We start from the raw sequence: 57,081 nt of genomic DNA on the forward strand, positions 1-57,081 counted from the left end.
AAGTCAGTCACATATATACGGCAAGGCAAAGCTGACGTGGTTTGAAGAGATTTTCGAAGAGTATAAAAGTAATCAATAGCCAGTAAAATAGCTCCTTCCAACCTTGGAAAGAAGCTATTTTTTATTGCTGCAATACTTTTCTTGGCTTGGTACCTTCAGCTGGACCGATGACACCTGCCATCTCAAGCTCTTCCATGAGACGGGTCGCACGGTTAAATCCAACTGACAAACGACGCTGAATCATAGATGCACTGGCTTTCTGAGTTTCGATTACCAAAGCCTTGGCTTCTTCAAAGAGCGGGTCACCACCAGATTCACCATCTGAAAATTCACCGTCGTTTTCAGAAACCTCACCTGGTTCAAAACTATCATCGTAGTCCGCATCTGCCTGAGCCTTGATGAAGTTCACAATGCGCTCAACATCGTCATCCGAGATAAAGGAGCCTTGGAGACGAACTGGATGATTTTCATCAATCGGTTTAAAGAGCATGTCTCCTCGACCAAGAAGTTTTTCTGCTCCATTTTCATCCAAAATCGTACGGGAGTCTGTTCCTGATGAAACCGCAAATGCTACACGAGATGGGACATTAGCCTTGATCAGACCAGAGATGACATCAACGGATGGACGCTGGGTTGCAAGAATCATGTGGATACCTGCAGCCCGCGCCTTCTGTCCAAGACGGATAATAGCATCTTCCACTTCCTTGCTTGCTACCATCATAAGGTCAGCCAACTCATCCACAATCACAACAATAAGTGGTAGTGGAATCTGCTTGTACTCAGACTGAGCATTAAACTCTTCTACCTTGGCATTAAAGCCTGCAATGTTACGAACTCCCACCTTGGCAAAGAGTTCATAACGATTTTCCATCTCATCCACAACCTTTTGCAGGGCCTTGCTGGCCTTGCGTGGATTGGTCACAACTGGAATCAAGAGATGGGGAATATCATTGTAAACAGACAACTCAACCATCTTGGGATCGACCATCATAAATTTAACTTGATCGGGTCGAGCTTTCATGAGAATGCTGGCGATAATGCCGTTAACCGCTACTGACTTCCCTGAACCTGTTGAACCTGCGACGAGCAAGTGGGGCATTTTGGAAAGGTCAAAAGCTCTTGCACTGCCATTAACAGCCTTTCCTAAAGGAATTTCCAAGAGATTTTCTGCTTTCGTTTGAGATTGTTCCCATAGTTCGCGGAAGGATACAGTCGCAATCTCAGAGTTGGGTACTTCGATTCCAACTAAGGATTTCCCCGGGATAGGTGCTTCGATTCGGACATCCTTAGCAGCCAAGGCTAGAGCGAGGTCATCTGCTAGATTGGAAATGCGGTTGACCCGTACACCCACTGCTGGCTTAACTTCATATTTAGTCACCGATGGTCCAATTTCGGCCCGTTCAACTGTTACCTTAATACCAAAGCTAGCAAAGGTTTCTTCTAGAATTTTGATATTTTCCCGAACGATTTTCTTCTCTTTAGACTGGTCTTTGGGTTTATCTGGGGCAAAGAGTTGTAAGCTTGGAAGTTTGTATTCGAGGGCTTCCTTGGCTGAAAAATCGACCTGAACATCTTCATCGTCAGAGCCATATTCCTGTTCAGGGAATTCAAGTTCAGCTTGAGGCAGGATGATTTCTGGTTCCACCCACTCTTCTTCTGGAACAGGAGGAACGTCAAGCACAACATCTTCTGTCAGAATTTCACCCGTTTCCATATCAATAGGAGGCAAATCGAGTAAGGCTTTTTCAGCTTCTTCTTGTTCTAATCTAGCCTCTTCCTCAGCCTTTTGGCGAGCTTTTTCTTCTTGTTTGACAAAGCGTTCCTCTTTTCGAAGCTCATGTCCTTCCCTCCATTTGGCAAAGCCTCTACTGAAAAATTCAGCAATATCATAAACAGACCAAGGACTGACTAGGAGGGCACCCACTAAAATCAAGATAGAACCAATAAAGTAAGTACCGATATTTGAAAAGAGAAAGGCGGTTGGAATATACAGAGCGACACCAATCAAGCCCCCTCCAGCAAAACTGGTCGTTCGAAAACCAGTCAAATCCGTCACAATCTGAGCCATGGTTCCTTTTAAAACCGACTTATCCAAACCATATTTCCAAACTAAGTAGGCCTCAAAAATCAAGAGCAAGCCAGCAAATATGGTGAAAAATCCTGATAAGAGTCCTTCCTGTTTTCGTATCCACTTGAAAAAGAAGAGATAGATCAATAGGGCAAATATTGCCAGATAAGCTAGACTACCCACCAACAAGCGAATTAAATTGTAAAGAGTGATACCTGCAGCTCCTAATTTAAAAGCTGCGAAAATCAATAAAATCGCGATTCCCAACGAAATCAACATCCGTTGAATCGCTTCTTTTCTCTCGAGTTCTGCTTTAGACGGTCTCCGTCTTGTTTTACTTGTATTCTTGTTTGCCATTTTTCTATTATACCATATTTCACAGGCATTTCGGAAAGAGAAAAAGACTGCACCAAACGGTCCAATCTTTTCATTTCATATCTAAGTTTTATGCTTGTGGTTTGCGTAGGTAACCATAGACCACACCACTTACGATTGCTCCTACCAAGACAGCAACGAGGTAAAGGAGGGCATTTGAAGTAAGGGCAATAACGAAGATTCCTCCGTGTGGCGCCATGAGTTTGATACCAGTAAGACCAACGAGACCTCCTGCTACTGCTGAACCAAGAATGAAACTTGGAATCGCACGAGCTGGGTCAGCTGCACCAAACGGAATCGCTCCCTCAGTGATAAATGACAAGCCCATGATGATATTCGTCAAACCAGAGTTGCGTTCTTCCTTGGTAAATTTATCTTTGAAAAGAAGCGTTGCGACAAAGATTGCAAGTGGTGGCACCATTCCTCCAGCCATAACTGCTGCCATGGCTACAGAACCACCTGAAGAAACAGTCGCTGCAAGCGTACCTGTACCAAAGACATAAGCCGCTTTGTTAACTGGTCCACCCATGTCAACAGCCATCATTCCACCAAGGACGATACCAAGAAGGACAGCTGAACCGCCTCCAAGACCGCCTAGGAAGTCATTCATAGCAGTGTTGATTGCCGCCATCGGGATATTCACAGCTAGCATGACAAATCCAGTCAAGATCGTTCCAAGAAGTGGCAAGAGAAGGATTGATTTAGCACCTTCAAGTGAACGAGGAACTTTAACGTATTTCTTGATAGCAAGAACCAAGGCACCTGCGATAAATCCTCCCACAAGGGCACCTAGGAAACCAGATGATACACCTGCAAGAGTTGAAGTTGCTTCACCACCTGCGGCATAAGGGATCTTACCAAAGGCAAACCCTTCTTTGGCAATAGCACCAGCCACGAAACCAGCTACCAAACCTGGTTTTTCAGCAATAGAATAGGCAACATAACCTGCAAAGACTGGAAGCATCAAACCAAAGGCAGCTCCACCAATTTTCATGAACATAGAAGCTAGTTCATGGTAGGAACCAAGATTACCAAGGTTTTCATTTGGAACGCCCAAAGCACCGTCAATCAAGAAGGCAAGGGCAATCATGATACCACCACCAATAACGAATGGCAACATTTGAGATACACCACTCATCAAGTGTTTGTAGAAGGCACCACCAAGGCTTTGTTTTTCGTTAGAGGCTGTTGCGGCTTTGGCACCATTAGCGGCACGGTAGATTTCAGCATCCCCAGAAAGAGCCAAGTTAATCAGCTCTTCTGTTTTACGGATACCGTCAGCAACTGGACGATTGATCAATGGTTTGCCATCGAAACGATCCATTTCAACTGCCTTGTCTGCTGCGATGATAACAGCTTTAGCCTTACGGATGTCCTCTGATGTTAGTTGGTTCCCAACACCGCTGGCACCGTTGGTTTCGACCTTGATACCAACCCCCATTTCAGCAGCCACTTTTTGAAGGGCTTCTTGGGCCATGTAAGTGTGGGCAATACCTGTCGTACAAGCTGTAACAGCCACGATAAAGTCACCAGAGTTATTGGCAGGTACTTGAACAGGTTCCTCAGTTTTTTCTGAAGCTTTGTCAAAAAGTTCGATGACTTGATCAGCTGATGTTGCTTGACGAAGTTTGTCAGCAAAACCGTCTTTCATCAAGTATTGAGACAATTCTGCCAAGGCTGCCAAGTGGGTGTCATTGGCACCTTCTGGAGCAGCAATCATGAAGAAGAGGTCAGTTGCCTGCCCATCCAAACTCTCATAATCAACACCCTTATTTGACTTAGCAAAAAGAACAGTCGCTTCTTTTACAGCAGCATTTTTGCTGTGTGGCATAGCGATTCCGTCACCCAAACCAGTAGAAGTCAAGGCTTCACGCGCCAAAATGCCTTCTTTAAAGATTTCAAAATCTGTCACATAACCGTGATCTGTCAAGCTTTTAATCATCTCTTCGATGACAGCAGTTTTTTCAGTTGCCTGCAAATCCAGCAACATGACATCTTTTCTCAATAGGTCTTGAATTTTCATCGTTTTTCTACCTCAACTTTTTCATATGTTTCTTTAATAAATTCTGCCGTTGCCAAGTCATCTGAGAAGGTAGTTGCCGTTCCGCAAGCCACTCCCCATTTGAAGGCTTCTACTGCATCTTTTGATTTGACAAATTCACCTGTAAATCCAGCAACCATAGAGTCACCAGCTCCAACTGAATTTTTAACTGTTCCCTTGATAGGTTTTGCGAAGTAAGCTCCCTCAGATGTGACAAGAAGTGCACCGTCCCCAGCCATGGAGATAATGACGTTTTGAGCTCCTTTGGCCAGTAACTGACGAGCATAATTCTCGATTTCATCTAAACTTTCGAGTTTCACTCTAAAGATCGCTCCAAGTTCGTGATTATTTGGTTTGACCAAAAGTGGCTGATAGTCCAAACTATCAATCAAGGTCTGTCCTTCAAAGTCACAAACCACTTGCGCACCAGTCTGGCGCGTCAAGGAAATCAAATCCTTATAGATAACATTGCCTAGATTTTTAGCACTTGAACCTGCAAACACAACCGTATCTTCTGCTGTCAGACTAGATAAAATAGCTTTCAACTCTTCTAGCTGGGCTGGTTCAACAGTTGGACCCGTTCCGTTGATTTCTGTTTCTTGGTCTGCTTTGATTTTAACATTGATACGAGTATCTTCTGCCACTTGGACAAAACGTGTCTCGATTTCTTCATCAGCCAAAGTATCTGTGATAAATTTACCAGTAAAGCCACCGATAAATCCAGTCGCTGTATTTGGAATATCCAAGCGTTTCAAGACACGACTGACATTGATTCCTTTCCCACCAGCAAACTTATCATCACTGTCCATACGATTGACACTACCGACTTGAACTTGGTCCAAACGCACAATATAGTCAATAGATGGATTGAGTGTGACTGTATAAATCATACTTCTATTACCTCCGTTTTTTCCTTAATAGCCTGCAAAAGCTCATGCCCTTGACTTGTGATAACGATAGCTCGTTTGAGCGGTGCTACCTTGGCAAAGCAAGTTTGTCCAATTTTTGACGAATCCACCAAGACGTAGGTCTGCTTGGCATTCTCCAAAATAGCTCTTTTCACAGCTCCCTCCTCCATATCAGGAGTCGTATAATAGCCATCGTCAACACCATTCATTCCGATAAAGGCACGGTCAAAGTGCAATTGGTTAATCTGGTTAAGAGCAACGCCCCCGATACTAGCATCTGTCGCCGTCTTGACGTTTCCTCCAACCATGACAGTTGGAATCTGCTTTTCAACCAACTGAGCGGCATGGTGAATGGAGTTGGTCACAACTGTAACATTCTTATTGACCAATTCATGAATCAAAAAAGCAGTTGTTGTTCCAGCATCGATAAAGATGACATCTTTTTCTTTAATGAGAGAGGCTGCTTTCTGAGCCAGCAACTTCTTTTCTTGAAGGTTTTTGACAGATTTTTCTTGAATGGTTTCTTCTTCCTGTAAGGAGTGGGGGAGTTCTGATCCACCATGCACACGACGAAGCTTGTTTTCCGCTTCCAACTCATCCAAGTCTCTTCGAACCGTTGATTCTGACATTTCTAGCAAACTAACTAATTTTTCTAGAGAAACTACATGATGTTGATTTAACTCCTCTAAAATCAGTTGCTTCCGCTCTGTTTTTAACACCGAATCACCTCCTGTTATCGTTTACACTATTCATTCTATCACACTTTCTTTTAAAGTCAAGCATTTTTTATCATTTTCTTCCAAATTCTATCATTTTTCTTATTTACAGAATTTTTATTGCAAGATAAGGACCTTTATGGTAGACTATTTAAGTAAGTATTGGAAGATTACTCAAGAGGCTTAAGAGGCCGTGTTGGAAACGCGGTAGGCGTGTAATAGCGTGCGTGGGTTCGAATCCCATGTCTTCCGTGGAAAAAAGATTATTTTTAGGATACGACAAAAATGTTGTATCCTTTGTTGTATCCTTTTTTAGCAAAAGAATGCAAAGGAATACCAAAGACAAAAACAAAAAACGTTGATTTAACAACGTTTTACCAAGGAATGCAAAGGAATAATGGAGCCGGTGGGAGTCGAACCCACGTCCAAACACCTGCCAACATATTTGTCTACAACCATAGGTTATGTATTAGTTTAACAGCCCCTCGACACATAACTCAAGCCTAGAAACTGCGAGTCTATCAATCTCTTATCAAGCCGCTAGACAAGACTCAATCGTATCTCGCTAATAATAAGACCTGTCATTGAACACGAGCAATCCAAATCGGGTCACGCCTGCTGGTTTTTAGGCAGCTAGAGCGTAAGAAGTGTTATTTTTTGCAGTTATATTTAACTGAGCGTTTACGTCGCCACACGAGTCGCAAAATATGCCTCATAATGCCTGTCGAATCCGTAACGACCCCAAAAGACAATAAAACTATTATACCTTATCTAACACAAAAATGCAAAAAGAAATCACATACCTAAAAAAGATACTATTCGAGAAATTTAGCAAACTGGGATACTAACTACAACTTTCTCAGTGCATAACTTTACGATTATGAATAGAACTTACGAAATCCAATTAACACATACCTAAGATGAAGCTATCTGTTTTGAAGAAATTCACGAAGAGAATTATTCTAAAATACTTTCAGATGAGAATTTTCCTACTCTCTTTGTTTCAATTCATTTGAGTTTAAAAACAATAAAATCAATCCTTATATTATTCGGACTACTTTTCACTTATTGCACCAAAATATAGTAAAATGAAATAAGAATAGGACGAATAGATCAGGACAGTCAAACCGATTTCTAACAATGTTTTAGAATTAGAGGTGTACTATTCTAGTTTCAATCTACTATAAATAGGTTTCATTCGAACTTTAATAGACTATGAAAACCAGTGGAACTTACCCTGACACGGAATTCCACTGGTTTTTTCGATTTTTATCAGATTAACTTCTACTATTCTTAGCTGTGAAAATTAGTTTAGGACTTTAACTTATTTTCAATCTTCTAGTCTAAAGGTCACTTCCAGTAAATAAAAATCAGGGTTCTCCTGACTTTTACTTAGCTAATTCTCTTTCTCGTTCTTTCATGATTTTATGATTTTCATACAAACGGGATAAGAACTTAAAAATTTCTTTCAAGATAGAATAGGTTGGCACTGCGACAATCATTCCAACTACACCATAGATATTGCTTGACAACAAAAGTAAAACTAAAATCGTGATTGGATGAACCTTCATAACACTTCCTACGATTCGAGGATATAAGATATTGCCATCTACCTGCTGAACAACAAGCATATAAATCACTGCAATCAGCATTCTATGGGGATCAGTGAATATATTTGCAATAATCATAGGAATCAAACCAATACTTGGCCCCACATAAGGAATTAAATTGGCTACACCAGAAAAAATAGCAAAAACTAAAGCATATTTTAAACCAATAATACTATAGCCAATATAAGCTAAACAACCTATAATGATTGCGTCAATCGAAACTCCACTAATATAGCGAGCAATCGTCGCATTTAAATTCTTTAAGAGACCTGCGATATGCAAGCGATCCCTCTTTAGAACCGTTCTTTCAAGCATGGGCAAGAATTTATGTCCATCTAATAAGAAATAAACCAAAAAAACTGGAGTCATAATCAAAATCAAAACAGTACTGATAAGAGCTGACAAGACGCTCCCCACACTATTTGATACGCTATTTAGGATCTTTTGAAGAATATCAACATAGGATAAGTTTAACTGCTGAATTGTAGCTTCTACATCCAAATTCTGGAGCGCAGGATAATTAGATAAGTCTATGATTAAGTCTTGTACTCGACTATAAATAGTTTGACTAGATATAATCAAGCTAGATAACTGATTAATCAAAATAGGTAAGAGATAGACAACACCTATGACCATTCCCCAGACCAAAGCACACAAGGTAATTAAAATACCAAGTAAACGATCGAGTTTACAGACTTTATTTAAGAAAGTAACAATAGGGTTTGTCAAATAATAAAGAAAGCCCCCTAATAAAAATGGAATCATAATTGTATTAAGCACGCTAACAAAAGGGTTAATCAAAGACCCCATCTGTCTCCATAGGTAAAAGATGATGGTTAAGAGTAAAATTTCTGTGGTCCAAAAAAATAATTTATTTCTACGAAACATGAGTTACCTCCCTCACTCTATTTTACCATATTTTCAAAAAGCTTAACGGATGAATTATTAAAGCAAGAATATTTTTTTTCTTTATGATAGAATAAGACTACTATGAAAAAAATATTTTTAACTTTATTAACTGTCTCCCTTTTAGGAGGTGCTTCTACTGTTGCTGCTCAAGATTTTACCATTGCTGCAAAACATGCCATTGCTGTTGAGGCAAATACTGGTAAAATTCTCTATGAGAAGGATGCGACTCAACCTGTCGAAATTGCTTCCATAACAAAATTGATTACGGTTTATCTAGTCTATGAAGCTCTGGAAAACGGAAGTATTACCCTCTCCACTCCTGTAGATATTTCTGACTATCCTTATCAATTGACGACAAATTCTGAAGCCAGTAATGTTCCTATGGAGGCCCGTAATTATACTGTCGAAGAGTTACTTGAAGCAACTCTGGTATCTAGTGCCAACAGCGCCGCTATTGCCCTAGCTGAGAAAATTGCTGGCTCAGAGAAAGACTTCGTCGATATGATGCGTGCCAAACTCTTGGAATGGGGAATCAAAGATGCTACTGTTGTCAATACAACTGGTCTGAACAACGAGACTCTAGGAGATAATATTTACCCGAGCTCAAAAAAAGATGATGAAAACAAGCTCAGTGCTTATGATGTTGCTATTGTTGCTCGTAACCTCATCAAAAAATACCCACAAGTCTTGGAAATCACCAAAAAACCTTCTTCTACTTTTGCTGGAATGACAATCACTTCGACCAACTACATGTTAGAAGGTATGCCTGCTTACCGTGGTGGTTTTGATGGACTGAAAACAGGAACAACAGATAAGGCTGGAGAATCTTTTGTTGGTACTACTGTCGAAAAAGGCATGAGAGTCATCACAGTTGTTTTAAATGCAGACCATAAAGACAATAATCCCTACGCTCGGTTTACAGCTACATCTTCCCTAATGGATTATATTTCTTCAACATTTACACTTCGCAAAATCGTTCAGCAAGGCGATGCCTATCAAGATAGCAAAGCCCCTGTACAAGATGGAAAAGAAGATACGGTCACTGCAGTGGCTCCAGAGGATATCTATCTAATTGAACGTGTCGGGAATCAATCTTCTCAATCTATTCAATTCACACCTGATTCCAAAGCAATCCCAGCACCACTTGAAGCTGGAACAGTGGTTGGCCATTTAACTTATGAAGACAAGGACTTGATTGGTCAAGGTTACATCACCACAGAGCGCCCTAGTTTCGAAATGGTTGCAGACAAGAAAATGGAAAAAGCCTTCTTCTTAAAAGTTTGGTGGAATCAGTTTGTCCGCTTTGTTAACGAGAAATTATAAAAAAATCGCGATTTAAACCGCGATTTTTTTTATTACAAATTCATCTTCAAAGTTCTTGATTTTGAGTAGATCTAATGCTCAATGAAAATCAAAGAGTAAACTAGGAAGCTAGCCGTAGGTTGCTCAAAGCACCGCTTTGAGGTTGTAGATAAAGCTGACGTGGTTTACACTTTGATTTTCGAATAGTATCAAAGTCCTTGATTTTGAGTATATCTAAAATCAAATTTTACCCAACTGACCCTTCCATCTCATAGCTAATCAAGCGGTTCAGCTCAACAGCATATTCCATTGGAAGCTCTTTTGTGAAGGGCTCCACAAATCCCATAACAATCATTTCTGTCGCTTCTGATTCTGACAATCCACGACTCATGAGGTAATACAATTGTTCTTCTGAAATCTTAGAAACCTTAGCTTCGTGTTCCAAAGCAACTTGCGAGTTGTGGATTTCATTAAATGGAATAGTATCTGATGCCGACAAGTCATCCATGATAATGGTATCACATTCAATGTGAGAAACAGATTTCTTAGAGTTCTTGTTAAAGGTTACTTGACCACGGTAGTCAACCTTTCCTCCGCCTTTAGCGATGGATTTAGACACGATAGACGAACTGGTATGTGGAGCATTGTGAATCATCTTGGCACCAGTGTCCTGGTGTTGCCCTGCATTAGCAAAGGCAATAGAAAGCATAGTACCACGCGCCCCTTCTCCATCTAGGCAAACAGATGGGTATTTCATGGTTGTTTTGGCACCCAAGTTTCCATCAATCCACTCAACAGTCGCATCTTTCAAGGCTTTGGCACGTTTCGTTACCAAGTTATAGACGTTGTCAGACCAGTTTTGAATGGTTGTATAACGCATATAAGCTCCTTTTAAGGAAAAGATTTCTACAATGGCAGCATGCAAGCTGTTACTTGAATATGTTGGCGCTGTACACCCTTCAACGTAGTGGACACTTGCTCCCTCATCAACGATAATCAAGGTACGTTCAAACTGACCTGTATTTTCGTTGTTGATACGGAAGTAAGTTTGAAGTGGAATATCCACTTTGACCCCTTTTGGTACATAGATAAAGGTTCCACCTGACCATACTGCCGAATTGAGGGCAGCCAACTTATTATCTGTTGGTGGTACCAACTTAGCAAAGTATTGTTTAAACAAATCTGGGTATTCCTTGAGAGCAGAATCCGTATCTGTAAAGATAATACCTAACTTCTCAAATTCTTCCTTCATGTTATGGTAAACTACTTCGGACTCATACTGGGCAGAAGCTCCAGCAAGATAAGCACGTTCAGCTTCTGGAATCCCAATACGTTCAAAGGTTTCTTTAATTTTTTCAGGAACCTCATCCCAGGAACGAGCTGGCTTATCAGATGGTTTTTGGTAGTAGATTAAGTCATCAAAATCAATCTCTGATAAGTCTGCTCCCCAAGTTTGCATGGGCATTTTTTTGAAGGTTTCATAAGACTTCAAACGGAATTCTAACATCCACTCAGGTTCTCCCTTGGCAGCTGATAGTTCACGAATGACATCCTCATTCAATCCTTTTCCTGTCGATAGGACAGGCTCTACATCATCATGGAAACCAAATTTATATTCACCAAGATCAATTGGTTTTGGTTCTACTCTTTCTTCAGCCATAATATCCTTTCTTTCATTCTTCATTTCTACTGATTCATAAGACAAAAGAAGATCGTCTTATTTGTTATCTTGATTTTCAATTGTTTTCTTAAGGGCATTCCAAGCTAGGGTTGCACACTTGATTCGTTGAGGGAATTTAGCAACACCTGACAAGAAGGCTGCGTCTCCAAGACTATCTTGTCTGTCATCTTTTTGCCCTTGAACCATTTCAGAAAAAATGGTCGCAAGTTCTAAAATTTCTTGTTTGGTTTTTCCTAAAACTGCATCTGTCATCATGCTGGCAGAGGCAGTTGAGATGGTACAACCTGAGTTTAGAAAAGCGATATCTTCCAAACGGTCCTCTGCATCAAACTTGACAGAGAGATTGATAACATCCCCACAGGTTGGATTGTTGAGACTGATTTGCTCAGCATCTTCCAACTTCCCTTGGTGATGTGGATTTTTCGAATGGTCCGCTACCACTGCCATATAAAGGCTATCTAGTTTAGAAAGTGCCATTGAAAAACTCCTTTGTCTTTTGTAAGGCATCGACTAGCTTGTCGCAATCTGCCTTGGTATTGTAGATATAAAAACTTGCACGAGCTGTTGCTGAAACTTCCAAATACTGGAGCAAGGGTTGCGCACAATGGTGACCTGCTCGAACAGCCACGCCTTCATAATCCAAAGCAGTCGCGATGTCGTGCGGATGAAGGTCGCCTAGGTTAAAGGCAATGACACCTGAACGTTGAGCCAAGTCCTGCGAACCGTAAATGGTCAATCCTTCAATCGCCTGCAGTTTTGGATAGATATATGCAATCAGTTCCTGTTCATGGGCTTCAATGGCATCCATACCAATCTTTTCCAGATAATCCACTGCTGCTGCCAGTCCGATAGCACCTGCCATGTTAGGAGTTCCAGCCTCGAATTTCCAAGGCAATTCCTTCCAACTAGCCGATTGTTCGTAGACGAAATCAATCATCTCGCCGCCAAATTCTATTGGAGACATTTGCTCAAGATACTTTTCTTTGCCGTAAAGGACACCGATACCAGTCGGACCAGCCATCTTGTGACCCGAAAAGGCGAAGAAGTCCACATCCAAGTCCTGGACATCAATCTTCATATGAGGTGTAGATTGAGCACCATCCACTACCATGATTGCCCCAACTTGGTGGGCTAATTGAGTGATTTCCTTGATCGGATTGACCACACCAAGAACATTGGAGGCATGAGCTAGGGAAACAAATTTAACCTTATCAGTCAATTTAGCTCGCAAATCCTCCATATCCAAGGCACCGTCTTTAAGATAGACATAGACAAGCTCTGCTCCAGTCTTTCGACAAGCTTCCTGCCATGGAATGATATTAGAATGGTGTTCCATTACTGAAATCAAGACCTGGTCTCCCTCAGTGAGAATTTCCTCAGCAAAGCGTGCCACCCAGTTAAGGCTGGTTGTCGTTCCTCTGGTAAAGAGAACTTCCTTTGTAGAGCCTGCATTAATAAACTTACGAATGGTTTCACGAGCAGCTTCATAAGAAGCTGTCGCTCGTTCCGCTAAGGTATGGACACCACGGTGAACATTGGCATTGTCCTGCTCATAGTAGCTGTTAATAGCTTTCAGAACTACTAGTGGTTTTTGTGTCGTCGCAGCATTGTCCAGATAGACCAACGGTTCATCGTTGACAATCTGGTCTAAAATTGGAAAATCCTTGCGAATCGCTTCTACATCTAACATAGGCTACCCCTTAGCGTTTTGACAATTTTTCTTCGATAGTCGCAATCATTTCATCACGAACTTCCTTGACTGGAATCTCCACGATAACAGATCCAAGGAAACCACGGACAACCAAGCGTTCTGCAGTTGCCTTGTCCAAGCCTCGGCTCATGAGGTAGTACATGTCTTCTGGATCTACCTGACCAATAGAGGCTGCGTGTCCTGCAGTTACGTCATTTTCATCAATCAAAAGAATTGGATTGGCATCTGAACGCGCTTGGTCTGAAAGCATGAGCACACGGCTCTCTTGTTGGGCATCTGCTCCCTTAGCACCCTTAATGATGTGGCCGATACCATTGAAAGTCAAAGTTGCTTTTTCAAGGATAACCCCATGTTGGAGGATATTTCCGATTGAGTTGCAGCCATAGTTTGTTACGCGAGTGTCAATTCCTTGCACCTGACGGCCACTTGAAAGAGCTACAACTTTCAGGTCAGCATGGCTACCGTTACCAAGCAAGTCACTATCAAAGTCAGCAACGACGTTTCCTTCGTTCATGACACCGATTGCCCAGTCAATACTTGCATCGTTGCCTAATTTACCACGACGGCTAATATAGGCAGTAACGTTTTCACCTAGACGGTCGATAGCCGCAAACTTGACTTGAGCACCAGAACGTGCAATTACTTCTACTGTGATATTAGCAGTTGCTTTGGCACTTCCTTCACCGCGTGACTCTAAACGCTCCAGATAACTAATCTTAGAATTTTTACCAGCGATAATCATAATATGCTTGTTAAACGGCACATCGCTATCGCTGTCTTGATAGAAAATCCCTTCGATTGGTTCAGCAATTTCCACGTTATCAGGAATATAGAGAACAGCACCACTATTGAAATAAGCTGTATGGTAGGCTGCCAACTTATCATCGTCATACTTGACAGATGACATGAAGAATTCCTCAACAAGCTCTGGAATTTCTTCTAAAGCTGAGTGGAAGTCTGTAAAGATGATACCCTGTTCAGCCAACTCAACTGGAATTTGCTCAAAAACAGTTTGCGTTCCTACTTGCACCAACTTCAAGTGGTTATCTAGTGCAGTGAAATCTGGAACATTTGCTGATGGCTCGCTTTCTGTAATCGTCCCATCCCCCAGATTCCAACGGTGGAATTTGACACGCTCAATAACTGGTAATTCTAGACTCTCAATCTTATCAAAAGCTTTTTGACGGAGGTCAGCCAACCAGCTTGGTTCAGCGTGCATTTCTGAAAAAAGTTTAATATTTTCTTTAGTCATTTACTTCTCCTAAAAGATACGAGGGAATTACAATTCTTCCTTGTAGTCGTAGCCAAGTTCTTCAGCTAGTTTTGCGTATCCTTCACGTTCCAAACGCGCAGCCAATTCTGGACCACCAGAAAGGACAACACGACCTTCCATCATCACGTGTACCACGTCTGGTGTGATATAGTTCAAAAGACGTTGGTAGTGAGTGATGATCATAGCACCAAAACCTTCACCACGCATGGCATTCACACCTTTAGAAACAACTTTAAGAGCGTCAATATCAAGACCAGAGTCAATCTCATCCAAAAGGGCAAAAGTTGGTTCCAACATCAAAAGTTGAAGAATTTCATTACGTTTTTTCTCACCACCAGAGAAGCCTTCGTTGAGGTAACGCTCTGCCATTTCTTCTTTCATGTTGAGCAATTCCATTTTCTCGTCCAACTTAGTGATAAACTCACGAACTGAAATCTTCTCATCATCTTCTTTACCAGCATTCATAGCGGCACGAAGAAACTCAGCGTTAGTAATACCAGGAATTTCTGATGGGTATTGCATAGCAAGGAAAAGTCCCATACGCGCACGCTCATCTACTTCCAACTCAAGGATGTTTACGCCATCAAACAAAACTTCACCTTTGGTTACTTCATAGTTTGGATTTCCCATGATAGCGGCAGAAAGAGTCGATTTACCTGTACCATTTGGTCCCATGATAGCGGCAATTTCTCCTGTTTTCAGGGTCAGGTTCACCCCTTTTAAAATTTCTTTTCCTTCAATCTCAACGTGAAGATCTTTGATTTCTAATACTGACATGATAGTTCCTTTCTTTTTCAAGGCCTTTACAGTACTTACTAGAAACATACTTGATTTCCCTAGAAAGTACGGTAATACTCAATGAAAATCAAAGAGCAAACTAGGANNTTTTCGAAGAGTATAAAAGGTCTATAAATATACTTTTATAGTATAACAAAAAAAAGCCTAAAAGGCTTTGATTTTGTCTGGAAGCTGAGGGCTAGTCTTTCCTATTAAAATGCTGATCGATGACATCAACGATTTTGCCCATCACATAACTGACTCGGAAATTTCTGAAGAGTAAAATTGCCCAAAAGGCTGCCATAATATAGCGACCAGTCATCCAAGCTTCATTGAAAAAATAGGTCTCAGCAGCTGTAAACAGCGCCATAATAATAAATTGTTGTTTATTCATAAACTTATTGTATCATGAAATCTTTCTTTAGTCTTCCTCTACCTTCACTTTATCAGCCAAAAATTCAAATCCTTCTGGAATCAGACTTTCTTCTGCTTCTTTTTCAGTTTGAGAAGATTTGGCTTTAGCTGAAAAGGCTGCGCGAACTTCTTTCCATTCCTCCATGGAAATGGCTAAAATCTCAGGTGAAAAACCTGCTGCCTGACTGAGGATGTTACCAAACATGGTGTTGAGATTATCTCGTTTCATGGTTTGACCAGCATTGAAGTTAGACTCAAAAGCAAGAATAGCATGGTGTTCATTGGCCGCAACCGGTTGAGAACCAACTAGCAGAGCCTTATCAGGGCCTCCTAGACTTTCAATTACCTCTCCCCAGGCATTCTGCAAACGAATCAGATTTTGACGTGCTAAATCAGGATTTTCGACGGCCTCTTGTAAGATAGATTGCACTTTATTGCGATCAACACGATAGACTGTTTTGCCCGTAGCTGGTCGACTAGGAGCCGGTGCAACTTGTTTAGGAACCGCACCTACATTAGAAAGCTCTTGTTTGAGACGTGCAATTTCCTGTCTCAGTGCAGAAATTTCACTTTCAACTGCACCAGAAAGAGCTGGTTCGGGCTTGATTTCCGCCAAACGGATGGTCATCATTTCAGCATAAATCTTGGGCTGCAAACTAGACTTAATATCTGCTAAACTCACTGTCGCTAAGCGAATCATTTCAAACAGATTTTCTTGAGGAAGTGCCAAATTTTCTACAAAGACTGGACTATGATGAGTATTTTCTCCCCCTGTTTGAACAATTAACAAGTCTCTTAAATAGTGCAAAAGATCGGTCACAAAACGAGTCATGCTCTTACCATTGTCAAAGAGAAGATTTAAGCAAGCTAATGCTTTGGGAACATCCTGCTGGGACAAGGCAGCCACATAATCATCTAAGGCTGATAGGCTAATAGTGCCAGTAATTTCTTCAGAGATGGCAGTCGTCAGCTCATTTCCCTGTGTCAAACTCAGGGCTTGATCCAAAATAGACAAGGCGTCTCGCATTCCACCTTCAGCCCGTCTGGCAATGATTTCCACAGCCTCTGGCTCAGAACTGATATTTTCTTTTTCTAAGATATAGCGGATATGTTCCTTAATATCCTGTGTTTTAATCGATTTAAATTCAAAACGTTGGACACGGGATAGAATAGTAGCAGGAATCTTGTGCAATTCAGTAGTGGCCAAAATAAAGACCACATTCTGTGTTGGTTCTTCCAGCGTCTTTAGGAGGGCATTAAAAGCCCCTGTAGACAGCATATGAACCTCATCTATGATATAAACCTTATAACGAGCAAGGCTAGGCGCATAGGTAGATTTATCACGAATTTCGCGAATTTCATCTACCCCATTATTAGAAGCTGCATCCATTTCAATGACATCTTCTAAACTACCGTCCGTCACTGCTTGACAAATATAGCAGTTATTGCAAGGTTCGCCACCCACTTGATTGGGACAGTTCATAGCCTTGGCAAAAATCTTAGCTACACTGGTTTTTCCCGTTCCACGTGGACCAGAAAAAAGATAAGCATGACTTATTTTCTCTTGTTCTACTGCTTGTTTAAGAGTCTTAGCCACAACTTCTTGACCAACCAACTGGGAGAAGTTTTGACTTCTATATTTTCGATAAAGTGCTTGATACATTAAGATTTTTCCCCAAACATTGTAAAGTCCCATTCCGTCTTTTCAAGCAAAATAGCAACAAATTGTTCCAAATAATCTCGATCCATAGCATCGTAATCCTCAATCTCTGAAGAATCCAGATCCAGAACTCCAAGTAACTGACCATTCTTCATCATCGGCACCACAATTTCACTTTTAGCTAGACTATCACAAGAAATATAGTTGGGATAGGTCCTTACATCACCAACCAGAACTGTTTCCTGAAAGTGAGCCGCCTCACCACAAACACCCTTGCCTAGTGCAATACGGATGCAGGAAACACCTCCTTGGAAGGGACCTAAAACCAATTCCTTTCCATCGAACAGATAAAAGCCTGCAAATACGGTATTAGGAAAACGTGATTTTATGAGAGCACTGGCGTTGGAAAGATTAGCCAAAACATTGGTTTCGCCTTCCAATAGGAAGGACAATTCTTCATTTAACATTTGATAACGTGATTGTTTTTCTGATTTTAACATAGAACTATTATATCAAAAAAGGAGCAGAGACAAAAGAAAAAATCCCTTGTTTAGTAAACAAAGGATTTTGTGAATTTTCAATTTGATTAAAGTTCGATATCACCAAACAAATCAGCCATTGAAAATCCTGTTTGTGTTTCTGGAAGTTCGAAATCACGCTTCTCTTGACGTCTTGGACGACGTGGACGAGCAGCACGTTTTTCTTCTTTTTGTCCTTCTTCTTGAGCTGGACGTTCTTCAAGAGCTTTAATAGAAAGTGATACACGCTCTGCATCTGCGTTAACTTCAAGAACTTTAACTTGAACTTCTTGACCAACTTTAAGAGCTTCTTTTGGATTTTCAATACGTTTGTGTGAAATTTGTGATACGTGAACAAGTCCATCGATACCTGGCAATACTTCAACAAATGCACCGAAGTCAGTCAAACGTTTAACTGTTCCTTCTACTACATCACCTTTAGCCAATTTTTGCTCAACACCATCCCATGGTCCTGGTACTGTTGCTTTAAGTGAAAGTGATACACGTCCTTCTTCTTCGTTAAGATCAAGGATTTTCACTTCAATTTCTTCACCAACAGTTACAACTGATTTTGGTGAAACGTTACGTTCATGTGACAATTCAGTTAAGTGAACCAATCCGTCAACACCACCAAGGTCGATGAAAGCACCGAAACTTGTGATACGAGCAACTTTACCAGTTACAACATCACCAACAGCAAATTTACCAAATACTTCAGCGCGAGCTGCTGCTGTAGCTGCTTCAACAACTTCACGACGTGAAAGGATGAAGCGGTTTTCTTTAGCATCAACTTCTTTGATTTTAGCGTCAAATTCTTGACCTACAAAACGCTCAGTGTTACGTACGAAACGAGTATCCAACATTGAAGCTGGGATAAATCCACGAACACCTTCAAATTCTACTGAAAGTCCACCTTTAACGGCACGAGTTCCTTTAACAGTAACAACTTCTTCTTCGCGACCAACAAGTTTGTCCCATGCTTTGCGAGCTTCAAGGCGTTTTTTAGATACAAGGTATGTAACTGTATCAGTATCTTTACCAACTACTTGACGAAGTACAAGAACATCCAATACTTCTCCTACTTTAACAAAGTCATTGATATCTGCATCGCGATCGTTTGTCAATTCGCGAAGAGTCAAGACACCTTCAACACCAGTTCCAGAGATTGCAACGTTAGCTTGAGTCGCATCAACTGTCAATACTTCAGCACTAACAACATCACCAGTCTCAACTTGGCTAACGCTATTTAGCAAATCTTCAAATTCGTTCATCTAAAAAATCCTCCAACAATCAAGTTTTTTCTTAAACTTGACATACTTATAATTTTTTTCCTAAGCACTCGCAAGGACATGTTCATATCGTTCACGTCTTTCAATTATAAAAATAAAATACCCTAAGATATTTTGCTTTTTATCTTGATTATTACCTAAGAACTGGGGTAGCTGGATTCGAACCAACGCATGAGGGAGTCAAAGTCCCTTGCCTTACCGCTTGGCTATACCCCATTGATGAAATGGAGAGAGAGGGATTCGAACCCCCGAACCCGAAGGAGCGGATTTACAGTCCGCCGCGTTTAGCCTCTTCGCTATCTCTCCTACAATCAACATGGACTATTATATCATGAAAATTTCAAAAAAACAAGACTTATTTTGCTAAATTATAATTTTCAATCAAAATTTCCACAGCTTTTTCCAATTTTTTATAAAAACTATCGACATTCCCATTCTTTATGATGGCAAATTGTCCCTCTAATTCGGCAATTTCTCCGATAACTTTTTTACCAATGATCAAGGTATAGCCTTCAAAACTGTCTTTTCCTACATTAACTTTGGCATCTGCTACTTGAATTTCGATTTTTTTATCTTTCTTACTCATTTCATACCTCTCTTCACTTTTTCTATTGTACAAGAAAATCCTAAAACTAGCAAGAAAAAACTCTATATCAGGCTTGTCTGATATAGAGTTTTATGTAAACAACCTCAATCGATTTAGCATAGCTAATAGTTAGTAAACAAGCATAATTGACTATCCTTTTTAGGTTATCAGTGAGTCTCACCACCTACTAACTGCAAATCCTTATCTTTGTAGTCTACAATAGCTTCAATAGCTACCTCTATGCCTCTTACAATATCGCATAGACTCATTCCTGCAGTATTCGGCTTATTTACTACTTGTTCCATCATATATGGAATATGCATGAAACCTGCTCTCATATTAGGGAATTTTTTATCCACTAAATAAAGAGCTTGGTACATCAAATGATTGCAAACAAAGGTTCCTGCACTATTGGACACAACTGCTGGAAGTCCCTGTTTTTTAATAGCTTGTACCATCGCTTTGATAGGTAAACTACTAAAATAGGCCGATGCTCCATCAATACGAATCGGTGTATCAATTGGTTGATTGCCTTCGTTATCAGGTATGCGAGCATCATCTTGATTAATAGCCACTCGTTCAGGTGTTAAGCCGGTCCTGCCGCCTGCTTGTCCAATACAAAGTACAGCATCTGGTTGATATCGTAATATTTCTGCCTCTAAAACTTCTGACGACTTATAAAAAACCGTTGGAATTTCTACCCAGCGAACTTCGGCCCCATTAATCTCAGATGGTAATAATTTTACAGCCTCCAAAGCTGGATTAATCTTTTCACCTCCAAAAGGATTAAAACCTGTAACCAATATTTTCATTTTATTTTCCTTTACTAAAATGCGAGAAAGTACATTAAGAATATGTGAATAACAATCATTACTAGAGCAACACCTGCTTGAGCCTTTATAACGCCATTCTGATCTTTCATATCCATCAATGCTGCTGGTAGAGCGTTAAAATTAGCAGCCATTGGGGTCAATAAGGTCCCACAATAACCTGCTGTCATGGCAAGAGCACCAGCCACAATTGGATTAGCTCCCAGAGCAAATACAAAGGGAACTCCAACACCTGCTGTAATAACGGTGAATGCTGCAAAAGCATTTCCCATAATCATTGTGAATAGAACCATTCCAAGAACATAGGCCAAAACTCCTATAAAGCGACTATCTGAAGGAACAATACCGCTAATCAGATGAGAGATAACATCACCAACACCTGCTACAGTAAAAATAGCCCCCAAAGCCCCTAATAATTGGGGAACAATCCCACTTGTTGAAACTTGCTGAGTCATTCGATTGTTTTCTGATAACAGACTCTTAGGGTGACTGTTGGTAATCACAAGAACAGAAATTGTAGCAAACAAGGCGGCAAGGCTAATCGAAATCTTGCTAAATTCTGGAATCATTTGCGCTAAGACCAACGCAAGTATTGCCATCAGCATAACTGGAATAAAAATTTTATTTTTCAATCTGTTAGATTCAATATTGGCTTTCATTTCATCTAAGGATGGCAAGGTTCCGATACGGACTTGCTTAAACAATGTTAGCAGCGATAATAGGATTACAATAATACCAATACTCATATTTGGCATATAGGAACCACCTATAAACGTAATAGCCAATAGAGTCCAAAATGCAGATGTTCCAAATCGAACTGGGTTTGTTTTATCTTTATAACTACAATAGGCTGTATGGAGAAATTGACAACCAATCACAATATAGGTCAACTCTAATAGTTGCTTTGCCAACTCTGTCATTTTTGTTCTCCTCCCCTAGTCTTTTTTGATATCAATTTTTTATCAAATAAATAATTATAAATCCCCACTACAATAAGTGTTATAACAGCAACAATAATAGATGCAGAAGCAATCCCTGCATAATTGCTTTCATAGCCTAACTGATCTAATGTTCCCCCTATCAAGAGGACTCCACCAGCACCTACAAACGTATTTTGAGCAAAGAAATTTCCAAAATTTTCATTCGCAGCTGCACGCGCTTTTATTGTCTCATCTTCAACCTCTGTTAACTTTCTACCTAATTGAGACTCTGCTGCTGCTTCTCCCATAGGTTGAACCAAAGGTCTGACAAACTGAGGGTGTCCTCCTAGACGAATTGAAAAGAAACCAGCTAACTCTCGAATAAAGAAATAAACTGTATAGAAGTTTCCAACTGTCAGACCTTTAATCTTTCGAATCAAATCAATTGATCGTTGCTTGAGTCCAAAGGTTTCTGACAGCCCCACAAGAGGCAAGGTAACCATAAAAATCGTGAGTACTCGCTGATTGCTAAATTCTTTTCCCAAAATCTCCAAAAATTCAACAAGAGAAACACCTGAAACTAAAGCTGTAACCAAACCAGCTAAGACTACTGTTGCAATTGTATCAAACTTTAAAATAAAACCCACAACAATGATTGCTATTCCTATTAGCTTAATCCACTCCATATCAAACTCCTTTATATCCAAAATGACAGTATTTTTAAAATTTTATCAAGAGCAATACCATTCCTTATTTAATATGCTTTTCTAGTTCTTTTTGGTATTTGCTATTGGATTCCAATTTTTCTTTTTGCCATTTTTTAAGAGCTTCGTCATATTCTTTTGTTGTAACAATATCTTTTTGCAATCTCATTCCTTTAAAGATATATGGATCCCCCTTAATACCAACTTGTGAGTATGGTTTTGAGAATGGTACTACGTTACTTACAACTGGAGAACCACCAGATGAAGCTGTTGGCATCAATAATGAACTATCTGTCAACCAAGCTTGAGCTTTGGCATATTTTTCATATCTCTTCTCTAGGTCAGTGGTCTCAGAAACAGCATCTTCTAACAATTTCTTATATTGATCCAAACCAAGTTTAGCTACAACATCCTTATCTTTTCCTTTCGTAATACCAAGGTGTTTCATGGCAGAACCAGATTTTGGATCCATAATATTCAAGTAAGACGCTGGATCTTGATAGCTTGGAGCCCATCCTGTACTGTTCAAATCATAGTCTTTTTGAGAAGGAACACGCGCTTGTGATGTAATCGTTTCTTTTTCATTATCTGTCATTTGAAGTACATCGATGACAACATTTTCAGCACCAAGAGTTGATTCAATAGACTGTTTGAAAGAGTTGCTTTGTTGCACGGCGATAGTATCTGTTTGTTCAACCGGGACATCCAAGTGAATTGGGAAGGTTACCCCTTTAGATTCCAAGTCTTTCTTAGCTTTTTCGAAAGCAACTTTAGCCTTGTCAGGGTTGTAGATAGAATCCTTACCGTCAACTAGCTCAACACCTTTCCATTGGTCACCATAGTTCACCAACTCCGCTTGTGCGATTTGACCAAAGTTCTTACCACCTGCTTGTACGAAGTTATCTGGAACAAGGCTGTTACGAATAATCTTGTCTGCACCATCTTCACCGTTTAGCTGGGCAGCATACGAATGACGGTTGAAGGCAAAGTTGATAGCCTGACGGAAGTCCTTATTGAGCATCGCTTCTTTTGTAGAAGTCTTTTGCTCCTCACTTGTTTTCGCAGTTTTATTGTATGACTGACGATTTACGTTAAAGGTGAAGTAATAACTACTTGAGTCCTGTGGGCTATAAGTGATTTTATCTCCGTATTCTTCCAAAGTTGAAGCAAAGTTTGAGCTGCTTGGGAAGAGACGGGCTGTCGTATAAGCACCAGAGGAGAAGCTACGGATCAAAGACTCCTGATCTGAACCATCGTAGTAGGTCAATTTAATCTTCTCAATTTTAACATTTTCTTTATCCCAGTAATTTGGATTTTTTTCATATTCAATCAAAGATTTAGAAGTCAATGTTTTTAAGAAATAAGGTCCATTGTAGAGAATACCTGCTGGGCTAACCTCTCCGTAATTCTTTCCTGATGCCTTTAAAAACTCTTCATTTACAGGCAACATCGTTGCTGTGGTCACTTTTGAATTCCAGAAACTTTCTGGCGCATTCAATGTATACTCAACTGTGTAGTCATCCAAAGCTTTAACACCAACTGTAGAGAAATCATTGGTTTCACCAGTCATATAGGCGTCTAAGCCTTTAATTGAATTTTGGATGAGAGAGACACCGTCTGACTTACCGTCAGCTACGTGTTTCAATCCTGTTACAAAGTCATGGGCTGTTACTTCTGCGTATTCTTCACCTTCTGAAGTGTACCATTTCACTCCCTTACGAAGTTTATAGGTATAAGTCAATCCATCTTTTGAGACAGACCAATCCTCAGCCAAAGAAGGAATAACATTACCATATTTATCATTTTCCATCAAACCATCAACGACATTCCCGATAATATCTGTTGTGGATGTACGCGTTGCTATGCTGTAATCCAAGGATGCTGGATCCACTGCATAGACATAAGAAAATGTTGTCGGAGCATCTGCTTCTTTATCAGCTTTTCCACAGGCTGCTAAAAGAGCTGTTGTGCTCAGGACCACTCCTGCTGTTAAGAGCCACTTTTTCTATTTCATAAAAAATCTCCTTTGGTTTATTTTAATCTACTTTTACAATCCAACCTTCTGGCGCTGGAATATCACCAAACTGAATACCCGTCAATTCATTATATAATTTACGCGTCACAGGACCTACTTCTGTTTCACTATAGAATACATGGAAATCATCACCATGTTGAATACCTCCAATTGGAGAAATAACCGCTGCTGTACCACAGGCACCCGCCTCTACAAAACGATCCAGGTTATCAATTGGGACATCTCCCTCAATAGGAGTTAAGCCCAAGCGATGTTCTGCCAAATAAAGCAAGGAATACTTGGTAATAGATGGCAAGATAGATGGACTCAATGGCGTTACAAATTCATTATCAGCTGTAATTCCAAAGAAGTTAGCTGATCCGACTTCTTCAATCTTTGTATGAGTTGAAGGGTCTAGGTAGATAACATCCGAGAAATGGCGTGATTTAGCCAATTTCCCTGGCAAGAGACTGGCAGCATAGTTTCCACCAACCTTTGCCGCACCTGTACCATTTGGAGCTGCACGGTCGTATTCATCCTGAATCAAGAAGTTGGTTGGGACCAAACCACCCTTAAAGTAATTTCCAACTGGCATAGCAAAGATAGTAAAAATATACTCCTCTGCTGGTTTTACCCCGATAATATCTCCAACACCAATCAAAAGTGGACGAAGATAAAGGGTTCCACCTGTTCCGTATGGTGGTACGTATTCTTCATTCGCACGGACAACTGCTTTACAAGCTTCTACAAACATGTCTGTCGGAACTTGTGGCATCAAGAGACGGTCACATGTACGTTGCAGGCGTTTAGCATTTTCATCAGGACGGAACAGTTGAACACTGCCATCCTTAGTACGATAAGCCTTCAAACCTTCAAATGCTTGTTGTCCATAGTGGAGACTTGGAGAAGACTCTGAAATATGCAAAGTTGCATCCTCTGTAAGCTCTCCTTGATTCCATTGTCCATTTTTAAAATGAGCAATATAGCGATAAGGTAATTTCATATAGGAGAAACCAAGGTTTTCCCAATCAATCGTTACTGTCATATTCCACTCCTTATTCTAAAAACCTATTTCTTATATTCTACACTATTTTTCTAAAATAGCAAGTATATTTTGTAATTTTCAGAAAATTTCTTCAATAAAAAGAACCAGCTCTTGGAACTGATTCTTCATTTCACTTATTTATCTTCAGTAACTACTTCCTGAAGATAAGCGTCAAAAACTTCTTCATCTGAAATCGTGTCAGAAATGAAGCTTCCATTGCTAGTGCGTTCTGACAAGTTCAAGTCTTGCAATCGGCTTTCATAGATTGTTCCTTTATTGGATTGGACAAGCAGAGTTTGGTCGTTCACATCCACTTCCGTACTGAAGAAATCGCCAACAAATCCTTGCTCTGCAACTGCTCCTGCCAAGAAGACACGATGCGGTTTGTTTTTCAACTCACGCAAGACTTGTAATCCTCGTTTGGCACGGCTGGTTGCTAGAATTTCCTCAATGGAAACACGTTTCAAGCTTCCACGCTGGGTCAAGAGGTAGAAGGACGAAGTATTACAGATAAAGCCAGATTGGAGGACATCATCTTCTTTCAAATTCATAGCCTTGACACCTGCTGCCTTAGCACCGACAACCGGAACCTCTTCGATATTGAAACGCAGGGCATAACCATTTTGACTAACCAAGACAACATCATCTAGTTTAATCGGAGCCACTGCTACAATTTGATCTGTATCGTCTTTGAGCTTAGCATACTTGACAGACTTAGACTTGTAGGTCCGCCATGGAGTGAATTCTTTGCGCTCTACCCGTTTGATTTGACCGAAACGAGTCGCCGCAAAGTAGGTTGTCGCATCATCAAACTGATCCACCACTTCCACATAAAGGATTTCTTCGTTAGTTTCGAAGTTTGTAATGGTCTGGCTCAGATGCTCTCCGATATCCTTCCAGCGAATATCTGCCAATTCATGAATTGGTCGATAAATGACATTTCCAAGTGTCGTAAACATCAAGAGATGCTGGGTTGTCTTGACAGCTTGTACAAAGATTAGACGGTCATCATCACGCTTGCCAATTTCTTCCAAGGTGGAGGCTGCAAAGGAACGTGGGCTGGTACGCTTGATGTAACCTGCCTTGGTCACGCTGACGTAGGTATCTTCCTCGGCGATCAGACTAGCTGTATCAATCTCGATTGCTTTCGCAGTGTCTTCTAAAGAACTCAAACGAGGAGTTGCAAATTTCTTCTTGACCTCACGAAGTTCTTTCTTCATGAGATTGTACATAGTCCTTTCATCACCGATAATAGCCGCCAGCATAGCAATCTTCTCACGAAGCTCTGCTTCTTCTTCCTGCAAGACAACCACATCGGTATTGGTCAAACGGTACAGTTGCAAAGTTACGATAGCCTCAGCCTGTTCTTCCGTAAAGTCATAGCTGACCTTAAGGTTTTCCTTGGCGTCCGCCTTATTCTCAGAAGCGCGGATAAGTGCAATGACTTCGTCCAAAATCGAAATCACGCGAATCAAACCTTCGACGATATGGAGACGTTTCTCAGCCTTTTCCTTGTCAAAGCGGGAACGCGCCAAAATCACTTCACGACGGTGGGCGATATAGCTAGACAAGATTGGGACGATCCCAACCTGACGAGGCGTGAAATTGTCAATCGCCACCATATTAAAGTTGTAGTTGATTTGCAGGTCTGTGTATTTGAAGAGATAGTTGAGAACGAGCTCCGTATTAGCGTCTTTTTTGAGCTCAATCGCAATACGAAGACCATCACGGTCAGACTCATCACGAACCTCAGCAATGCCTGCCACCTTGTTATTGACACGAACATCATCGATTTTCTTGACTAGATTGGCCTTATTGATTTCATAAGGAATCTCAGTAATAACGATTTGTTCCTTACCACCTTTTAGCTTTTCAATTTCAGTCTTGGAACGAACAACCACGCGCCCTTTCCCAGTCTCATAAGCTTTCTTGATTTCATCACGACCCTGAATAATAGCCCCTGTAGGGAAGTCTGGTCCAGGCAAGAATTCCATGAGTTTATCAATCTTTGCAGTTGGGTGGTCAATCATGTAAACTGCAGCATCTATGACCTCAGCTAAATTATGGGGAGGAATGTCTGTGGCATAACCAGCCGAAATCCCAGTCGAACCATTGACCAAGAGGTTTGGAAAGGCTGCTGGCAAGACCGTTGGTTCTTTCTCCGTATCGTCAAAGTTCCATGCAAAAGGAACTGTCTTTTTATCGATATCCTGAAGAAGATAGCCTGCAATTTCAGACAAACGTGCCTCAGTATAACGCATAGCCGCAGGAGGATCTCCGTCCATAGAACCGTTATTACCGTGCATTTCAACTAGAATCTCACGATTTTTCCAGTTCTGTGACATACGAACCATGGCATCATAGATAGAAGAATCCCCGTGTGGGTGGAAATTCCCCATGATGTTCCCGACTGACTTGGCCGACTTACGGTAGCTCTTGTCAAAAGTATTGCTATCCTTATTCATAGAATAAAGAATACGGCGCTGAACCGGCTTCAACCCATCACGAATATCTGGCAAAGCTCGGTCTTGAATAATGTACTTGGAGTAGCGACCAAAGCGCTCTCCCATGATGTCCTCCAGGGACATATTTTGAATGTTACTCATATAGGATACAGAGCCCGTAAAATATCAAGTGAAAATAGAAGATTCTTGAAGTAAGCAAGCTCACCAGAGAATTTATCTTTTTCACGCATCATTTAGGGCGTGTTCAACTCCTTTCAAATTTTATATAAGTGGACTAGGTTATAACTAAAAAACGATTTATCTTTTTTACACACCGTTTAGTCCGTGTTCAGTTTTTACATGCAAGTTGAAAAGAATGATCTCACAGAAATAGACGTGTTTGGATAATAAAAAATAGATTATTCATATTCTTGTTTTAATGCATCCTTAACTTCTTCTTTTAACGAATCCAAAAAATACTTTTTAATTTTAATTACTTCATCTACAACAGAATTGTCTAAATAGAAAACTCTACCAGTCTGTTGTTCATGAAGTTTTTTTAATAAATCCTTTTTATTTGGCCAAATAAGTTTTCTTGCTGCTGGAATGAATGCTTTATGCCCAGTGAACGGTAAAGTGAAACTTTGACCTTTTTTAAATGACTTATTAATTATTGTTAAGGTAGCAAAGCCCATAACCTCTTCACCGAGCACAACAACAATGAATGGTCTAATATCATATTCATTTCCTTGATTGGAATAATAACAATACTCTTTAGAAATATTATATTTATATTTCTTACCTTCAATTTCTGTCGATTTAAATTTTAGAACTCGTAAATTATCAGGTTGCAAACCATGACTAAAAGTATTTAACTCAATCTTATTATCATCCTCTGAATAAATCAAATAGACTGTTGGATTATCTCCAAAATCACCTTCAAATTCAAAAGACTGAAACAAATAATAATTATATTTATAGTCATTTCTTGAAGTAATGGTCATTTTAGAAATCACAGGGGGAGTAATTACCAAATTGTCTATTTTCGATTTTTGAATATATGCTAGTTGAGTATCATGTTTAATATTATTTTTAAAACCAAATTCTTGCAATTGTTTTAAGAGTTCCTCTATTGAGGATACTATTTCAGAATTCGATTCTTTAATAACATTTGCTATAACAGCAATATCTGACTGAGAAAACTGAGACATTTTTCTAACTAAGTCAATAAATTTTTTATCTAGCTCATCCATCAAACTAATTGAAAAACTTTTATTGAAAGCCTGAGGATACTGATCCTCCAAAGCGTTTTTAAAATCATCATAAGTAGCAAACGTGCTTTTCAAGTGATATTCAATCATCAAAATTTCTTCAACAATATGATTTGTCTCCCAAAATCTTAAAACCTCTTCAAAATACGGATTATCTTTATGACGGTCTATCATATAATCTCGATAATCTTCGATAAGTTTTTTTAAACTCTTTTTATCAGCCTTCTCTTGCAAACCTAATGAATCATAAAATTGATCCCAAGAAAAATCCGCTATTTTACCAAACAAATATGAAGTAATTCCTAAATCTAAAAACATTATAATCCTCCGAAATGTTACTAAATGGCTTTATCCTTATCAATGGAATTCTAATCTACTACATTTAAGCATCTTCTTTCCTCAGCATACTCAATCATCTTCTCAGCTACTTCTTTATCGTAGACAAAGCCCAGCTTTTGAGCAAGTCTTTGAGCTTCTCTATGGAAAAGTTGCATCGTAGCAAACAAAGACTGAATGATTTTATCTAAACTTGAGAAATCAAGAAGATTTGAGAATTCATTCTCTTTCTCAGCAGGCAAATAGTTAAAGAGATATTTATAGTTCTTGCCGACGTCTACTGTTCCCTTATCTGCTGCCACTTGCCAAGCTAAAAGATTGAGCAATTCTTGCTGACAAATACCGTAGAGATGGTCGGCCGCGTAGATGACTTGTTTGCGACAGATTCCTTTGACCACGTAGGCCGACACCCACCAAAATTCATTACAGGAATTTTTAAAATCTGTCTCAGTAGCTGGATGTATCCAGAAACGCTTTGGACTGGGAGAATAGGACTCAAACAAGCCCTTCTTATCTTCTAAAACAGTGAATCCTGCTTCACTGTCCACCCATTCTTGAATGTGTTCTTTAGGACAAAGAGTCAAATCGATACGATTGCCATCTTCAAAGAGCATGAGGTAGAGACGACGATGGTCAAGCTGGACATGCTGTTCAATCAGGCGTTTGCCAAACTGATCTAGCCAAGAAAGGTCACTCGTCAGATTATCTAAATCATCCACGATATAGACCACGTCATAGTCTTGAAATTCATCTGTTTGAACCTTTTGGTTTGTCCGTGAACCAGACATGGCGATAGCTTTAACTTGTAAAGTTTTGGCAGTTTGTAAAATCAGATCTAGCATTTCTGTTTCAATTCTCATGTCAGCACCTTCTCATTTTATAGGTTACCAAGCGTCTGATTCTTCTTACTGGATAGTTTTTATACTATAATTCCCCTGTCTTGTAAAGACTGTATCCTTCGTAGTAGTATGAAGCATCTACTCTCTTAAAGAAACTGGTCTGAGTAAGGTCATCCGTCAAGTTATTGAGGAGCAAATACTTGAGTTCTCCAGTCGATACTGCACTACGCTTCATGGCATTCAGGTATTCATCCTTATCTATAGCATTCCAGTCTACCACTTTGCCCAGTTTCTGACGAAGCATACAATCTAGCCAAATCCGCATTGCGCGTCCATTCCCCTCACGGAAAGGATGGGCAATATTCATATCCGCATACTTATCAACTACTTGATCAAAATTATCATGAGGAAGTTTGTCAATATACTGCAAGGATTGCTCTAAAAAAATACGGGGGGCAAATTGAAAGTTATCCTTTGCAATATTGACATCACGGATTTTTCCAGCGAAATCATAGATACCTGAAAAAAGATAGTGGTGAATAGCTGACAGCCCTGCAAATGTCCCAACTTCCATCTTGAACAAGTCTCCTGTCTGAAAAAGCAGGGCGGCTTGTTTTTTTGTCAGTTTTTCTTCTGCATCTGCCAGCTGGGCTGAGTTTGTAATGCCTAGTTTATTTTCCAATACCATATCTTCCCCTTATTAACGCCATTTTGTATAGAAAACAGGGTGCCCTTTAGCAATATGTTCTTTCAGTTCATCTGGCAACTTAAACTCTACAATGTCTGTAGTAACCCTTGGTAAGTAAGCAAAATCTCCGTTGAGTCCGCTAAAATAGAAACCATTTTCCTTAGCCTCTTTGTCCAATGAAAATATCACTTTTGGAATAAAATACTCATAATCAGGCTCTCTATTACAAATCATATTTCTTACATCCAAAATAGATGTTTTCGCATCCAACACATCAAGTACTTTCCCATACTCTGCATGACTTATTTTGAACAATCTAATCTTTGCAGCTCCTTTAGGTTTCTTATTCTCCATTTACTGGATCCTCCTTCTTACTTTTTTCAATGTAAACTTTTTGTAAGGTGTAAATAAATAGCTATTATCAAAACTCAACTTGTCCTTTTTAGGGAAAAACTGCCTAAAAATTAGGACAGCTACTCCCTAAAAAGGACAGATATACTGAACTATCTTGCTACTACTTCCTTAGTCTCAGCAATTTTTTTGTCAGCCCAGATGACTAAATCCTTGATAACTAATTTCTCCACTGCTCGAACAAAGTCAGACATAAATGTATAGTCGATTTGATTATTTTTGATAGGAAGCTTAACATCTGTCTCTTTTAATACTTTTTCATTAAAAGAGCTACTTCCCCAACTAAATGTAGAGAAACTCTTTCTTAATGAAGTAATTAAATAAAGAGCTTTATACCTATCCAATTCTACTTCTTTAGTGCGCAATACCTTAATTTTATCTCCTGTGAAATAGGGTTCTTTTTGATAAAACATCGTTGCCGTATCTTGACCAAAACTAATTGTGTTGGCAGGATTGAGAAATTCTTCACTCTCTGTAATATAACCTCGAATCCCATTGTTACTATCTCCACGAGCTACATAAGGAAACTTTCCTCCAAACTCAATCATATTTGCATTGAATTTCTTTTTACTACTGGATAAGTTAAAGACCTGAGAAAGTTGGAATACCTCCGACTCCTCTACTCTACTCTTAGTATCGGAAAGTTTTGCAAACTTGTCAAGTACTTTTTCATCATTTTTTGTAAGATGATAATCCCTAAGATTTGTTACAGTTAGATAAGACTCGAGCGTCTCGATGCGTTCAGACTCGAGCGCTTTGATGTAGCTTTCCATGTATGAAAATGCTAATTTGTTATTGAGAGTTGGAAGTTTAACTAGGAGGTCATGAGATTTAGAAGAGCGTAGCTTATTTCCAAAATCAAATTTACCAACTAAAGATTTTTGAATTGAAGATGCTAAAAATAACATGGAGTGTTCACTATACTCTTCGTCATTCCAGTAGACACCCACATCATCTGATGCGCTAAATTCATAATTTCGATAAAAAACATTTCCAAAAATATCAATAGTCAGAGAATTTTTTGGAAAAATAGTCATCTTATTCCCAATATGTCTAACGACACCCGTATTAGTCACTCCTGCCATCACAAATGGTAAAAGGCCATCTATCTGATCTGCTTTCGTTAGACGGGAACCCTGAACAATATTACCAAATAAATCTCCTATCCGATACTCTCTCCACTCGCCCCCACTTGCTTCAAATTCCTCTTCCAATTTTTGAAGGCGAGGGCTTAGGCTTTTTTTGAGCTATCTTCCCCCTTGTTTTTCAGGAGTTGTTCCACTTCCCAAGCTAAGTAGTCAGTAACAGTCTTTTTAAAATCATCCAAGGTTGGTTTTGTATCAATGATCTGGTGCTGTTCGAAATTCCAATCATTACCCTTGTCAGTGATAAAGTCCTCAATAAAGATAGCATCTAAATCCCAAAGTTCTTTACTCACTTCCGCTCTCTTTCCAGCCTTATAAATTTTAATCACATCTTGGTAACGCTGGATAGGATTATCAACCTCTGAAATACCTCGCTTAGCACGTTTAAAACCGTCATTTCTAAAGTCAATAAATTTAACCGTCTGGTCGTAATCGTGTGCCTCATGAGCCTTAAAAATGTAGATAGAAGTCTGGACTCCTGCCATGGGAACAAAAAGGTCAACAGGCATTTTGATAGAAGCAAGTAGGGTATGCTTTTTCAAAATAGCTTTAGCTGTCTTTGTTGCCTTACCAGAACCAGCACTATCTTGAATGATAATGGCACCTAGGCCACCACGCTCCATCTTATCCAAACCATAGGCTATAAAAGGAAGACCATTTTCTTCATAAGAGAAAGGGGGATTCAGCAAGACACAATTAGCTTTAAAATCCGTAAACAGACTCTCAGGACGATTGAATGCAGAACCTTTTTCAATTCGACTAGATCCATCTCCACGAAGAATCATATTGGTTGTCGCTAAGGTATACATCTCTGCATTAAGTTCTATTCCTAGCAGGTTATCTTTCTTGAGCTTCGCAATCTCCTCGTTGGCTCGAGAAGTCCCCTTCCCAAAACTGATATTTGCATGATCTATCATCAACTCCATCGCTGAAATGAGGAAACCAGCTGAACCAGTCGCCAAATCCATAACCTTGCTCTCACTTGTTATCCCCAGAATTTGCGCCATCATTTTGGTAACATAAGGAGGGGTCAGAACAATACCAATTTCTTTTCCATCTCCCAAAGCATACTTTAGAAATTCGGAGTACATCTCCCCCATAATATCGATATGTCCACCCAAACCATCAATGGACTTGAAAATATTCTCATAGATAAAAGTGAAGATTTGCTTGGTAACAGAATTTTCCTTTTGAGGGAGAAGTTGTGCTACTTCTTTGTCATTGGTAATCAACTCGTCACGCTGGCTATCTTTGGAAATTTCTCCAAAAGAAGCCAACATGAGAGTTTTCTTATCTTCATTGATTTCACGTTCATCTAGGAAAGCCTTGATTTGATCAACAACTTTCTTACCATCACGCTTGGTTTCAGACTGCACACCTTTTAAATCGTCAGGTATTAAGCCCTCATCAACCTTTTTGCCCTTACAATCTACGATATCCTGCATAGATAATAGCATACCAGACACATAAAGCACCCGTTGAGGAGCTGTGATATTATGGTTGTGCATCAATTTATTGAGCTTTTTAGCATAGCCTTGCAAGGTCGCTTGACTATCAATCAGAATTTGGTGTTTTTCTTCTTCGCTCAAAACAGCATCTTTGTAGAATATCTCAAAGGTGGACTCATTTTCCAAAAAATCAAAAGTCGTTACCTTTGATAGCTCTTTATAGGCATTAGGAGCAGAACCAAAGACATAATAAACTTTGATAGTCACATTTTCTTCGTTATCACCTGCAACACCAACTGCGACGGCTTCATGATATTTACCACTATCAATAACTGCCCTCGCATAATGCAAAACCCCATTCACCGCAAAATCACTAATTGATTTATCATCAAACTTAATACCGTCCTTTGTTTGAGCAACTAGCTTAGATAATTTGAGTTTGTTTTCAATCAAGATAGGAACTTGTTTGTATTTTTCAATATGAAAATCTGGTTTTCCAAAATTAGTCTTAGTTTGCGTCTTAGCCGCTCCCTTAAGCGCCTCTTTGAGATAAGCACTCATAGCAGATTCTTCATTATAATCCTGCAATTTTTTCAAACCAAGATTTTCAAACTGCTTTTTCACATAGTCATTCACATCCGACTCTAATTTCCAGTTTACTAACATATTATTTTCTTTCATTAAAACACTGTCGCTTCTTCCAACGTAAACTTGACATTATCCTCAATCCATTTACGGCGTGGTTCGACTTTATCGCCCATGAGGACATTGACGCGGCGTTCGGCGCGGGCTAGGTCTTCGATTGTGACACGGATGAGGGTACGAGTTTCTGGGTTCATGGTTGTTTCCCAGAGCTGGTCGGCATTCATCTCTCCAAGCCCCTTGTAGCGTTGGAGGGTTGCGCCTTTGCCAAACTGATTGCGGAGTTCTTCTAGCTCTCCGTCCGTCCAAGCATAGGCCACTTCTTCTTTCTTGCCTTTTCCTTTTGACATCTTGTAAAGAGGCGGAAGGGCGATATAGACATGACCTGCCTCGACTAGAGGACGCATGTAACGATAGAAAAATGTCAAGAGCAAGGTCTGGATATGGGCACCGTCGGTATCCGCATCGGTCATGATAATGATCTTATCATAGTTGGTATCTTCAAGGGAGAAGTCCGCTCCAACACCTGCACCGATGGTATAAATCATGGTATTGATCTCTTCATTTTTGAGGATATCCGCCATCTTGGCCTTGGCTGTATTGATAACCTTACCACGAAGAGGTAGAATAGCCTGGAACTTGCGATCACGGCCTTGTTTGGCAGAACCTCCGGCAGAATCTCCCTCAACTAGATAGAGTTCATTCTTAGCTGGATTCTTAGACTGGGCTGGGGTCAATTTCCCAGACAGCAAGCCCTTATCTTTCTTATTTTTCTTCCCATTTCGGCTCTCATCACGCGCCTTACGTGCTGCTTCACGAGCATCACGGGCCTTGATAGCCTTGCGGATAAGGTTAGAAGCTAATTCCCCATTTTCCATGAGGAAGAAGGTCAACTTATCCGCCACAATGCCATCCACAACTGGGCGAGCTAGTGGACTTCCTAGTTTGTCCTTGGTCTGTCCTTCAAACTGGAGATGTTCTTCAGGAACCAAGATAGAAAGAACGGCCGCTAGCCCCTCACGATAGTCTGACCCTTCAAGGTTTTTATCTTTTTCCTTGAGAAGACCTGTCTTACGCGCATAGTCATTCATGACCTTAGTGATAGCAGATTTGAGTCCTGTCTCATGCGTTCCGCCGTCCTTGGTACGAACGTTATTGACAAAGGACAAGATGTTATCTGAAAATCCATCATTGTACTGAAGAGCTACTTCTACTTGAAAACCATTATCCTCACCTTCAAAGTAGAGGACAGGCGTCAAGGTTTCCTTGTCTTCGTTTAAATAAGAAACAAAGTCCTGTACCCCATTTTCATAGTGAAACTCAACAGACTCATCTGTTCGCTTGTCCGTCAAGGACAAGGTCACATTTTTCAAGAGAAAGGCTGACTCATTGAGACGTTCTGAAATGGTATTGTACTTGAAATCTGTCGTAGAAAAGATACCGGCATCTGGCATGAAGGTAACCTTGGTACCTGTCTTAGACTTTGGTGCTGTACCAATTTTCTTCAAGGTCGTGACAGGTTTGCCACCATTTTCAAAACGTTGCTTGTAGATTGCACCATCACGGGTAATTTCAACTTCCAGCCAACTTGAAAGAGCGTTAACAACAGAAGAACCCACCCCGTGGAGACCTCCAGATGTCTTGTAGCCTCCTTGACCGAATTTCCCTCCGGCATGAAGGATGGTAAAGATAACCTCAACAGTTGGAATTCCCATAGCGTGCATTCCAGTCGGCATCCCACGACCATGGTCTTGCACAGTCAAACTCCCATCTTTATTGATGGTCACATCAATACGATCACCAAATCCAGACAAGGCCTCATCGACTGCATTGTCGACGATTTCCCAGACGAGGTGGTGGAGACCAGCACCATCGGTCGATCCGATATACATCCCTGGACGTTTACGGACCGCATCCAACCCTTCTAGCACCTGAATGGCATCATCATTATAATTGTTAATATTGATTTCCTTTTTTGACACAAGGAACCTCCTATTCGTTCATCTTTACTATTCTACAGGTTTTCCAAGGATTTTGCAAAATTTTTCTTTCTCCGGTGTGACAATTTCAGAAGAGATTCTCCGCCTTTCTTCTCCATTTCATGATATAATAGGAGTATGATTACAATAGTTTTATTAATCCTAGCTTATCTGCTGGGTTCGATTCCGTCTGGTCTCTGGATTGGACAAGTATTCTTTCAAATCAATCTGCGCGAGCATGGTTCTGGTAACACTGGAACGACCAATACCTTCCGAATTTTAGGAAAGAAAGCGGGAATGGCAACCTTTGTGATTGACTTTTTCAAAGGAACCCTAGCAACACTGCTTCCGATTATGTTTCATCTTCAAGGTGTTTCACCTCTTATCTTTGGACTTTTGGCTGTTATTGGACATACCTTCCCTATCTTTGCAGGATTTAAGGGTGGCAAGGCTGTCGCAACCAGTGCTGGAGTGATTTTCGGATTTGCGCCTGTCTTCTGTCTCTACCTTGCAGTTGTTTTCTTTGGAACCCTCTATCTTGGTAGCATGATTTCACTATCTAGTGTCACAGCATCTATCGCGGCTGTCATCGGAGTTCTACTCTTTCCACTTTTTGGTTTTATCCTGAGTCACTATGACCCTCTCTTCATCGCTATTATCCTAGCACTGGCTAGTTTGATTATCATTCGGCATAAGGATAATATCACACGTATCAAAAATAAAACTGAAAATCTTGTCCCTTGGGGATTGAACCTAACCCATCAACATCCTAAAAAATAAAACGCCAGTTCTGTATGAACTGACGTTTTTTGTATGCTTATTTTGATTTGATATAGTTGATACCATCTGCTTTTGGTGCTACCGCTTTTCCAAAGAAGGCTGCCAAGACAAGAATTGTCAAGACATACGGTGCGATTTGAAGATAAACCGCAGGCACTCCTTGTAGGAATGGCAATTGAGATCCGATAACAGCCAAACTTTGTGAAAGTCCAAAGAAGAGACTAGATAGCATGGCTCCGATTGGATTCCATTTTCCAAAGATCATCGCAGCAAGAGCAATAAATCCAGGTCCAACAATAGTTGTCACTGAGAAGTTAACTGAGATGGATTGAGCATAAATCGCTCCGCCAATTCCACCTAGAAAACCGGAAATAATAACCCCTAAATATCTCATCTTGTAGACATTGATTCCCAAAGTATCCGCTGCTTGAGGATGCTCACCGACAGAGCGAAGACGAAGACCAAAGCGGGTCTTGAAGAGGATAAACCAAGCAAGGAATGAGAAGGCAATGGCCAAATAACCAAGTAGACTAGTTGACTTGAAGAAAATATCACCGATAACTGGGATATTTGCCAAGACTGGGAAATCAAAGCGTCCAAAAGTCTGACTTAGGTTGTCGGTTTGTCCTTTGTTATAAAGAACTTTAACCAAGAAAACAGCCAAGGCTGGCGCCATCAAGTTCAATACCGTACCGCTGACAACATGGTCTGCACGGAAATGAACCGTCGCTGCTGCGTGGATGATGGAGAAGAGACCTCCAACCAATCCTGCTACAAGCAAGGATAGCCATGGAGTTGCTGCTCCAAATTGTTCTGCAAATTCAAGGTTAAAGACAACTCCAGAAAAGGCACCCATAACCATAATTCCTTCAAGGCCGACGTTTACCACACCACCACGTTCAGAGAAAACACCACCAATACTTGTAAAGATGAGGGGTGCTGAGTAAATCAGCATAGAAGACACCAAGAGGGTGAGCAAGGTTGTAATAGACATCTTTACTTACCTCCTTTAACTTGTTTTTTCGGTTTGACAAAGCGTTCGATAAGGTAATGAACACTGACAAAGAAGATAATAGACGCTGTTACAATGCTGACAAGCTCAGACGGTACCTGCGCCGCATTCATACCAGGGGCTCCAACTTGGAGAACACCAAATAGGAAGGCTGCAAAGAGAATACCAATTGGTGAGTTGGCCGCAAGCAGACTAACTGCCATCCCGTTAAATCCGACAGCCAATGACGCCCCTTGAACATAGACGTTCTGGAAGGTTCCAAGTCCTTCAACAGCTCCACCAAGACCTGCCAAGGCACCTGAAATAATCATTGAAAGGATAATCGTTCTTTTTGCAGAAATACCAGCATATTCTGAAGCATGTGGATTAAGACCAACCGCACGGATTTCAAAACCAAGGGTTGTTTTCTTGAGCATGAACCAAATGACTGCAACGGCAATGAGAGCAAAGAAAATACCAATATTCATCCGTGAGTTACCAGTCAACTCAGCCAACCAAGGTGTCTGATAGGTTGCATTAGCCCCAACACGAATGGTCGAATCTGTACTTTGCATAAAGTCTTTAGGGAAAGCATGGATAAAGGCATTTCCTACATACAAGACAATGTAGTTCATCATGATGGTTACGATAACCTCTGATGTCCCTAGATAGGCTCTCAGAATACCTGGAATCGCACCGACAATTCCACCAGCAATCAAGGCAATCACAATAGTTGCCAGAATCATCAAGGGACGTGGCATATCTGGATGCGACAGGGCAAACCAACCACTGAGAATCCAACCTGCCAAAGCCTGACCAGGAAGTCCGACGTTAAAGAAACCTGCACGACTGGCAACGGCAAAACCAAGACCAATCAAGACCAAAGGCCCCATAGCACGGAAGATTTCTCCAATACCACGCAGGCTACCAAAGGCTGTGTAGAACAATTCTTCGTAGCCCCAAATAGCATCATAACCGAAGATCCACATGACAATGGCTCCAAGTAAAATTCCTAGGAATACAGAAATCAAGGGAACCGAAATTTGTTGTAATTTTTTAGACATCACTCTTCTCCTTTCCCAAGTTTCCACCAGCCATCAAGACACCAAGTTCTTGTTTATTGGTTGTTTCTGGTGATACAATACCTTGAATCTTCCCATCGTGGATAACGGCAATACGGTCTGAGACGTTTAAAATCTCATCTAGTTCAAAGCTGACAACAAGGACAGCCTTCCCATTATCACGCTCTTCAATCAAGCGCTTGTGGATATATTCAATGGCACCGACATCCAACCCACGAGTTGGCTGACTGACGATAAGGAGATCAGGATCACGATCAATTTCACGAGCAATAATTGCTTTTTGTTGATTTCCTCCTGAGAGTGCAGCTGCAGAAACAAATTCACTGGCAGCACGAACATCAAACTCTTCCATTAGCTTTTTAGCATAAGAAGTAATATTTGAATAGTTCAAAATTCCATTTTTACTATGTGGTTCTTTGTAGTAGGTTTGAAGGGCAATATTTTCAGAGATCATCATTTCCAAAATCAAACCATCACGGTGACGGTCTTCTGGAACGTGCCCAACACTTAGCTCTGTAATTTGTCGTGGGTGCAAGCCTACAATTGAATCTCCTTTTAGCTCAATGCTACCAGATTCAACCTTGCGAAGACCTGTGATGGCTTGAATCAGTTCAGACTGACCATTTCCATCAATCCCCGCAATACCAACAATCTCTCCAGCACGAACATCCAAGGACAGATTTTTCACAGCTGGGACACCACGGTTTTCATTGACCACCAAGTCTTTAATAGACAAGACCACTTCTTTTGGTTGAGAGGCTTGTTTCTCTGTTTTAAAGGAAACAGAACGACCCACCATCATTTCTGCTAAATCAGCATTAGTAGCCCCTGCAATTTTGACGGTTTCAATTGATTTCCCACGACGGATAACTGTAACGCGGTCAGAAACTGCGCGAATCTCGTCCAACTTGTGGGTAATCAAGATAATTGATTTTCCTTCTTTGACAAGATTTTTCATAATAGCCATCAACTCATCAATTTCTGATGGAGTCAAAACAGCCGTTGGTTCGTCAAAAATAAGAATATCAGCTCCCCGATAAAGGGTTTTTAAAATTTCTACACGTTGTTGGGCTCCAACTGAGATGTCTGCCACCTTGGCAGAAGGGTCCACAGCTAAGCCATAACGTTCAGAAAGAGCCTTGATTTCTTTGCTAGCTCCAGCAATATCTAGTACACCATTTTTAGTCAATTCACTTCCTAAAATGATGTTTTCAGCCACCGTGAAAGCTTCTACCAACATAAAGTGCTGGTGAACCATTCCGATTCCCAAGCTAGCCGCTTTAGATGGTGAATCGAGATTGACAACTTGACCGTTGACCACAATTTCACCACTAGTTGGTTCAAGAAGCCCTGCTAACATGTTCATGAGCGTGGACTTACCAGCCCCATTTTCTCCTAAAAGTGCATGAATTTCACCTTTTCGTAGGTGCAGGTTGATGTTGTCGTTGGCAACAAATTCACCAAACACCTTGGTAATATCACGCATCTCAATGACATTTTCGTGTGCCATGTGCTCTTCCTTTCAGAGTCTTATTTTATTTCAATAAAACTTGCTATTTTATCTAGTAGCAAGCTTTACTGAGACAAAATGACTTTGTCTCAACTCTTAAAAAAGCGGCCGAGGGCCGCTTCCTAAGAAATGACTTCCATCCATTATTTTGCAGGAACTTTTACGCTTCCATCAAGGATTTTAGCTTTAGCATCTTCGACAGCTTTTTTACCTTCTTCTGAAAGGTTTGTTACTGCCAAGTCAACCCCTTTATCTTTCAATGAGTAAACGATCACTTGACCGCCAGGGAATTCACCTTTTTCTGCCTTGTTAGAAATATCTTTTACAGTTGTACCAACTTGTTTCAAAGTAGATACAAGAACAAAGTTTGATTCTTTACCATCTTTAGAAGTGTATTTTCCTTCTGCTTCTTGGTCACGGTCAACACCGATAACCCAAACTTTTTCATTTTCAGGACGACTTTCGTTAAGTGATTTTGCTTCTGCAAAGACACCTGCACCTGTACCACCAGCTACTTGGTAAACAACGTCTGCACCAGCTGCGTATTGTGCTGCTGCAATTGTTTTACCTTTGGCATTATCACCAAATGAACCAGCATAGTCAACTTGTACTTTGATAGATGAATCTACTGAGGCAACACCTGCCTTGAAACCAGCTTCAAAACGAGAGATAACTTCTGACTCAATGCCACCTACAAAACCAACTTGTTTTGTCTTAGTTGTTTTAGCTGCTGCAACACCTGCAAGGTAAGCAGATTCATTATCAGCAAATGTTACGCTCACAACATTATTCTTTTGGTCTTTAATCACATCATCAATCAAGACATAGTTCAAGTCAGAGTGCTCTTTTGCTGCTTCTTCAACTGCATTGTGAAGGGCAAAACCAACACCAAAGATTAGGTTATAGCTTCCAGCCGCTTGTTGCAAGTTGTTAGCGTAGTCAGCTTCACTTGTTGATTGGAAGTAAGTGAAACCGTTATCTTTTGAAAGATTGTGTTCTTTACCCCAAGCCTGCAAACCTTCCCAAGCTGATTGGTTGAATGATTTGTCATCAACACCACCAGTATCAGTGACGATTGCTGCTTTTGTCTTCACATCAGAAGATGAATCTGCCTTACGAGAAGAGCGATTACCACATGCAGCAAGTCCAACTGCTGCCACTGCTACTAGGCCAAGACCTAGCCATTGTTTCTTGTTCATTACTGAACCTCCTAAATAAGATGTGCAACGATGTTGCAAGTATGGATTGGTTGGCCACAAGGACCGTGCCACTCAAAGAGCGACTCAGACTAATTTAAGTCTGTAAAAGAATATGGAAGTAATTCCCCGACCGTCATCTCGACCGTCGATTTATCTTTTGCGACTAAGGTCACTTTTAGATCTTGTTCAAAAAATTCGACCATTACTTGGCGACAAGCACCACATGGTGAGATTGGTTTTTCAGTTTGACCATAAACAATCAGCTCTGAAAATTCTCTTTGTCCTTCAGATACAGCCTTAAAAATGGCTGTTCTCTCACCGCAATTGGTCAAAGGATAGCTAGCATTTTCGATATTCACTCCCGTGTAAACACTTCCGTCTTTGGCTACTAAAACTGCTCCGATAGGAAAGTGAGAATAGGGGACATAGGCATGTTTGCTGGTTTCAATTGCCAGTTCAATCAACTCAGTAGTCGCCATCTGCCAATTCTCCTTTTAAAATGGCTACTCCAGCTGACGTTCCAATACGAGTCGCCCCTGCTTCAACAAAGGCAAGAGCATCCTCATAAGAACGAGCTCCACCAGCAGCCTTGACACCCATATCAGGTCCAACTGTTTCACGCATCAATTGAACATCTGCTATCGTAGCGCCACCAGTTGAAAAGCCAGTTGAAGTTTTTACGAAGTCAGCTCCAGCTTTTTGGGATAATTGGCAAGCCACAACCTTTTCATCGTCAGTCAACAAGCACGCTTCAATAATGACTTTCACTAACTTGTCACCACTTGCTTCCACTACTGCACGAATATCTGACTCTACCAAGGCTAAATTATCTGACTTGAGAGCTCCAACATTGATTACCATGTCAATCTCGTCAGCCCCATTTTGGATAGCTTCTTTTGTTTCAAATGCTTTCACAGCTGAAGTGGTTGCTCCCAAAGGGAAACCTACTACTGTACAGACCTTGACATCTGTGCCTTCAAGCCCTTTTTTAGCATATTTAACCCAGGTCGGATTGACGCAAACACTGGCAAAATCATACTCTCTAGCCTCAGACAACAAACAATCAATTTGATTTTCTGTTGCATCTTGTTTTAAAAGCGTATGATCGATATATTTATTTAATTTCATATTCGGATTCTCCTGCGGTTTATGAGATAATTTCTATGATTTCTCGTAAACTTTGCACCCTATCATTTATTTTAACATATTTTTGAAAATCTGTAACTAGCTGAGGAGAAATTTTTCCATTTGTGTATACTTTTGCAACAATTTCTCCCTTTTGAACGGAATCTCCAACTTTCTTTTCAAAAACAATTCCTGTTTCATAGTCCAAATCATCAGTCTTGACTGCACGGCCTGCCCCCAGTCTCATAGCATAAAGCCCAAATTCCATAGCTGGAAGAGCTGAAATGACACCCGTTTCCTGAGCAGGAATTTCCACCACATGGGCAACATTGACAGGACGGTAGAGTTCTTCCAAGTCCCCACCTTGGGCTTGAACCATCTCCTCAAACTTAGCCAGCGCTTGGCCATTTTCAAGATGTTGTAGAACTTCTTCAACTGTTTTATTTATATTTGCCAAACCAAGCATAATTTGAGCCAATTCACAGATAAAGTGGGTAATATCCTGACGTCCTTGACCTTGTAAAATCTCCAATGCTTCAAGGATTTCCAGACGATTTCCAATCGCTCGTCCCAAGGGCTGGCTCATATCCGTAATCACTGCTACCGTCTTCCGTCCAACAGCCTTACCAAGTTCCACCATAGTTTGAGCCAACTCACGCGCCTCATCAACCGTTTTCATGAAGGCACCCTCACCGACAGTCACGTCTAGCAAAATAGCATCCGCCCCTGCCGCAATTTTCTTGCTCATCACTGAACTCGCAATCAAAGGAATCGTGTCGACAGTTGCGGTCACATCACGGAGAGCGTAGAGAAGTTTATCTGCTTTAACCAGCTGGTCTGATTGCCCAATGACAGATACACCAATATCCTGAACCTGACGAATAAAATCCTCTTGACTGCGCTCGACTTGATAGCCTTTAATGGACTCCAATTTATCAATTGTCCCACCAGTATGACCAAGGCCACGACCACTCATTTTTGCCACAGGCACACCAAAGCTAGCAACAAGGGGAGCTAAAATCAAGGTTACCTTATCGCCGACACCACCAGTAGAATGCTTGTCAACTTTCACACCATCAATGGCAGACAGGTCAAACTCTTGCCCAGTCTTGACCATCTTCATAGTCAAATCTGAGATTTCTCGTGTCGTCATTCCTTTGAAATAGACAGCCATAGCAAAGGCAGACATTTGATAATCAGGGACAGTTCCTGACACATAGCCTTCTACCAGCCATTCAATTTCACTTGAAGTCAATTCTTGACCATCTCGTTTTTTTTGGATTAAATCAACTGCTCTCATTCTTTCACACTTCTAAGGATATAGTATCCCTTATCTTTTTTAAGGATTTCACAATTGCCAAACACATCTTCCATCTTAGACTTGGCACTTGGAGCCCCTTGCTTTTTCTGGATGACGATTGTTAAATCTCCACCAGTTTCCAAGAAATCTTTACTTTTCTCGATGATTTCATGAACGACTTTTTTTCCAGCACGAATAGGGGGATTGGAAATGATATGGTCAAATTGACCTTCAACTTGTTCATAAATGTTGGACTGGAAAATCGTCGCTTCTACTTTATTTCGTTCAGCATTTTGTCGCGCCAAATCCAAGGCACGATTATTGATATCAACCATGGTCGCCTGAGCTCCATAAGCCTTAGCCAAGGACAAGCCCAAAGGTCCGTAACCACAGCCTACATCCAGGACAGTTTCTCCTTGGTTGACCTCCAGACACTTGAGCAAGAGTTGACTTCCAAAGTCAATCATTTTCTTGCTAAAAACACCCGCATCTGTCAAAAAGGTCATTTTTTCTCCCAACAAGTCCACTCTCAACTCATGAATATCGTGAGCAGCGTCAGGATTTTCTGCATAATACATTTTACTCATGAAACTATTTTACCATAATTTGACTTAAATTGTAAATCGTTTACATATCCAGAATGAGACAAAAAGATTGAAGGAAGTTGCTTTACAATAGCTCCCCTTCAATCTCTTTCAACTTTTATAAGCAAATTGTATTTCATCTAGGACTACAGCTATCATTGCCATGATAAAACACATAACCCAAAGTTTATTGTCTATCACCAGACGCATTGTCAGCGCTATTTCTTTACTTTTAAATATTTCATTATCAATAGGATTCCCAACAAAATGTTTAAATAAAAGCCCAACTGATAAGTTTGTGTCAGGATTTCCAAACTTGTCCAAAGTCGTATCAAATCTTCTAGTGAAATAACCCTCTGTAGCAATCCACAAAATCAAAAATAGATAACTTCCAGCAGCAAGCCATTTCGTCCACCGTTTTTTTTAGGAAGAAAGCAATCAAAAGCGAACAGATAAAGACAGCTGTTACAATGGCATGTTCCATCAAAAAAGTAAAACCGTAATAGATTTCCACAAAGCGTCTACCATTATCCGCATTGACTCCTTTTATAAAAGGTAAGGCAAAACTTAAAATAAAACAGAGTTCCAATAGGTAAGGTTTCAAGATTTTCATAGTACACCTCCTATAAGTTATAAACCCCAAAGCCCCCTTTATAGCTGATAAGTCAGTAGAAAGCAGCTCCTACTTCATCAATAAATTGTTCATCCTCTATCTACTTATATTATATACTATTGACTTACCACATTCAAGAAACCGCTTTATTTTTTTAACTTTTTATGGTATGATAGACAAAATATCTAGGGGAAAACAAATGACCAACGAATTTTTACATTTTGAAAAAATCAGTCGCCAGACTTGGCAATCTTTACATCGAAAGACGACACCTCCTTTGACAGAAGAGGAATTAGAATCCATCAAGAGTTTTAATGACCAGATTAGCTTGCAGGATGTTACCGATGTCTATCTCCCCCTAGCCCATCTCATCCAGATTTACAAGCGTACCAAGGATGATTTGGCCTTTTCAAAAGGGATTTTCCTTCAACGTGAAAGCAAATCCCAGCCTTTTATCATTGGGGTTTCTGGGAGTGTTGCCGTTGGAAAATCCACAACCAGTCGCCTACTTCAAATCCTACTGTCCCGTACACTTACAGATGCTACGGTTGAGTTGGTAACAACTGACGGCTTTCTCTATCCCAACCAGACCTTGATTGAACAAGGGATTCTAAATCGTAAGGGATTTCCTGAAAGCTATGATATGGAAGCTCTTCTCAACTTCTTAGACTGCATCAAAAATGGACAAGATGTGGATATTCCTGTCTATTCTCATGAAGTCTACGACATCGTACCTGAGGAAAAGCAAAGCGTCAAAGCTGCTGATTTTGTCATTGTTGAGGGAATAAATGTCTTTCAAAATCCACAAAACGAGCGTCTCTACATTACTGACTTCTTTGACTTTTCCATCTATGTTGATGCTGCAGTCGATGACATCGAGAGTTGGTATCTGGACCGTTTCTTGAAGATGCTGAGCCTAGCCCAAAACGACCCTGATAGCTACTATTATCGTTTTACTCAGATGCCGATTGGGGAAGTGGAGTCCTTTGCCCATCAGGTCTGGACCAGTATCAATCTCACAAATCTACAAAATTATATTGAACCAACCAGAAATCGTGCGGAAGTGATTCTTCATAAAAGCAAGAACCATGAAATCGATGAAATTTACTTAAAAAAGTAATTTTCCCTTGTCAAAACGTAAGTTTTCAGATATAATGGTATAGTTAGTAAATATGGAGGTAAGAACATTGGCAAACATTAAATCAGCTATCAAACGCGCTGAATTGAACGTTAAACAAAACGAAAAGAACTCAGCTCAAAAATCAGCTATGCGTACTGCTATCAAAGCTTTCGAAGCAAACCCATCTGAAGAACTTTTCCGTGCTGCTAGCTCAGCTATCGATAAAGCAGAAACTAAAGGTTTGATTCACAAAAACAAAGCAAGCCGCGATAAAGCTCGTCTTTCAGCTAAACTTGCTAAATAAGAAACAGTCCATAGAGGCTGTTTTTTTGTCTCCAAATAGGAAAAGGTAGAAAATGAAAATTGCAATTATCGGATATTCTGGTGCTGGTAAGTCAACGCTAGCTGAAAAGTTATCTCTCTACTACTCCATCCCAAAACTTCATATGGACACACTCCAATTTCAACCTGGTTGGCAAGACAGTGACCGTGATTGGATGTTAACCGAGATGAAAAATTTTCTCACCAAGCATGAAGCTTGGGTCATCGATGGTAATTATTCTTGGTGTTATTACGAAGAAAGAATGCAGGAAGCTAACCAGATCATCTTTTTAAACTTCTCTGCTTGGAATTGTTTGCTAAGAGCCTTTAAGCGCTATTTAAAATACAGAGGAAAAGTGAGAGAAAGCATGGCTAAGGGATGCCCCGAGCAATTCAACTGGGAATTTATTCGTTGGATTCTCTGGGATGGTCGAACAAAAAATGCTAAGGATAGATACCAATATTTAAACAATACTTACCCAGAAAAGATGCGTATTCTCCATTCTCAAGCAGAGATTGATTGTTTTTTGCAATCTCTTAAAAAATAGACGGTAGAGCAACATTTCATTAAGGTCACAGTATGGACTGAATGACTAAAAAAGGAAGATTTTCATCCAGAAAGTCTTCCTTTTGTGTTCTCTTTTATTCAGCAATCAAAGTTTCTAATCCAACCTTCATCATATCGGTGAAGGTATTTTGACGTTCTTCTGCAGTCGTGTCCTCATCTGGATTAACCAAGCTATCAGAGATTGTCATAATAGCTAGCGCGTCAACATGGTGTTGGGCTGCCAGATAGTAAAGTGCTGCTGCTTCCATTTCCACAGCCTTGACTCCCCATTTACCAAGCTCGATGTTCTTTTCAAAGTAGTTTGAATAAAAGACATCAGATGACAAAACGTTCCCAACGTGGGTTGTCATACCGAGATTTTTGGCAATATGATAAGCCTTATCTAGCAAATCAAAGCTAGCGATTTGTGGGAAATCGTACTGTGGCCAGTCATTGCGGATGATGTTAGAGTTGGTTGCAGCTGCCTGCGCCAAAACCAATTCACGTACGTGGACATCTGCATTCAAAGATCCTGCAGTTCCCACACGAATCAATTTTTTCACTCCGTAGTCAACAATTAACTCACGCGCATAAATCGAAATAGATGGCATTCCCATCCCAGTTCCCATAACAGATACACGGTGACCCTTGTAAGTACCAGTGTAACCAAACATGTTACGCACTTCGTTAAAACAAACAGCATCTTCAAGGAAATTCTCCGCAATAAATTTCGCACGAAGAGGATCCCCTGGAAGAAGAATTTTATCAGCAATTTCACCCTGCTGAGCAGCAATATGGATAGACATAATTTATGATACAAAGAGCGACAAGAAAACGACTGAAAATTAGGAATCTGACGAGAAATCCTGATTTTTCAGTCAGATTATCTATTTTCCAAGTTTTCCGCTCGTGTTCAAATCAGAACACACGCTCTACCTTTCTTTATTTTATATTGAGAAAGATACCAAACCCGTCAAAAAGCAAAGGGAAAATAGGAGTTGGGCGCAGTGAGCGATGCTCGCTAGACCAACTATCTTTTTCCCACTGCTTTTAGGGTGGGGTCAATTCCTTTCTTAATTTTGATGATATTGAGAAGATTAGAACGGCTTCAATTCAAACCCGAACTCCCCTTCTCTTCTGAGTTTTTAGAAAAGTTTTCCGCTCGTGTTCAAATCAAAACACGCGCTCTACCTTTCTTTTTTATATTTTATATTGAGAAAGATACCAAACCCGTTAAAAAGCCAAAGGGAAAATAGGAGTGGGGCGCAGTGAGCGATGCTCGCTAGACCAACTATCTTTTTCCCACTGCTTTTATGATGGGTTCAATTCCTTTCTTTCTTAATTTTGATAATATTGAGAAGAGTAGATCGGATTCAATTCAAACCCGAACTCCCCTTCCTTTCTAAGTTTTTAGAAAAGTTTTTCCGCTCATGTTCAAATTAGAACACCTCACTATACCTTTCTGTTTAATTTTGTTCTTTCACAGAGAGCTACCTGAGTTCTATTCAAGCTCAGGTAGTTCTTCTCTTATAAACTAAATCATCTCATTATTAAATAGTAGGATTTTTTACAAGACATCGTCATCAGAAATCTTAGAATTTAATGTTGTTCCCCAATGGGTAATTTTACGGTGGGGTTGAGCTAAAATTGGTCTGTTTTCATAGATTGTTTGCCATCTATTCCATAGTAGACCTGTCTTTTTCTCAATCTTAATTCGCAGATTTCTCATATTTTCTTTAATTGGGAGGTTGAGGACAAAACCTGCAGTCTGGTTGCGACCGTTTCCTTCCCAAGAACGACTACGAACAACTTGGTTTCCATCTTTATCTACTGTAACTTCTTCCCAAGTGATAGAGTAGCGGGCAATATAAGCTCCACTATGTTGAATTGTCAATGTTTTGTCTTTGGCAGGAGTCTGACTGATTGGTTGAACTGGCTTAGAAACTTGTGTCGCCGTCTCACCATTCGTAGCGATAAAGCGGAAAACTTCTACTTCTGCAAGACTGAGGGCTTGATTGTTCTTACGTAGTTGCACACGAACACGGCGTCCCAATTTCCCATTTAATTGAACATCCAAGCTCATTCCGTCAAGCTTAGAAACATACTGTCTAGCAACTTCTTTCCCTTTTTCATCATACAAAATCACATCAAAGTCTGACAGACGTTTAGAAAGCTCTCCATCCCCACGGTTATGAAGTCGGACAAGTCCTACCTGTTCTGTACGACCTAAATCAACTTCCCACCAAGGCTGGTTTTCAAATTTTGTATGGGTAATTGATTGCTGGCTATAACTACTATTGGTATTGCCGTCCAAGGCACGACTAGCATCTCCACCAAAATCAGTAGAACTTTGCTTAGCTTGTTTTTTCCAAGCGATATTCTCAGCACGATATACTTGGACTTCTGCAAGACTGAGGGCATTATAGCCTTCTAGCTCAATCCGAACATAGCGCGCTTTTTTATGGTTAATCGCAATTTGTGCTGACACATCTTTAAGAGATGTTATTCGTTTTCTCTCAATTTCTTTACCAAAACTATCTAAAAGAATGACATCAAAGTTTGCCAATCTATCCTGGGCAGTGTCTGTTCGGTTGTAAATATTGATTTGGCGAATGGTTTCTTCTTTAGCCAAATCTACTTGCCACCAAGGCTTAGATTGGAAGTTGGTATGAGTGACAGAATTGTGACCATAGTTACCATCAACTTTGCCATCCACAGCTCTTCTAGCATCTCCTCCGAAAGCTGTCGAACTTTGAGTAACCTGTTTTCCTAAGGTAATATTTTCCATTGGTTCCGCGCTTGGTTGACTAGAAGATTGGGGCAGAGCCTGTTTCTTAAAGAATCGCACTTTATCCAATTTTGGATCACGATAACCATGTTTATCCAAGGTAGTTCGTTTACCAATATTAAAGTTAGGAATATCATTCATTCGACTTTCAAAATAGCCACGAGAACGGTGTTTAAAGCGTGAATTACCTGTAAATGTAACAATATCACGATCGTTATGAATCAAGGGAGTCACAACATTATCATTATCAACCACATAATGCTTAATTTTTCCACTAACAGCTAATTTACGGCTTTCCAAACCAACATCCCAGAAATCATTCTCAGCATTCCAAACAGTTCTGGAAGTAATCACTTTAGGAGCACTGAAAGTCGTCACTTTCCGTAATACATGGTTATAAAAATCAGGATATTTTTGGTAAGCTTCAACCGCTGCAATCTGAGCTAGGTAGCCTCCAAGAGAATGACCTGTCATATACAACTTGGTAATACTTGTATCCTTGGCTAATTCCCCAACAACCTTGCGGATATCATCCGCTTGAGCTGGTTTATTTCCCCCTAACAAAACAAAATCTGCACTTAAATCTTTCGCGTCATTCCGTCTTGTTCCACGAATAGCCAACATGTGCACCGTTCCATCTTTGAGATAAGGAAGGTCGCTCTTGGTCTCAAATAAGAAAGCATCCAAGCCACTCTCTGTATGGTAGGCTTTTTTCATCTTCCAGAAAGGAGCCAATTCATTGTGCATGAGTTTGTATTCTTGACGGTCAAGATAGAGACTCGGGAAAGGATTCTTATGATCTAAAATTTTCTCAATATAATCATCATCTCGATAGGCTAACTCCATAAAGAGAAGAGAATCACGGTCTGTGACATACCATTCTTTCTTATTATCGTCTTCTCCATCTGCCAAACCATCCCCATCACTGTCTGCTAGCAAGGGATGACTGTTATATCCTAGATAATCCTTACCATCTTTGTTGTAAACATAAAGTTCATCTTTGTTTTTGATGCCATCTTGGTCATCATCCCCTTCCAAATCAAGAACTTTTTCACCATAGAGAGATTCATCAATCAAATCATTTTCTAAATGCAATTCCCCTTTGGAAATCTTCACCAAATCTTCTGCTGTTAGAGAACGAGTATTTGTTGGTTTTTCTGTCACAACTTCCTCTTTAGTTTCTTCTACAGGAGCATGAATAGGTGAGTCTTGAGCCGGCTCTGTTATCTCTACTTTTGACTCTTCCCTTTTGTTTTCAAGAACTTCACTTGCTTCCGGAAGCGGTTGAGGAGCTAGTCTTGACTCCTCTCTAAGAGGAGTTTCTAGTTTTGGAGCAACATTTTCTGGCTCTCTCAATTCCTCCTTAGAATCTAGCACTCTTGTTGCCACTTCAGATGTTACATCTTGCTTTAGTTCATTGGCTGAAATTCCAGCTGGAGCTAGAAATGCGAAGCCGACTGCAACAGATACAACTCCGATACTTAATTTTTTTATGCCAAAACGCATCATTCGTTGACCAATTTTCATTATTCTTTATCTTTCTTTTCGTTTATTTATAAGCAGACTCAAACTAAATCTCCTTGTCCCCTATCTAGGACAAGACTGAGAAATTCAGAAAGTAATACTCTTCGAAAATCTCTTCAAACCACGTCAGCGTCGCCTTGCCGTAGATATGGTCACTGACTTCGTCAGTCTTATCTACAACCTCAAAACAGTGTTTTGAGCAACCTGCGGCTAGCTTCCTAGTTTGCTCTTTGATTTTCATTGAGTATAAATTCATTCTTATCTCTTCTTATCATACTAGTCTGCTTGGCTAGGAAGCTAATGCTAGTATCCTAGAATCTTGTCTTTCACAATGCTAACTATCAGACTCTTTCAGTTACAAGAGCAGGAAGGATCTCATGGTATACCGATGTTTCTTCTTTGTTCCGAATAGTCAACCATGAAAGGAAAGAGGCATTCCCCCTTTTAAATCTTTTTTCTTACAATTCTGCAAGAATCGCTTTAAGCAAGCCTTTAAAGTCACCTTTGACACGTTCGGTTACTTCCACAACTTCTTCGTGGTTGAGTTCTTCTTGGAAACCGGCCGCAAAGTTAGTGATACATGAGATTCCCAGAACTTTCAAACCTGAGTGGGCTGCCACGATCACTTCAGGAACCGTAGACATACCAACTGCATCTGCTCCCAGTGTCTTATAGGCACGAATTTCTGCTGGTGTTTCATAAGTTGGACCAGTTACACCGATATAGACACCTTCATCAAGCTTGATATTAAGTTTTTTAGCAACTTCATGTGCAGTAGCACGGTATTTTGGTGTGTAGGCCTTAGACATATCTGGGAAACGTGGACCAAAATCATCCAAGTTTTCACCCATCAATGGGTTTTGCCCCGTCATATTGATATGGTCTGAGATAGCCATCAAAGTACCAGGGCCATATCCAATACCACCAGCAGCATTGGTTACAATGACACCTTCACATCCAAGAACTTTCATAACACGTACTGGGAAAGTCACGACTTCCAGAGGATTGCCTTCGTAAAAATGGAAGCGACCTTGAAGAGCCAAGACCTTGCGACCTGCAAGTTCACCATATACCAATTTACCAGCGTGACCGACTACTGTAGAGCGGCCCCAGTTTGGAATGTCTGCATAGTCTACTACAACTGGATTTTCGATTTCTTCTGCCAGTTCTCCCAGTCCTGATCCAAGGATTAGACCGAACTCAGGCGCTTGAATTCCCTTGTCTTTCAGGAAAGCAGCTGTTTCATTGATTTTGTTTAAAAATCTCATTGTGTGTCTCCTTTATTATTTTTTAGCATTTGACCAATTTTGTCAAAGGTTTTAGCATTACAAATAGTAATGTGGCGATAGAAAGGCATCTTGAGCAGATCCTTGTGATAGGCAGTTTTAGAGTAGGTTTCTTCAGAAAATTTCCCCCAGAAAATACCAAGTTTTCCAAAATGAAGCACCTCATCTTCCAGTTTCAAACTGCCTACTTTCTCGATGACTTGCTCCACATCCAAACCCTCAGTGTAAAAGAGAACGTCTTTTCTTGCCAAGTCTTCATTCCACCAAGCTGGTAGACTCTCAAGTTCGTCTTCATAATCTTCTTGACTCAGTAAAGAAAACCTCTGAATAAATGGATAACGAGTCCCAAAGAAAGTCTCTAACCTTTCAATCAATTTGACTTTTGAGTCTGTAGAAATAAAGAAGATATTACCACTGTTGATGTAGCTTTCAACCTTTTCAATTCCCAACTCTGTCAGTTCTTGACGAAGCTCCGCCATGACGACCTTATTCTTGCCACCAACATTGATGCCTCTCACCAGCAGAGCATAGCGCGTCATCTTATACCAATTTATCTAAGAAACTTTCCCCGATCATAGCTGTTTCAACACCAAAGTTATCTGCAACAGTCGCTGAGATATCTGCAAAATGTCCAACTGGAATGATACCATTTCCTTTAAAGGCAGGACTGTAAGCCAAAAGTGGAATATATTCGCGAGTGTGGTCTGTTCCTGCATAGGTTGGGTCATTTCCATGGTCAGCAGTAATCAAGAGAAGGTCGTTCTCTCGCATGGCTGCGATAATTTCAGGTAAGCGTTCATCAAACTCATGCAAGCAATCACGATAGCCGTAAGCATTACGACGGTGGCCGTAAAGGGCATCAAAGTCAACCAAGTTTGTGAATGAGAATCCTTTTTCAAATTCAGCAAGGCTCATGGTCTTCAATAGTGTATCTATTCCATGACTGTTTGACTTGTTGTGACCCATATCATGGTTGATACCAGCACCGTTAAAGATATCATTGATTTTACCAACAGCATAAGTATCGATACCAGCCTCATTCAATTTATCCAAAACAGTTGGGGCAAATGGAGATACAGCCAAGTCACGACGGTTTGCCGTACGAGTGAAGTTACCTGGTTCACCTACATAAGGGCGAGCAATGATACGACCTAGAAGGGCAGGGCGCTCAAGTGTAATTGAACGAGCGTATTCACAGATACGGTACAATTCGTCCAAAGGAATAATATCTTCGTGGGCAGCAATTTGCAAAACAGGATCAGCTGAAGTATAGATAATCAACTCTCCAGTTTCCATCTGACGTGGTCCAAAATCATCGATAACGGCTGTTCCTGAGTAAGGTTTGTTAGCTTCACGAATGACCTTACGTCCTGAGAATTCTTCGATTTTTGTCAAGATTTCTTCTGGGAATCCGTTCCAGAAAGTATCGAAAGGCTCCGTAATGTTGAGTCCCATGATTTCCCAGTGCCCAGTCATGGTGTCCTTACCAAGGGATACTTCTTCCAATTTTGTTGCATATCCAGTTGGATTGCTTTCTGCCGGTACTGTCTTAAGAGGAGTTTCACGAGGAATATTTCCAAGACCGATTTTAGCCATATTTGGCACATTCAAACCAACTGTTTTGGAAATGTGTCCCAGTGTGTCAGAAGCTCCATCTGGAACCCCTGCATTGACAAAGTTATTAGCATCTGGTGCTGCACCGATTCCTACAGAATCCAGTACCACCAAATGAATACGATTAAATTTAGACATCTTATGCCCCCTTCTATTTTTCTTTTCTTGAGGTTAAAATCTGAACCCCATCTCGTCCAGCAACGATTACTTTATCCACCATTTGGTTGAATAAACCGTGTTCTACGACACCAACGACATGATCCAATTCTTGTCCGAGAGCAATTGGATCTTCGATGACATCCAAGTCAAGGTCAATGATAAAGTTCTGCATATCGGTCACAAAACGTTGGCCGTCTTTTTCACGGAAACTTGGTTTGTAGCCAGCTCGCTCAAAACGACGAAAGACTTGTTCTGCGCCATACTGAACCACTTCTACTGGCAATTTAAAAGCACCTAGTTTTTCGACCAGCTTGCTTTCATCCACCACCCAAATGTATTCTTTTGATGGTGTTGCGACCACCTTTTCCATGAGAAGGGCACCACCACCGCCTTTGATTCCGTTAAACTGACTATCCACTTCATCCGCGCCATCAACCGTCACATCGACAAAGTCTACTTGGTCAATAGACTTGAGCGGGATATTAAGGCCTTCTGCCTGTTTAGTGGTCACACTAGAAGTTGTTACAGCTGTAATCTGCAATCCTTCTTCCTTGATACGACGACCGATTTCTTCTACAAAATAATAGGCAGTCGAGCCTGTTCCAAGTCCAACGACCATTCCATCGCTCACGAACTCAGCAGCCTTGATACCTGCCATTTTCTTCAGATTTTCCACCGATTTACCTCCATCATTCTCAGTTCTTATTCTACTATGAAATCGCTTTTTATTCAAGTAAAAAGATCAAATTTACATTTTTTATCAATCCTTCTTTGAAAACATGCATTTTATTTTTATAAAACGAATAAAAATGAATTTATCTTTTATGTATTTGCTTTGTTCATCTCTTTCCAGTTCCAAAAACAAGACCTTAACTTTGATACGTCTAGTTTAGCATTAAAGCAGGCGCATTTCAAGAATCATAAATTAAGAGAAGGAAGTGGGTTTATCTATCTATTTTAAACAAGTTTATCTTTGCTTACCCTCTCTTGTTGACAAATAATTTTCATTACTTTAGGAATACAATTACTAATCTCCGTTGGCAAAACCACATACTGTTCTTGAGCTAGTTCTTGGGCAATAGCTGAATGAAGATGGGTCGCTACCGTCACACATTCGTAGAGACTGGCCTGTCGGAATTGGCCTGCAAATCCTGCAATCATTCCAGCAAGAGTATCTCCCATCCCCCCAGTCGCCTGATAGGGACCGCCGACCTGTAACTGGTAATAATCAGATTGACCAGCTTGCCAAATACGAGTAGCTGGACCTTTCTCTACCAAAATTGTTCCTTGAGGGAAGGAAGTTAGGACACTAGCCGTTGCATCTTCCTTTTGCTTTTCAATAGCAATACCAGACAACTTTCCCCATTCTTTTTGGTGGGGAGTTAGGATAAGCTGGTTAGATGGAAATGACAAACTTGTTCTAGCAAGAATGGTTAGGGCACCACCATCTACAATAAAAATCTGATTTTGTCTTAAATTAACAAAGACTTGTTTTACTAGATTTTCTCCAAAAGCATCGTCTCGTAAACCAGGCCCCAGCAAGACAACTTCTACCTTCTCCAATTGCTCTTTTAACAATTGCTGGTCTTGAAGAGAAAAGGCCATAGTCTCAGGTAAATGGCTATGCAGAGCTGGAATATTTTCCCTGTCCGTTCCAACGGTCACCAATCCTGCACCGCTTTTTACAGCTGCCAAAGCAGCCATGATGATGGCACCTCCATAAGGATAAGTACCACCAAGCAGCAGTAGACGACCGTAGTCTCCTTTATGACTTGTACGAGAACGTTCAATAATAACTTTTTCTAGTAAAGTTTGATCAATCACTTTCATCCTTTTTTCCTCTCGCTTTTATTATACAACAAAAAGGAGGCGCAGACCTCCTTTTGTAATCTTATATCTAAAATTTAATACTCATTTCTGCCATTTCAGATATAGCTATAGAAAATACACTCTCTTCAGCGATTTCTCCCGACTTTATCACTTA

Annotated in this window: 49 protein-coding genes, 3 tRNA genes, 1 other RNA gene and 1 pseudogene; 6 read left to right on the top strand and 48 right to left on the bottom strand. The window is 40.4% G+C overall.

All coding sequences use genetic code 11. The features are described from left to right. Positions 1–121: 121 nt before the first annotated feature. The 4 genes from HT723_RS05920 to HT723_RS05935 form a co-directional block, all read right to left on the bottom strand. On the bottom strand, positions 122–2,425 hold the full coding sequence (locus tag HT723_RS05920; protein ID WP_345890240.1) for a DNA translocase FtsK: 2,304 nt from the start codon (positions 2,423–2,425) through the stop codon (positions 122–124). An 88-nt stretch (positions 2,426–2,513) separates the two neighbouring features. Continuing rightward, positions 2,514–4,466, bottom strand: a complete 1,953-nt coding sequence (locus HT723_RS05925; RefSeq protein WP_172934834.1) for a fructose-specific PTS transporter subunit EIIC — start codon at positions 4,464–4,466, stop codon at positions 2,514–2,516. Further along, on the bottom strand, positions 4,463–5,374 hold the full coding sequence (pfkB, locus tag HT723_RS05930) for a 1-phosphofructokinase (protein WP_172934835.1): 912 nt from the start codon (positions 5,372–5,374) through the stop codon (positions 4,463–4,465). The genes HT723_RS05925 and pfkB overlap by 4 nt, the downstream gene beginning before the upstream one ends. Then, a complete protein-coding gene (locus HT723_RS05935) occupies positions 5,371–6,111 on the bottom strand; it encodes a DeoR family transcriptional regulator (protein WP_172934836.1) in 741 nt (246 codons plus the stop codon). Before HT723_RS05935 ends, pfkB begins: the two co-directional genes overlap by 4 nt. A 161-nt stretch (positions 6,112–6,272) precedes the next feature. Here HT723_RS05935 and HT723_RS05940 point away from each other — a divergent pair. After that, positions 6,273–6,360: transfer RNA gene (locus HT723_RS05940), tRNA-Ser, on the top strand. A gap of 143 nt (positions 6,361–6,503) precedes the next feature. Here HT723_RS05940 and ssrA read toward each other — a convergent pair. Both ssrA and cozE read right to left on the bottom strand, forming a co-directional pair. After that, positions 6,504–6,851: a transfer-messenger RNA gene (gene ssrA / locus HT723_RS05945) on the bottom strand. Positions 6,852–7,496: 645 nt separating this feature from the next. Next, a complete protein-coding gene (cozE, locus tag HT723_RS05950; protein ID WP_172934837.1) occupies positions 7,497–8,606 on the bottom strand; it encodes a cell elongation protein CozE in 1,110 nt (369 codons plus the stop codon). A gap of 102 nt (positions 8,607–8,708) precedes the next feature. Here cozE and pbp3 point away from each other — a divergent pair, with 102 nt between their 5' ends. Continuing rightward, positions 8,709–9,950, top strand: coding sequence for a D-alanyl-D-alanine carboxypeptidase PBP3 (gene pbp3 / locus HT723_RS05955; protein WP_172934838.1), 1,242 nt, complete (start codon positions 8,709–8,711; stop codon positions 9,948–9,950). A 226-nt stretch (positions 9,951–10,176) separates the two neighbouring features. Here the strand turns inward: pbp3 and sufB are convergent, their stop codons facing one another. The 25 genes from sufB to parE form a co-directional block, all read right to left on the bottom strand. Next, positions 10,177–11,589, bottom strand: a complete 1,413-nt coding sequence (gene sufB / locus HT723_RS05960) for a Fe-S cluster assembly protein SufB (RefSeq protein ID WP_000797052.1) — start codon at positions 11,587–11,589, stop codon at positions 10,177–10,179. 57 nt (positions 11,590–11,646) lie between these two features. After that, positions 11,647–12,087 carry a Fe-S cluster assembly sulfur transfer protein SufU gene (gene sufU / locus HT723_RS05965; RefSeq protein ID WP_001218476.1) on the bottom strand — a complete coding sequence of 147 codons (441 nt, stop codon included), beginning with the start codon at positions 12,085–12,087 and terminating at the stop codon, positions 11,647–11,649. Further along, positions 12,074–13,300 carry a cysteine desulfurase gene (locus tag HT723_RS05970; protein ID WP_050261450.1) on the bottom strand — a complete coding sequence of 409 codons (1,227 nt, stop codon included), beginning with the start codon at positions 13,298–13,300 and terminating at the stop codon, positions 12,074–12,076. The genes sufU and HT723_RS05970 overlap by 14 nt, the downstream gene beginning before the upstream one ends. A 10-nt stretch (positions 13,301–13,310) precedes the next feature. Next, positions 13,311–14,573: a Fe-S cluster assembly protein SufD gene (gene sufD / locus HT723_RS05975; protein WP_050219083.1), complete on the bottom strand. Its 1,263-nt coding sequence runs from the start codon at positions 14,571–14,573 to the stop codon at positions 13,311–13,313. A 27-nt stretch (positions 14,574–14,600) separates the two neighbouring features. Then, complete coding sequence (gene sufC / locus HT723_RS05980) at positions 14,601–15,371, bottom strand: Fe-S cluster assembly ATPase SufC (RefSeq protein ID WP_000114489.1); 771 nt, start codon at positions 15,369–15,371, stop codon at positions 14,601–14,603. 199 nt (positions 15,372–15,570) lie between these two features. Continuing rightward, on the bottom strand, positions 15,571–15,765 hold the full coding sequence (locus HT723_RS05985) for a DUF3272 domain-containing protein (RefSeq protein ID WP_001041547.1): 195 nt from the start codon (positions 15,763–15,765) through the stop codon (positions 15,571–15,573). A 27-nt stretch (positions 15,766–15,792) separates the two neighbouring features. After that, positions 15,793–17,448, bottom strand: coding sequence for a DNA polymerase III subunit gamma/tau (dnaX, locus tag HT723_RS05990; protein ID WP_100104062.1), 1,656 nt, complete (start codon positions 17,446–17,448; stop codon positions 15,793–15,795). Beyond that, complete coding sequence (locus HT723_RS05995) at positions 17,448–17,945, bottom strand: GAF domain-containing protein (protein WP_138705529.1); 498 nt, start codon at positions 17,943–17,945, stop codon at positions 17,448–17,450. The genes dnaX and HT723_RS05995 overlap by 1 nt, the downstream gene beginning before the upstream one ends. 86 nt (positions 17,946–18,031) lie before the next feature. Further along, entirely contained in the window at positions 18,032–19,234 is a 1,203-nt protein-coding gene (gene rpsA, locus HT723_RS06000) for a 30S ribosomal protein S1 (RefSeq protein ID WP_001001629.1), read from the bottom strand. A 162-nt stretch (positions 19,235–19,396) separates the two neighbouring features. After that, a tRNA-Gln gene (locus HT723_RS06005) sits at positions 19,397–19,468 on the bottom strand. A gap of 9 nt (positions 19,469–19,477) precedes the next feature. Beyond that, positions 19,478–19,558: transfer RNA gene (locus tag HT723_RS06010), tRNA-Tyr, on the bottom strand. A 49-nt stretch (positions 19,559–19,607) separates the two neighbouring features. Continuing rightward, on the bottom strand, positions 19,608–19,838 hold the full coding sequence (locus HT723_RS06015) for a DUF2969 domain-containing protein (protein WP_000037111.1): 231 nt from the start codon (positions 19,836–19,838) through the stop codon (positions 19,608–19,610). A 167-nt stretch (positions 19,839–20,005) separates the two neighbouring features. Next, entirely contained in the window at positions 20,006–20,650 is a 645-nt protein-coding gene (gene pcp / locus HT723_RS06020; protein WP_000699369.1) for a pyroglutamyl-peptidase I, read from the bottom strand. 14 nt (positions 20,651–20,664) lie between these two features. Next, positions 20,665–21,588 carry a DUF979 domain-containing protein gene (locus HT723_RS06025; RefSeq protein WP_000137263.1) on the bottom strand — a complete coding sequence of 308 codons (924 nt, stop codon included), beginning with the start codon at positions 21,586–21,588 and terminating at the stop codon, positions 20,665–20,667. Beyond that, positions 21,585–22,274, bottom strand: a complete 690-nt coding sequence (locus tag HT723_RS06030; protein WP_172934839.1) for a DUF969 domain-containing protein — start codon at positions 22,272–22,274, stop codon at positions 21,585–21,587. The genes HT723_RS06025 and HT723_RS06030 overlap by 4 nt, the downstream gene beginning before the upstream one ends. Before the next feature lie 64 nt (positions 22,275–22,338). Continuing rightward, positions 22,339–24,273: a peptide ABC transporter substrate-binding protein gene (locus HT723_RS06035; RefSeq protein ID WP_345890241.1), complete on the bottom strand. Its 1,935-nt coding sequence runs from the start codon at positions 24,271–24,273 to the stop codon at positions 22,339–22,341. Between the two features lie 55 nt (positions 24,274–24,328). Continuing rightward, entirely contained in the window at positions 24,329–25,351 is a 1,023-nt protein-coding gene (locus tag HT723_RS06040) for a branched-chain amino acid aminotransferase (protein ID WP_172934840.1), read from the bottom strand. Positions 25,352–25,485: 134 nt separating this feature from the next. Continuing rightward, positions 25,486–27,957, bottom strand: coding sequence for a DNA topoisomerase IV subunit A (gene parC / locus HT723_RS06045; protein ID WP_172934841.1), 2,472 nt, complete (start codon positions 27,955–27,957; stop codon positions 25,486–25,488). Positions 27,958–28,214: 257 nt separating this feature from the next. Beyond that, the gene (locus HT723_RS06050) at positions 28,215–29,384 is read right to left on the bottom strand and encodes a hypothetical protein (protein WP_023936678.1); all 1,170 of its coding nucleotides are present in this window, start codon (positions 29,382–29,384) and stop codon (positions 28,215–28,217) included. A 50-nt stretch (positions 29,385–29,434) separates the two neighbouring features. Next, complete coding sequence (locus HT723_RS06055; RefSeq protein ID WP_172934842.1) at positions 29,435–30,262, bottom strand: aminoglycoside 6-adenylyltransferase; 828 nt, start codon at positions 30,260–30,262, stop codon at positions 29,435–29,437. A gap of 64 nt (positions 30,263–30,326) precedes the next feature. Beyond that, positions 30,327–30,929 (bottom strand): Fic family protein, encoded by a 603-nt coding sequence (locus HT723_RS06060; RefSeq protein ID WP_050261457.1) that lies wholly within the window; start codon positions 30,927–30,929, stop codon positions 30,327–30,329. Positions 30,930–30,941: 12 nt separating this feature from the next. After that, complete coding sequence (locus HT723_RS06065) at positions 30,942–31,283, bottom strand: hypothetical protein (protein WP_000428283.1); 342 nt, start codon at positions 31,281–31,283, stop codon at positions 30,942–30,944. Positions 31,284–31,432: 149 nt separating this feature from the next. Beyond that, positions 31,433–32,554, bottom strand: a complete 1,122-nt coding sequence (locus HT723_RS06070) for a restriction endonuclease subunit S (RefSeq protein ID WP_172934843.1) — start codon at positions 32,552–32,554, stop codon at positions 31,433–31,435. Positions 32,555–32,571: 17 nt separating this feature from the next. Continuing rightward, positions 32,572–34,599: an N-6 DNA methylase gene (locus HT723_RS06075; RefSeq protein ID WP_172934844.1), complete on the bottom strand. Its 2,028-nt coding sequence runs from the start codon at positions 34,597–34,599 to the stop codon at positions 32,572–32,574. Positions 34,600–34,613: 14 nt separating this feature from the next. Then, a complete protein-coding gene (gene parE, locus HT723_RS06080) occupies positions 34,614–36,557 on the bottom strand; it encodes a DNA topoisomerase IV subunit B (protein ID WP_172934845.1) in 1,944 nt (647 codons plus the stop codon). Between the two features lie 135 nt (positions 36,558–36,692). On the opposite strand from parE, the gene plsY reads away from it, so the two are divergent. Next, positions 36,693–37,334, top strand: a complete 642-nt coding sequence (gene plsY, locus HT723_RS06085) for a glycerol-3-phosphate 1-O-acyltransferase PlsY (protein WP_172934846.1) — start codon at positions 36,693–36,695, stop codon at positions 37,332–37,334. 37 nt (positions 37,335–37,371) lie between these two features. On the opposite strand, the gene HT723_RS06090 is transcribed toward plsY, so the two are convergent. From HT723_RS06090 to HT723_RS06130, 9 genes and pseudogenes are all read right to left on the bottom strand, one after another. Then, entirely contained in the window at positions 37,372–38,328 is a 957-nt protein-coding gene (locus tag HT723_RS06090; protein ID WP_000029124.1) for an ABC transporter permease, read from the bottom strand. A gap of 2 nt (positions 38,329–38,330) precedes the next feature. Continuing rightward, positions 38,331–39,389 carry an ABC transporter permease gene (locus HT723_RS06095; RefSeq protein ID WP_033683459.1) on the bottom strand — a complete coding sequence of 353 codons (1,059 nt, stop codon included), beginning with the start codon at positions 39,387–39,389 and terminating at the stop codon, positions 38,331–38,333. Continuing rightward, positions 39,382–40,917, bottom strand: a complete 1,536-nt coding sequence (locus tag HT723_RS06100) for an ABC transporter ATP-binding protein (protein WP_172934847.1) — start codon at positions 40,915–40,917, stop codon at positions 39,382–39,384. Before HT723_RS06100 ends, HT723_RS06095 begins: the two co-directional genes overlap by 8 nt. A gap of 143 nt (positions 40,918–41,060) precedes the next feature. Continuing rightward, positions 41,061–42,116 (bottom strand): BMP family protein, encoded by a 1,056-nt coding sequence (locus HT723_RS06105; RefSeq protein ID WP_023932825.1) that lies wholly within the window; start codon positions 42,114–42,116, stop codon positions 41,061–41,063. An 89-nt stretch (positions 42,117–42,205) separates the two neighbouring features. Beyond that, entirely contained in the window at positions 42,206–42,595 is a 390-nt protein-coding gene (locus HT723_RS06110; protein WP_000246089.1) for a cytidine deaminase, read from the bottom strand. After that, the gene (deoC, locus tag HT723_RS06115) at positions 42,582–43,244 is read right to left on the bottom strand and encodes a deoxyribose-phosphate aldolase (protein WP_050089587.1); all 663 of its coding nucleotides are present in this window, start codon (positions 43,242–43,244) and stop codon (positions 42,582–42,584) included. Before deoC ends, HT723_RS06110 begins: the two co-directional genes overlap by 14 nt. Positions 43,245–43,263: 19 nt before the next feature. Beyond that, complete coding sequence (locus HT723_RS06120) at positions 43,264–44,541, bottom strand: pyrimidine-nucleoside phosphorylase (RefSeq protein WP_172934848.1); 1,278 nt, start codon at positions 44,539–44,541, stop codon at positions 43,264–43,266. Continuing rightward, entirely contained in the window at positions 44,538–45,128 is a 591-nt protein-coding gene (locus tag HT723_RS06125; protein ID WP_318971832.1) for a class I SAM-dependent methyltransferase, read from the bottom strand. The genes HT723_RS06120 and HT723_RS06125 overlap by 4 nt, the downstream gene beginning before the upstream one ends. A 215-nt stretch (positions 45,129–45,343) precedes the next feature. After that, positions 45,344–45,738: pseudogene (locus HT723_RS06130) on the bottom strand (hypothetical protein). A 199-nt stretch (positions 45,739–45,937) separates the two neighbouring features. Here HT723_RS06130 and coaA point away from each other — a divergent pair. From coaA to HT723_RS06145, 3 genes are all read left to right on the top strand, one after another. Then, entirely contained in the window at positions 45,938–46,858 is a 921-nt protein-coding gene (gene coaA, locus HT723_RS06135; protein WP_050089593.1) for a type I pantothenate kinase, read from the top strand. A 67-nt stretch (positions 46,859–46,925) separates the two neighbouring features. Continuing rightward, positions 46,926–47,162 (top strand): 30S ribosomal protein S20, encoded by a 237-nt coding sequence (rpsT, locus tag HT723_RS06140; RefSeq protein WP_001274000.1) that lies wholly within the window; start codon positions 46,926–46,928, stop codon positions 47,160–47,162. 52 nt (positions 47,163–47,214) lie between these two features. Then, positions 47,215–47,727, top strand: coding sequence for a DNA topology modulation protein (locus HT723_RS06145; RefSeq protein ID WP_000684199.1), 513 nt, complete (start codon positions 47,215–47,217; stop codon positions 47,725–47,727). Positions 47,728–47,821: 94 nt separating this feature from the next. On the opposite strand, the gene deoD is transcribed toward HT723_RS06145, so the two are convergent. The 8 genes from deoD to HT723_RS06185 form a co-directional block, all read right to left on the bottom strand. Next, entirely contained in the window at positions 47,822–48,532 is a 711-nt protein-coding gene (gene deoD, locus HT723_RS06150) for a purine-nucleoside phosphorylase (protein WP_000022090.1), read from the bottom strand. Positions 48,533–49,293: 761 nt separating this feature from the next. Beyond that, a complete protein-coding gene (locus HT723_RS11820; protein ID WP_172934849.1) occupies positions 49,294–52,041 on the bottom strand; it encodes a thiol-activated cytolysin C-terminal domain-containing protein in 2,748 nt (915 codons plus the stop codon). Between the two features lie 64 nt (positions 52,042–52,105). After that, positions 52,106–52,294, bottom strand: a complete 189-nt coding sequence (locus tag HT723_RS11585; protein WP_240154948.1) for a hypothetical protein — start codon at positions 52,292–52,294, stop codon at positions 52,106–52,108. Positions 52,295–52,496: 202 nt separating this feature from the next. Further along, positions 52,497–53,306 carry a purine-nucleoside phosphorylase gene (locus HT723_RS06165; protein ID WP_138706277.1) on the bottom strand — a complete coding sequence of 270 codons (810 nt, stop codon included), beginning with the start codon at positions 53,304–53,306 and terminating at the stop codon, positions 52,497–52,499. Further along, positions 53,303–53,863 carry a DUF1697 domain-containing protein gene (locus HT723_RS06170; RefSeq protein WP_172933757.1) on the bottom strand — a complete coding sequence of 187 codons (561 nt, stop codon included), beginning with the start codon at positions 53,861–53,863 and terminating at the stop codon, positions 53,303–53,305. The genes HT723_RS06165 and HT723_RS06170 overlap by 4 nt, the downstream gene beginning before the upstream one ends. Before the next feature lies 1 nt (position 53,864). Continuing rightward, complete coding sequence (locus HT723_RS06175; protein ID WP_172934850.1) at positions 53,865–55,076, bottom strand: phosphopentomutase; 1,212 nt, start codon at positions 55,074–55,076, stop codon at positions 53,865–53,867. A gap of 13 nt (positions 55,077–55,089) precedes the next feature. Further along, positions 55,090–55,773, bottom strand: coding sequence for a ribose-5-phosphate isomerase RpiA (gene rpiA / locus HT723_RS06180; RefSeq protein ID WP_172934851.1), 684 nt, complete (start codon positions 55,771–55,773; stop codon positions 55,090–55,092). A 281-nt stretch (positions 55,774–56,054) separates the two neighbouring features. Then, positions 56,055–56,927: an NAD(P)H-hydrate dehydratase gene (locus HT723_RS06185; RefSeq protein ID WP_166736579.1), complete on the bottom strand. Its 873-nt coding sequence runs from the start codon at positions 56,925–56,927 to the stop codon at positions 56,055–56,057. Positions 56,928–57,081 lie beyond the last annotated feature (154 nt).

This window comes from Streptococcus sp. 2106 (assembly GCF_013277315.1).
GTDB lineage: Bacteria > Bacillota > Bacilli > Lactobacillales > Streptococcaceae > Streptococcus > Streptococcus pseudopneumoniae.

What these genes read in the sequence shown, in the direction of transcription:
- deoD (WP_000022090.1), bottom strand. Translation starts at nt 48,532, where the DNA reads ATGTCTATCCATATTGCTGCTCAGCAGGGTGAAATTGCTGATAAAATT.
- HT723_RS11820 (WP_172934849.1), bottom strand. Translation starts at nt 52,041, where the DNA reads ATGAAAATTGGTCAACGAATGATGCGTTTTGGCATAAAAAAATTAAGT.
- HT723_RS06100 (WP_172934847.1), bottom strand. Translation starts at nt 40,917, where the DNA reads ATGGCACACGAAAATGTCATTGAGATGCGTGATATTACCAAGGTGTTT.
- HT723_RS06105 (WP_023932825.1), bottom strand. Translation starts at nt 42,116, where the DNA reads ATGAACAAGAAACAATGGCTAGGTCTTGGCCTAGTAGCAGTGGCAGCA.
- sufU (WP_001218476.1), bottom strand. Translation starts at nt 12,087, where the DNA reads ATGGCACTTTCTAAACTAGATAGCCTTTATATGGCAGTGGTAGCGGAC.
- sufD (WP_050219083.1), bottom strand. Translation starts at nt 14,573, where the DNA reads ATGACTAAAGAAAATATTAAACTTTTTTCAGAAATGCACGCTGAACCA.
- HT723_RS05995 (WP_138705529.1), bottom strand. Translation starts at nt 17,945, where the DNA reads ATGTTAAAATCAGAAAAACAATCACGTTATCAAATGTTAAATGAAGAA.
- HT723_RS06090 (WP_000029124.1), bottom strand. Translation starts at nt 38,328, where the DNA reads ATGTCTATTACAACCTTGCTCACCCTCTTGGTGTCTTCTATGCTGATT.
- HT723_RS06055 (WP_172934842.1), bottom strand. Translation starts at nt 30,262, where the DNA reads ATGAGAATTGAAACAGAAATGCTAGATCTGATTTTACAAACTGCCAAA.
- HT723_RS06040 (WP_172934840.1), bottom strand. Translation starts at nt 25,351, where the DNA reads ATGACAGTAACGATTGATTGGGAAAACCTTGGTTTCTCCTATATGAAA.
- HT723_RS06075 (WP_172934844.1), bottom strand. Translation starts at nt 34,599, where the DNA reads ATGTTAGTAAACTGGAAATTAGAGTCGGATGTGAATGACTATGTGAAA.
- deoC (WP_050089587.1), bottom strand. Translation starts at nt 43,244, where the DNA reads ATGAAATTAAATAAATATATCGATCATACGCTTTTAAAACAAGATGCA.
- HT723_RS06015 (WP_000037111.1), bottom strand. Translation starts at nt 19,838, where the DNA reads ATGAGTAAGAAAGATAAAAAAATCGAAATTCAAGTAGCAGATGCCAAA.
- HT723_RS06165 (WP_138706277.1), bottom strand. Translation starts at nt 53,306, where the DNA reads ATGAGATTTTTAAACAAAATCAATGAAACAGCTGCTTTCCTGAAAGAC.
- plsY (WP_172934846.1), top strand. Translation starts at nt 36,693, where the DNA reads ATGATTACAATAGTTTTATTAATCCTAGCTTATCTGCTGGGTTCGATT.
- HT723_RS05920 (WP_345890240.1), bottom strand. Translation starts at nt 2,425, where the DNA reads ATGGCAAACAAGAATACAAGTAAAACAAGACGGAGACCGTCTAAAGCA.
- cozE (WP_172934837.1), bottom strand. Translation starts at nt 8,606, where the DNA reads ATGTTTCGTAGAAATAAATTATTTTTTTGGACCACAGAAATTTTACTC.
- coaA (WP_050089593.1), top strand. Translation starts at nt 45,938, where the DNA reads ATGACCAACGAATTTTTACATTTTGAAAAAATCAGTCGCCAGACTTGG.
- parC (WP_172934841.1), bottom strand. Translation starts at nt 27,957, where the DNA reads ATGAGTAACATTCAAAATATGTCCCTGGAGGACATCATGGGAGAGCGC.
- sufC (WP_000114489.1), bottom strand. Translation starts at nt 15,371, where the DNA reads ATGTCAGTATTAGAAATCAAAGATCTTCACGTTGAGATTGAAGGAAAA.
- dnaX (WP_100104062.1), bottom strand. Translation starts at nt 17,448, where the DNA reads ATGTATCAAGCACTTTATCGAAAATATAGAAGTCAAAACTTCTCCCAG.
- HT723_RS05925 (WP_172934834.1), bottom strand. Translation starts at nt 4,466, where the DNA reads ATGAAAATTCAAGACCTATTGAGAAAAGATGTCATGTTGCTGGATTTG.
- HT723_RS06050 (WP_023936678.1), bottom strand. Translation starts at nt 29,384, where the DNA reads ATGTTTTTAGATTTAGGAATTACTTCATATTTGTTTGGTAAAATAGCG.
- HT723_RS06125 (WP_318971832.1), bottom strand. Translation starts at nt 45,128, where the DNA reads ATGAGTAAAATGTATTATGCAGAAAATCCTGACGCTGCTCACGATATT.
- HT723_RS06185 (WP_166736579.1), bottom strand. Translation starts at nt 56,927, where the DNA reads ATGAAAGTGATTGATCAAACTTTACTAGAAAAAGTTATTATTGAACGT.
- HT723_RS06120 (WP_172934848.1), bottom strand. Translation starts at nt 44,541, where the DNA reads ATGAGAGCAGTTGATTTAATCCAAAAAAAACGAGATGGTCAAGAATTG.
- HT723_RS06170 (WP_172933757.1), bottom strand. Translation starts at nt 53,863, where the DNA reads ATGACGCGCTATGCTCTGCTGGTGAGAGGCATCAATGTTGGTGGCAAG.
- sufB (WP_000797052.1), bottom strand. Translation starts at nt 11,589, where the DNA reads ATGGCTGAAGAAAGAGTAGAACCAAAACCAATTGATCTTGGTGAATAT.
- pbp3 (WP_172934838.1), top strand. Translation starts at nt 8,709, where the DNA reads ATGAAAAAAATATTTTTAACTTTATTAACTGTCTCCCTTTTAGGAGGT.
- HT723_RS06145 (WP_000684199.1), top strand. Translation starts at nt 47,215, where the DNA reads ATGAAAATTGCAATTATCGGATATTCTGGTGCTGGTAAGTCAACGCTA.
- HT723_RS06095 (WP_033683459.1), bottom strand. Translation starts at nt 39,389, where the DNA reads ATGTCTAAAAAATTACAACAAATTTCGGTTCCCTTGATTTCTGTATTC.
- HT723_RS06030 (WP_172934839.1), bottom strand. Translation starts at nt 22,274, where the DNA reads ATGGAGTGGATTAAGCTAATAGGAATAGCAATCATTGTTGTGGGTTTT.
- HT723_RS11585 (WP_240154948.1), bottom strand. Translation starts at nt 52,294, where the DNA reads ATGAATTTATACTCAATGAAAATCAAAGAGCAAACTAGGAAGCTAGCC.
- HT723_RS05985 (WP_001041547.1), bottom strand. Translation starts at nt 15,765, where the DNA reads ATGAATAAACAACAATTTATTATTATGGCGCTGTTTACAGCTGCTGAG.
- HT723_RS06025 (WP_000137263.1), bottom strand. Translation starts at nt 21,588, where the DNA reads ATGACAGAGTTGGCAAAGCAACTATTAGAGTTGACCTATATTGTGATT.
- pcp (WP_000699369.1), bottom strand. Translation starts at nt 20,650, where the DNA reads ATGAAAATATTGGTTACAGGTTTTAATCCTTTTGGAGGTGAAAAGATT.
- pfkB (WP_172934835.1), bottom strand. Translation starts at nt 5,374, where the DNA reads ATGATTTATACAGTCACACTCAATCCATCTATTGACTATATTGTGCGT.
- HT723_RS06175 (WP_172934850.1), bottom strand. Translation starts at nt 55,076, where the DNA reads ATGTCTAAATTTAATCGTATTCATTTGGTGGTACTGGATTCTGTAGGA.
- HT723_RS05970 (WP_050261450.1), bottom strand. Translation starts at nt 13,300, where the DNA reads ATGTTAGATGTAGAAGCGATTCGCAAGGATTTTCCAATTTTAGACCAG.
- HT723_RS06065 (WP_000428283.1), bottom strand. Translation starts at nt 31,283, where the DNA reads ATGGAGAATAAGAAACCTAAAGGAGCTGCAAAGATTAGATTGTTCAAA.
- rpsA (WP_001001629.1), bottom strand. Translation starts at nt 19,234, where the DNA reads ATGAACGAATTTGAAGATTTGCTAAATAGCGTTAGCCAAGTTGAGACT.
- HT723_RS06110 (WP_000246089.1), bottom strand. Translation starts at nt 42,595, where the DNA reads ATGGCGACTACTGAGTTGATTGAACTGGCAATTGAAACCAGCAAACAT.
- HT723_RS06060 (WP_050261457.1), bottom strand. Translation starts at nt 30,929, where the DNA reads ATGGTATTGGAAAATAAACTAGGCATTACAAACTCAGCCCAGCTGGCA.